The 45,791-nt window shown below is 73.2% G+C and carries 44 protein-coding genes, 2 tRNA genes and 1 other RNA gene; 29 read left to right on the top strand and 18 right to left on the bottom strand.

Features of this window, described 5'->3' with window-relative positions:
* Window positions 1–204 precede the first annotated feature (204 nt).
* From AB0D49_RS34195 to AB0D49_RS34125, 15 genes are all read left to right on the top strand, one after another.
* Window positions 205–474 (top strand): DUF6284 family protein, encoded by a 270-nt coding sequence (locus AB0D49_RS34195; RefSeq protein WP_362765385.1) that lies wholly within the window; start codon window positions 205–207, stop codon window positions 472–474.
* A gap of 8 nt (window positions 475–482) precedes the next feature.
* Window positions 483–833 carry a hypothetical protein gene (locus AB0D49_RS34190; protein ID WP_362765382.1) on the top strand — a complete coding sequence of 117 codons (351 nt, stop codon included), beginning with the start codon at window positions 483–485 and terminating at the stop codon, window positions 831–833.
* Complete coding sequence (locus AB0D49_RS34185) at window positions 830–1,690, top strand: protein spdB (RefSeq protein WP_362765380.1); 861 nt, start codon at window positions 830–832, stop codon at window positions 1,688–1,690. Before AB0D49_RS34190 ends, AB0D49_RS34185 begins: the two co-directional genes overlap by 4 nt.
* Entirely contained in the window at window positions 1,690–2,340 is a 651-nt protein-coding gene (locus tag AB0D49_RS34180; protein WP_362765377.1) for a GGDEF domain-containing protein, read from the top strand. Before AB0D49_RS34185 ends, AB0D49_RS34180 begins: the two co-directional genes overlap by 1 nt.
* 386 nt (window positions 2,341–2,726) lie before the next feature.
* Window positions 2,727–3,044, top strand: a complete 318-nt coding sequence (locus AB0D49_RS34175; RefSeq protein WP_362765402.1) for a hypothetical protein — start codon at window positions 2,727–2,729, stop codon at window positions 3,042–3,044.
* The gene (locus AB0D49_RS34170) at window positions 3,041–3,217 is read left to right on the top strand and encodes a pRL2-8 (RefSeq protein ID WP_362765375.1); all 177 of its coding nucleotides are present in this window, start codon (window positions 3,041–3,043) and stop codon (window positions 3,215–3,217) included. The genes AB0D49_RS34175 and AB0D49_RS34170 overlap by 4 nt, the downstream gene beginning before the upstream one ends.
* A gap of 132 nt (window positions 3,218–3,349) precedes the next feature.
* Window positions 3,350–5,506 (top strand): cell division protein FtsK, encoded by a 2,157-nt coding sequence (locus AB0D49_RS34165; protein WP_362765372.1) that lies wholly within the window; start codon window positions 3,350–3,352, stop codon window positions 5,504–5,506.
* A gap of 237 nt (window positions 5,507–5,743) precedes the next feature.
* Entirely contained in the window at window positions 5,744–6,250 is a 507-nt protein-coding gene (locus tag AB0D49_RS34160; protein WP_362765369.1) for a hypothetical protein, read from the top strand.
* 31 nt (window positions 6,251–6,281) lie between these two features.
* The gene (locus AB0D49_RS34155) at window positions 6,282–6,989 is read left to right on the top strand and encodes a hypothetical protein (protein ID WP_362765366.1); all 708 of its coding nucleotides are present in this window, start codon (window positions 6,282–6,284) and stop codon (window positions 6,987–6,989) included.
* Complete coding sequence (locus tag AB0D49_RS34150; RefSeq protein ID WP_362765363.1) at window positions 6,986–7,720, top strand: hypothetical protein; 735 nt, start codon at window positions 6,986–6,988, stop codon at window positions 7,718–7,720. The genes AB0D49_RS34155 and AB0D49_RS34150 overlap by 4 nt, the downstream gene beginning before the upstream one ends.
* A gap of 90 nt (window positions 7,721–7,810) precedes the next feature.
* A complete protein-coding gene (locus tag AB0D49_RS34145) occupies window positions 7,811–8,671 on the top strand; it encodes a hypothetical protein (RefSeq protein WP_362765360.1) in 861 nt (286 codons plus the stop codon).
* The gene (locus AB0D49_RS34140; RefSeq protein WP_362765357.1) at window positions 8,668–9,507 is read left to right on the top strand and encodes a bifunctional DNA primase/polymerase; all 840 of its coding nucleotides are present in this window, start codon (window positions 8,668–8,670) and stop codon (window positions 9,505–9,507) included. Before AB0D49_RS34145 ends, AB0D49_RS34140 begins: the two co-directional genes overlap by 4 nt.
* Window positions 9,508–9,512: 5 nt before the next feature.
* Window positions 9,513–10,988 carry an ATP-binding protein gene (locus AB0D49_RS34135; protein ID WP_362765399.1) on the top strand — a complete coding sequence of 492 codons (1,476 nt, stop codon included), beginning with the start codon at window positions 9,513–9,515 and terminating at the stop codon, window positions 10,986–10,988.
* A gap of 471 nt (window positions 10,989–11,459) precedes the next feature.
* Entirely contained in the window at window positions 11,460–11,690 is a 231-nt protein-coding gene (locus AB0D49_RS34130; protein ID WP_362765354.1) for an excisionase family DNA-binding protein, read from the top strand.
* Between the two features lie 11 nt (window positions 11,691–11,701).
* Window positions 11,702–12,988 carry a site-specific integrase gene (locus AB0D49_RS34125; protein ID WP_362765351.1) on the top strand — a complete coding sequence of 429 codons (1,287 nt, stop codon included), beginning with the start codon at window positions 11,702–11,704 and terminating at the stop codon, window positions 12,986–12,988.
* 66 nt (window positions 12,989–13,054) lie between these two features.
* Here the strand turns inward: AB0D49_RS34125 and AB0D49_RS34120 are convergent.
* From AB0D49_RS34120 to AB0D49_RS34105, 4 genes are all read right to left on the bottom strand, one after another.
* Window positions 13,055–13,139, bottom strand: a tRNA-Ser gene (locus tag AB0D49_RS34120).
* Between the two features lie 53 nt (window positions 13,140–13,192).
* Window positions 13,193–13,624: a tRNA adenosine(34) deaminase TadA gene (gene tadA, locus AB0D49_RS34115; protein ID WP_362765348.1), complete on the bottom strand. Its 432-nt coding sequence runs from the start codon at window positions 13,622–13,624 to the stop codon at window positions 13,193–13,195.
* A gap of 65 nt (window positions 13,625–13,689) precedes the next feature.
* Window positions 13,690–14,208, bottom strand: coding sequence for a hypothetical protein (locus AB0D49_RS34110; protein WP_362765396.1), 519 nt, complete (start codon window positions 14,206–14,208; stop codon window positions 13,690–13,692).
* A gap of 299 nt (window positions 14,209–14,507) precedes the next feature.
* Window positions 14,508–14,717 carry a hypothetical protein gene (locus AB0D49_RS34105; RefSeq protein WP_362765345.1) on the bottom strand — a complete coding sequence of 70 codons (210 nt, stop codon included), beginning with the start codon at window positions 14,715–14,717 and terminating at the stop codon, window positions 14,508–14,510.
* Window positions 14,718–14,813: 96 nt separating this feature from the next.
* Between AB0D49_RS34105 and upp the strand changes: the two genes are divergently transcribed.
* The gene (gene upp / locus AB0D49_RS34100; RefSeq protein ID WP_362765342.1) at window positions 14,814–15,449 is read left to right on the top strand and encodes a uracil phosphoribosyltransferase; all 636 of its coding nucleotides are present in this window, start codon (window positions 14,814–14,816) and stop codon (window positions 15,447–15,449) included.
* Window positions 15,450–15,624: 175 nt separating this feature from the next.
* Here the strand turns inward: upp and AB0D49_RS34095 are convergent, their stop codons facing one another.
* The 5 genes from AB0D49_RS34095 to AB0D49_RS34075 all read right to left on the bottom strand — a co-directional run bounded on the left by AB0D49_RS34095 (window position 15,625) and on the right by AB0D49_RS34075 (window position 18,232).
* Window positions 15,625–16,287 carry a LytR C-terminal domain-containing protein gene (locus AB0D49_RS34095; RefSeq protein ID WP_362765340.1) on the bottom strand — a complete coding sequence of 221 codons (663 nt, stop codon included), beginning with the start codon at window positions 16,285–16,287 and terminating at the stop codon, window positions 15,625–15,627.
* A 117-nt stretch (window positions 16,288–16,404) separates the two neighbouring features.
* Window positions 16,405–16,701, bottom strand: a complete 297-nt coding sequence (locus AB0D49_RS34090) for a type II toxin-antitoxin system VapB family antitoxin (RefSeq protein ID WP_003991361.1) — start codon at window positions 16,699–16,701, stop codon at window positions 16,405–16,407.
* A gap of 203 nt (window positions 16,702–16,904) precedes the next feature.
* Entirely contained in the window at window positions 16,905–17,090 is a 186-nt protein-coding gene (locus AB0D49_RS34085) for a hypothetical protein (protein ID WP_362765337.1), read from the bottom strand.
* A 66-nt stretch (window positions 17,091–17,156) separates the two neighbouring features.
* Window positions 17,157–17,471, bottom strand: a complete 315-nt coding sequence (locus AB0D49_RS34080; RefSeq protein WP_362765334.1) for a hypothetical protein — start codon at window positions 17,469–17,471, stop codon at window positions 17,157–17,159.
* A 95-nt stretch (window positions 17,472–17,566) separates the two neighbouring features.
* On the bottom strand, window positions 17,567–18,232 hold the full coding sequence (locus tag AB0D49_RS34075) for an HdeD family acid-resistance protein (RefSeq protein WP_362765332.1): 666 nt from the start codon (window positions 18,230–18,232) through the stop codon (window positions 17,567–17,569).
* 593 nt (window positions 18,233–18,825) lie between these two features.
* Here AB0D49_RS34075 and AB0D49_RS34070 point away from each other — a divergent pair.
* A complete protein-coding gene (locus AB0D49_RS34070; protein ID WP_362765329.1) occupies window positions 18,826–19,665 on the top strand; it encodes a hypothetical protein in 840 nt (279 codons plus the stop codon).
* Here AB0D49_RS34070 and AB0D49_RS34065 read toward each other — a convergent pair.
* Together AB0D49_RS34065 and AB0D49_RS34060 are read right to left on the bottom strand one after the other, a co-directional pair.
* A complete protein-coding gene (locus tag AB0D49_RS34065; protein WP_362765326.1) occupies window positions 19,662–20,258 on the bottom strand; it encodes an HhH-GPD-type base excision DNA repair protein in 597 nt (198 codons plus the stop codon). The two genes, AB0D49_RS34070 and AB0D49_RS34065, sit on opposite strands and share 4 nt — an antisense overlap.
* Before the next feature lie 52 nt (window positions 20,259–20,310).
* Complete coding sequence (locus AB0D49_RS34060) at window positions 20,311–20,982, bottom strand: siderophore-interacting protein (RefSeq protein WP_362765323.1); 672 nt, start codon at window positions 20,980–20,982, stop codon at window positions 20,311–20,313.
* 241 nt (window positions 20,983–21,223) lie between these two features.
* Between AB0D49_RS34060 and AB0D49_RS34055 the strand changes: the two genes are divergently transcribed.
* From AB0D49_RS34055 to AB0D49_RS34045, 3 genes are all read left to right on the top strand, one after another.
* Entirely contained in the window at window positions 21,224–23,422 is a 2,199-nt protein-coding gene (locus tag AB0D49_RS34055; RefSeq protein WP_362765320.1) for a penicillin acylase family protein, read from the top strand.
* The gene (locus AB0D49_RS34050) at window positions 23,415–24,068 is read left to right on the top strand and encodes a GNAT family N-acetyltransferase (RefSeq protein ID WP_362765317.1); all 654 of its coding nucleotides are present in this window, start codon (window positions 23,415–23,417) and stop codon (window positions 24,066–24,068) included. Before AB0D49_RS34055 ends, AB0D49_RS34050 begins: the two co-directional genes overlap by 8 nt.
* 68 nt (window positions 24,069–24,136) lie before the next feature.
* The gene (locus AB0D49_RS34045; RefSeq protein WP_362765314.1) at window positions 24,137–26,032 is read left to right on the top strand and encodes a copper resistance protein CopC; all 1,896 of its coding nucleotides are present in this window, start codon (window positions 24,137–24,139) and stop codon (window positions 26,030–26,032) included.
* 17 nt (window positions 26,033–26,049) lie between these two features.
* Here the strand turns inward: AB0D49_RS34045 and AB0D49_RS34040 are convergent, their stop codons facing one another.
* Complete coding sequence (locus AB0D49_RS34040) at window positions 26,050–26,646, bottom strand: heme-binding protein (RefSeq protein ID WP_362765311.1); 597 nt, start codon at window positions 26,644–26,646, stop codon at window positions 26,050–26,052.
* Between the two features lie 303 nt (window positions 26,647–26,949).
* Here AB0D49_RS34040 and AB0D49_RS34035 point away from each other — a divergent pair, with 303 nt between their 5' ends.
* The gene (locus AB0D49_RS34035) at window positions 26,950–28,167 is read left to right on the top strand and encodes a sensor histidine kinase (protein ID WP_362765308.1); all 1,218 of its coding nucleotides are present in this window, start codon (window positions 26,950–26,952) and stop codon (window positions 28,165–28,167) included.
* The gene (locus AB0D49_RS34030) at window positions 28,164–28,826 is read left to right on the top strand and encodes a response regulator transcription factor (RefSeq protein ID WP_362765306.1); all 663 of its coding nucleotides are present in this window, start codon (window positions 28,164–28,166) and stop codon (window positions 28,824–28,826) included. Before AB0D49_RS34035 ends, AB0D49_RS34030 begins: the two co-directional genes overlap by 4 nt.
* Before the next feature lie 37 nt (window positions 28,827–28,863).
* Here AB0D49_RS34030 and AB0D49_RS34025 read toward each other — a convergent pair whose 3' ends face one another.
* The gene (locus tag AB0D49_RS34025; protein WP_362765303.1) at window positions 28,864–29,304 is read right to left on the bottom strand and encodes an SRPBCC family protein; all 441 of its coding nucleotides are present in this window, start codon (window positions 29,302–29,304) and stop codon (window positions 28,864–28,866) included.
* Between the two features lie 103 nt (window positions 29,305–29,407).
* Window positions 29,408–29,758 carry a DUF1330 domain-containing protein gene (locus tag AB0D49_RS34020; RefSeq protein ID WP_362765300.1) on the bottom strand — a complete coding sequence of 117 codons (351 nt, stop codon included), beginning with the start codon at window positions 29,756–29,758 and terminating at the stop codon, window positions 29,408–29,410.
* 324 nt (window positions 29,759–30,082) lie between these two features.
* On the opposite strand from AB0D49_RS34020, the gene AB0D49_RS34015 reads away from it, so the two are divergent.
* Window positions 30,083–31,780, top strand: coding sequence for a stealth family protein (locus AB0D49_RS34015; protein WP_362765298.1), 1,698 nt, complete (start codon window positions 30,083–30,085; stop codon window positions 31,778–31,780).
* A 14-nt stretch (window positions 31,781–31,794) separates the two neighbouring features.
* Complete coding sequence (locus tag AB0D49_RS34010; protein WP_362765295.1) at window positions 31,795–33,609, top strand: stealth family protein; 1,815 nt, start codon at window positions 31,795–31,797, stop codon at window positions 33,607–33,609.
* Here AB0D49_RS34010 and AB0D49_RS34005 read toward each other — a convergent pair.
* Window positions 33,579–34,247: a response regulator transcription factor gene (locus AB0D49_RS34005; RefSeq protein WP_362765293.1), complete on the bottom strand. Its 669-nt coding sequence runs from the start codon at window positions 34,245–34,247 to the stop codon at window positions 33,579–33,581. The two genes, AB0D49_RS34010 and AB0D49_RS34005, sit on opposite strands and share 31 nt — an antisense overlap.
* Window positions 34,244–35,335 (bottom strand): histidine kinase, encoded by a 1,092-nt coding sequence (locus AB0D49_RS34000; RefSeq protein ID WP_362765291.1) that lies wholly within the window; start codon window positions 35,333–35,335, stop codon window positions 34,244–34,246. Before AB0D49_RS34000 ends, AB0D49_RS34005 begins: the two co-directional genes overlap by 4 nt.
* A 260-nt stretch (window positions 35,336–35,595) precedes the next feature.
* Here AB0D49_RS34000 and AB0D49_RS33995 point away from each other — a divergent pair, with 260 nt between their 5' ends.
* Entirely contained in the window at window positions 35,596–36,789 is a 1,194-nt protein-coding gene (locus AB0D49_RS33995) for a lipase (RefSeq protein WP_362765289.1), read from the top strand.
* On the opposite strand, the gene AB0D49_RS33990 is transcribed toward AB0D49_RS33995, so the two are convergent.
* Both AB0D49_RS33990 and AB0D49_RS33985 read right to left on the bottom strand, forming a co-directional pair.
* On the bottom strand, window positions 36,776–39,166 hold the full coding sequence (locus tag AB0D49_RS33990) for a helicase-associated domain-containing protein (RefSeq protein WP_362765286.1): 2,391 nt from the start codon (window positions 39,164–39,166) through the stop codon (window positions 36,776–36,778). The two genes, AB0D49_RS33995 and AB0D49_RS33990, sit on opposite strands and share 14 nt — an antisense overlap.
* A 269-nt stretch (window positions 39,167–39,435) precedes the next feature.
* Window positions 39,436–39,523: transfer RNA gene (locus tag AB0D49_RS33985), tRNA-Ser, on the bottom strand.
* 71 nt (window positions 39,524–39,594) lie between these two features.
* Here AB0D49_RS33985 and ffs point away from each other — a divergent pair.
* From ffs to AB0D49_RS33965, 4 genes are all read left to right on the top strand, one after another.
* Window positions 39,595–39,693: signal recognition particle sRNA small type (gene ffs / locus AB0D49_RS33980), an RNA gene on the top strand.
* Between the two features lie 43 nt (window positions 39,694–39,736).
* Window positions 39,737–41,995 (top strand): DNA polymerase III subunit gamma and tau, encoded by a 2,259-nt coding sequence (locus AB0D49_RS33975; protein WP_362765283.1) that lies wholly within the window; start codon window positions 39,737–39,739, stop codon window positions 41,993–41,995.
* Between the two features lie 131 nt (window positions 41,996–42,126).
* Window positions 42,127–43,389 carry a phosphoribosylamine--glycine ligase gene (purD, locus tag AB0D49_RS33970; protein WP_362765280.1) on the top strand — a complete coding sequence of 421 codons (1,263 nt, stop codon included), beginning with the start codon at window positions 42,127–42,129 and terminating at the stop codon, window positions 43,387–43,389.
* A 349-nt stretch (window positions 43,390–43,738) separates the two neighbouring features.
* Entirely contained in the window at window positions 43,739–45,664 is a 1,926-nt protein-coding gene (locus AB0D49_RS33965; protein ID WP_362765278.1) for a hypothetical protein, read from the top strand.
* Window positions 45,665–45,791 lie beyond the last annotated feature (127 nt).

Below are 45,791 nucleotides of genomic sequence, written 5' to 3'. Positions count from 1 at the left end.
TCAGCCACCGCGCCTCCAGCGATCGGATCGGACGTCACCCCACATCCAACCGCCATGACCACCAACCCGGCGAACCTATCCGGTCACAGCACTAGCTCCTTCTCCGCACCATCTGACCACCCACACCCACCACGGCAGCACCCCCGGAGCGCCTACTCCGGGGGTGCCTAGGGCCGTTCCGCCTTCGAGAGGAACCCACGACCCATGGACCACATCGTCACACGTCAGGATGCCGCTACGGCGTTCGCCGACTGGATCGAGCCGACTTCGGCTGAGCTGGACGCGATCGAGCGGGAGATGCCGCTGATCCTGGCGGACGTCGACCTGATCGCCGCGCAGACCATCTGTCTGGACCGCAAGCCGAACGAGGTGGACACCCGGCGGATTCGGCGGGCTCGCCGCCGGGTGCTGGCTGCCCGGCGGGATCTCGCCAACACCCCGCCGACCGCGGTGCTGTCGGGCGGTGCCCGATGACCGGCACCGTGACTCTGGATGCCCTGTCCGCCCCGGTGCGGGTGCTGCGGCAGCTCGCCCTCGACTTCGGGCACCTGCCCGTCCCTGCGGTCGACCTCTGCGGGATCTATCCCGGACGGCTGTCCCTGTCCCTGCACGACTCGGCCCTGACCGACGTGCAGGCGTTCGCCGCGTTCGAGTTGTGGCGTGAGGCTCTGGAGATCCCGCCCGCCGCCGTGTCCTTCGGCGCGCAGAGCGGGGACACCGTCCGGGTCCTGCGGGCCGCTGCCGACTTCGCCGGGGCGGAAATCGTCCTCAAAGCGTTCACGGACGCGCCCGGATCGGCCGGCGCTTTCGGCTCGACGGGCGGTGCGCGATGACCGCCCGGACCGTACTGCCCGCCGCCGCGATGACGGCGGTGTCGATGGTGCTCACGCTCGCTGTGGTGGTGATGTGGCTTGGTGCTGTGATGCCGTGGCCGGTCGCCCTGGTGGTGGGTCTGGCGATCGATGGCGGATGGCTCGCCACCCTCGCCTACGAGCGCCGCCTTGCCGCGCAGGGCGACCACTCCCGCCCCGTGACCCGGATCGGCTGGTCTTTCGGTCTGATCGCTACCGGGGTCCTGGTGGCGCACGCGCTCACGGCCGAAGAATCCGCGGGTGCGTGGCTTGCGGTGGCGTGGCTGCCGCTCGCCGCGAAAGCCCTGTGGCTGGTGCACGGGCTGTGGGAGCGGACCGCGCTCACACCCGCCGCCCTGGACGACATCCGGCAGATCCAGCAAGAGGCCCGCGATGAAGCCGCGGTGGCGCGGGCCCGACTGAGGGCTGAGGCGTCGACGGAGGAGACCCGGGTGACGGCCGTGACGGCTGCCGGGGCACGCGTCGCGGCCGTTCAGGCGACCACCGCCCGCACCCTGGCCGGGGCGTGGTCGACGCTGGAGTCGGCCCGGCAGGGGAAGGACACCGGTCCGGCCCTGACCAGCGTGACGACCCGCGTCACAGCGGGCGGCACACCCGCGTGGGACCTGCCCGTGTGGGGCCCTGCGGAGCCGCTCCCCGCCCTCCCGCCCGGTAGCCCTCCCGCGCTGACGGATGACGCGCTCGACGCGATCGTGTCGGAGCTGCTGGCCAGCACCGACCCGCCGATGTCGTACAACGCGCTGGCCGCCCGGTTCCGGTCTGACGGGCACTCCGCCTCTGAGGTCCGTCTCCGCGCGGCGTGGAAGCGGGTGGCGTGATGATCACCTGGCTGAGCATGCTGGCCGCAGCGGTTCCGGTCGCGTCCGGCTGGACCATCCACACGCTGTGGCTGAGGCGCCGCCTGACCGCCGCCCGCCGCGACCCGCTGACCGGACTGCGTACCCGCGACGGCTTCACCCGCCGCGCAACCATCCTGCTGAAGGACCCCCGCGCGATCGTCGTGCTGGCCGACGTGGACCGGTTCAAGCAGATCAACGACACCCACGGGCATGCAGCGGGGGACATGCTGCTGAAGGCGACCGCGGCCCGGCTCGCCCACCACGTAGGCCGGTCCGGGGTGGTCGGTCGCCTCGGGGGTGATGAGTTCGCCGCCGTTCTGATCGATGACCGCGACATGGCCGGGGAGCTGCTCGCAGTCCTCCACGGGGTGCTCGCCCGACCGGTCGAAGGACAGGACCCCGCCGTGCGCACCACGGTGTCGCTCGGGTGGGTCCGGGCCGCGGACCACCCCGCCGACGACCTGTCCGCACTGCTGCGGCGGGCGGACGAGGCGATGTACGCGGCCAAGCAAGCCCGTGCCGGAACCCGCCGCGCCGGGCTCGGCAGGCTGTTCGCCACGGTCGCCGGGCGCCGCGCCGGCCGCACCGGAGCCCGCACCGATCCTCCCGTGATCGGGGTGGCGGCATGAGCGCCCCCATCATCGGCGCCGCCGTGTTCACCGCGGTCGTGCGGGCGGCCGGCCACCGCTGCCAGCGCCAGGGCGAGTGCGGCAACCCGCACGCCAGGGGCGAGGGCCGCTGCCCGCACGAGCACGACGGCTGCACCAGCAAGCACGGGCGCCGGGTCCGGCTGATGGCCGCTCCCGCCGACCCGCTCGCCTCCGACGTCGCCGCCGCCCGCCTCCCGGCGAGTGCGCTGCGCGCCTGGTGCCCCGACTGCCACACCGCCGCCGCCCGCCGCGCCCGCGCCACCACGCCCGCGGAAGACCTGCCGGGCCTGTTCGACCTGAAACCCCATCCGCCCCGGCGGGCAGCAACGCCCGCCGGGGCACACCACCCCGAGGAGGGGTCGACCATGGGCAACCCCGATATCCGCCGCCTTGACCGCGAGATCCGCCACACCACCAAGAAGCTCGACGCCGTGCGGGCGGGGGAGTGGTGGCCGCTGACCAGCCGTGAGCGCCTCGCCATGGCACGCGCCATCGCCGGGGGCGCGGGCAGCGTCTACCGGGGCCGCTCCACCACCGGCGCCGAGACCCGCATGGACACGATCGGGTCGGCCGTGGAGACGCGGCTGACCGCTGAGCTGACCGCTCTTCAGGTCGAGCGTCAGCGGCTCGTCACGGAGGCGGCCCGCGCCAAGGCCGCCAAGAAGTCGGCGGGGTGGTGGTGAGCGTGGCTGTCCCCGAGACCCCGCCCGGCGAGTGCCCGCAGTGCTGGCAGCACGCCTACGACAAGCGGGTGCACCGCAAGCTGCGCCCCCGCGAGGACTGCCCCGAGTGCGTCGACCACATGATCAACGGCTGCCCCTACCTCGTGCCGGGGAAGCGCTCTCGCTGGTGGTGACCGGTGGTCGGCACCTTCCCGCGGCTGCATCCCGCTAGCCGCATGAGCCGGTGGGCCGGACGCCCCTCCCGCGTCCGCCCCCGGCCCCTTTCACTTCCGCCCCGGTCTGGGGGCAGTCTGGAGTACCCGCCCATGAGCGGCACTGTCGTTCCCCTGCACAAGACCACCGACCCCGATCCGTCCGCCCCCGCCGCCGCAGATGCGGCGGTCGTGCTCTCGCTCGTCTCCGTCCCGCCCGAGTCCGGTGATCAGCCGGTTGTGGAGGCTGTCGACCGGATCGACAACCCGTTGGCCGACTGGCTGACCGTGCCGGACGGGCCGCTGCTGCCCGCGTGGGCCCGCTCGCGTGCGTCCGTGGCCGCGAACGTGACCGCGCTGGGGCGGCTCACCTGGTGGCACACCCGCTATCACGGTCTGCGAAGCCCGAAGTACCTGGTCAAAGCCGTACTGCTCGCTGCGCGCGGCTTCTACCGGGCCACGGCCGGTCTGTGGCCCACCCTGTCCGCGCAGGATCACAGCGCCGCTGTGAAGGCGCTGCGCGCGCAGGTCAAGGTCCGCCCCGAGGACCTGGAGTTGGCCACGCGGTTGCAGGCCGCGCACTACGCCCGTACCCAGACCCGCCGCTGGCGGTTCGGTGCCGCCGCCGTGGCAGTGACCGCCGCCACGGTCGGAGTGGCGCTCGCCCCGCTGCTGCTTCAGGCGGGGATTGGTGCTGCGGTGGTCGGTCCGCTCGCCTATCTGGGGCGGGGCAAGGAGACCCGACTGCTGGACCAGGCCGCCCCGCCGCTGCGGGTGGACATGTCCGCGCAGCAGCTCAACGACGCGTTGCGTGCCGCTGGCCTCCTCAAAAGCGGCGGCGGCAAGGACGACAAGGATCTTCCGCGCGTGCACTGCTCGATGGGTCCGGTCCGGGACGGACGCGGCTGGGCCGTGATCTTCGACATGCCCCGGGGCGGCGGCAAGACCGCCTCCGATGTCCTCGCCAAGCGGGAGGTGATCGCGCAGGAACTCGGCGTGGACGAGATTCAGGTGATCATGTCCCGCGTGCGGGCCGCCAAGGGCGGCAATGCCGGTCGGGTCTCGATGTGGGTCGCCGACGATGACCCCTACCTGGGCACCCCGAACCCGTCGCCGCTGGAGAAGGCGGAGAAGTTCTCCATCTGGGAGCCGGTCCCTTTCGGGCAGGACGCCCGCGGCAACCGGGTCGACGTGCCGGTCATGTGGCAGTCGATGTTCTTCGGCGGTCTGCCCCGGCGCGGGAAGACGTTCTCCCAGAGGCTGCTGACGGCAGCCGGTCTGCTGGACGCCTACGTGCGCCACTACGTGGCAGACGGCAAGGGCGGAGCGGACTGGATGCCCATGAAGAGCGTCGCCCACCGGCTCGTCATGGGAGCCGAGGACGACGCGATCGAAGCCCTGAAGGCCATGCTCCGCGAGCTGCTGGGCGAGATGGAACGGCGGTTCGCGCTGCTGCGGGACCTTCCCCCCTCGGTCTGCCCCGAGGGCAAGCTCACCCCCGACATCATGGTCAAGTACACCCTGCCGGTCATCTTCGTGACGATCGATGAGCTGCAGGAGTACTTCACCGCGATGGAGCGCGAAGACCGCGAACAGGTCATCAACGACCTGTGCCGGATCGCGCGCCGCGGGCCCGCCGCCGGGTTCATCTCCAACTTCGCCTCCCAGCGCCCGGACGCCGAATCCGTGCCCGCCAAGCTGCGGGAGATCATCACCATCCGCTACTCGACGCAGGTGGTCGACCGCACCAGCTCTGACATGGTGCTCGGCAAGGGCAAGGCCGCCCAGGGCGCGGACGCCTCCGTGCTGTCCGAGGACCACAAGGGTGTGGGGGTGCTGGTCACCGGTCCCGCGAGCTTCGTGACCGTGCGGGCCGACTACCTTGACGGCACCGGGTTCGCCGCGCTGTGCCGCAAGGGCCGCACCCTGCGCGAGGCGGCCGGCCAGCTCACCGGGGACGCGTCCGGGGACGTGACCGCCGCCGCTGAGGCCGCGGGGCTCACCGTCCCCGCGATCGTCTCCGATGCGCTGGAGATCATGCGGCACTCCCCGCGCATGTTCACCCCCGATCTCCTCGCCGGGCTCGTCAACCTGGACGAGGACGTGTACGGGGACTTCACCGCCGAGCGGCTCGCGTCCGAACTGGAAGCCGCCGGGGTGAAGCGGACCAGCAAGCAAGTCAAGATCAGCGGCGCGAACGGTGCGGGCTACCAGCGCCGCGACATCGAAGCCGCCGTCCCCGCCGAGATCCTCCTCAGCACCGGCAGGTAAAGCCCTCCCCCTCTACCCCCGCCCGCGCGAAGGGGCCCTCCACCCCGCCCCGGACCGCCCCGCGCGGCCCCCGCCGGGGTAGAGGGGACCCCTTACCCCGGTCATGGGGCAGGTAAAGGCCCCTGACCTGCAAGGTAAGGCCGGTAAAGGGGGGTTCCCCGGCCCCTGCCGCACCCCTCCTACAGCCCGAATCCCACACCACCCCCACCCACCCGCGAACACCGGAGGAGGCCACGCATGCCCGCCGACACCACCCCCGCCCCGGCCCGCCCCGACCGGCCGATGACCGCCGACGAAGCCGACAGCGAAGCCCGGCGGATCATCGCCGCCGCCTACCGGCCCGCCCCCGAAACCCCCACCGCCTACCGCGACCTCAGCCCCCTGCCCACCCACGGCAGCACCCCGCCCGTGGCACAGCCGGGCATCCCGCCGATGTCCCAGCGCGCCACCGACGTCGGCCGCCTCATGGTCGCCGCCGGGCTCGCCACCGTCCCGCCCGGCCTGGTCGCTATCGGCGTGCTGGTCGCCTCCCGGCACGCCGACCCCACCGTGATCGGGATGATCTGCGCCGCCCCCGCCGCCATCGCCGTCCCCATCATCGCGCTCGCCCGCCTCCTGGCACGCGCCGGGGAGGCCGCGCCGGACGAGCACCACCACCACTACACCGGTCCCGTCCACCAGCAGCACACCACCAGCCACACCCGTGGACTCGTCTCCCGCACCACCCACACCACCCGCGACTGACCCAACACTCCCTCCCACTCAAGGAGCACTCTTGATCCGCACCGGATTCGCCACCCGTGAGGGAACCGCCGCCGACAACGCCGACGCGTGCACGGTCTACCGGCTCGCGGACGGCACGGTCGGTGCCGCCGTCATCGACGGCATTGGCCACGGCCCCTACACCTCCGCCACCTCACCCCTGCTCGCCGAGACCGCCGCCCGCGTCACCGCCCACCGGGGCGCTCTGCCCGGCATCCTCAGCGCCGGGCTGCTGGTGGCCGACCAGGGCCCGGACGGCGACGAAGCCGACGCCGTGGCCGTGGCCGCGCTCGCCGACGATGCCGGAACCCGCGTCGCATGGGTCGGCGACTGCCGCGCCTACGGCTGGAACGGCACCCGCCTCACCCTCCACACCACCGACCAGACCATGGCCCGCTGGATCGAGCAGTACGGGCCCCCGGTCGACGTCACCAAGCGCTACGGCGACTGGGTCAGGGTCTCCCTGCACTCCGCCACCGTCGCCAGTACCCGCGAGATCGAAGTGATGGACCCGGTGGTGATCCTCACTTCGGACGGAGTGCACGACCAGATCCCTCCGGGCGTGCTGGAAGCCCTGGTGCGGGTGCACGCCGACGACCCGCAGACCCTCGCGTCCGCCCTGGTCGCCGCCGCCCGCCCCGACCAGGGCGGCTACCGCGACGACGCCACGTGCATCGTCATCCGCAACCCCCACACCAGCACCCCGGAGGACACCGCGTGATCACCACCGGCATAGCGTCCCGACAGGGCACCCGCCCCCTCAACGCCGACTCCGCCACCATCCACCGCCTCCCCGGCACCCCGATGACCGCCGCCGCGCTGGTCGACGGCATCGGCAACACCCACGCTGTGGTCAACTTCGCCCGCACTGCTGCTGAGGTCATCGCGCGGGTCGGCGCGCGCCGGGGGCCGCTGCTGGGCATCCTCGCGGCGGCCGAGATGTCCACCGCCCCGCCCGGTGTTCAGGTCGAGGACGGGGTTGCGGTCGCCGCCGTCGCATCGGAGTCGGGCACGACCACGATCGCTTGGACCGGGGACTCACGGATCTACGGATGGACCGGCAGCGCCTTGGTGCAGCGCAGCACCGACCAGACCATGGGCACCTGGCTCCGCCGGTGGGGCGGCACGGCCGTCACCCTCCACACGGACGACGAACCCGACCGGACCGTACCCACCGAACAGGCCGCGCGTGTCCTCGATGACATGGCCCGCGCCGCCCTCAGCCGCTGCTCCATCGCGACCGTGCCCCTCCTCATGATCGATGATCCGCTGGTCATCCTCACCAGCGACGGCATGCACGGCCAGATCTCCCCCGAGACCCTGGAAGACCTTGTCCGGCAGCACGCTGGCGGCGACCCGCAGGCGCTCGCGAATGCTCTCGTGGCCGCCGCCACGGGCGACGACAGCGGATACCGCGACGACGCCACCGCCGTCGTGATCCGCCGCCACTGACCGCATGACCAAGGGCGGCCCCGCCATCTCGCCAAAGAACCGGGGCCGCCCTCACCAACCAGCCCATCAGACCTGTTGGAGGTCTCCAGCATGACCGATCCCACGACCTATCCGCGACCCCTTCCCGCGGGAGCTCCCGCGCAGGGGATGCGGTTCTACCTCACCACCCACAAACGCCACTGGATCACGCTCACCGACGTGCCGCTGTTCCTCAAGGCGGAGCACTTCACCGCCGCCGCCCGGCTCCACCCGGCCCGCGGCCGGTACGCGGTCGACTCCGGAGGCTTCACCGAGCTTCAGCGCCACGGCCGGTGGACCCGCACGCCCCGTCAGTACGCGGACGACCTGCGCCGGATCTGGGAACACGTCGGCCCCTACGACTGGGCCGCCGGTCAGGACTGGATGTGTGAAGACCTCATCATCCACGGCGGCACCGCGGGCCCCCTCACCTTCACCGGGACCCGCCTGAGCGTGGCAGAGCACCAGCAGCGCACGGTGCGCAACTTCCTGGAGTTGCGGTCCCTGGCGCCCGATCTGCGGATCATCCCCACTCTCCAGGGCCGGACCGTGCCCGAGTACCACGCGTGCGCGGACCTGTACGAGAGCTACGGCGTCAACCTGCGGGCCGAACCTGTGGTCGGCCTCGGGTCCGTATGCCGCCTCCAGTCCACCCGTCTCGGGGCGGCCATCGTCACCGCCATGGCCGGACGGGGGCTGAAGCTGCACGGCTTCGGCTTCAAGACGTTGGGGCTGGAGCGCGTAGGGCATCTGCTGGCCTCCGCCGACTCCGCCGCCTGGAGCTACCACGCCCGCAAGCGGCCCCCGATGCCCGGCCACACGCACAAGAACTGCGCCAACTGCCTCCCCTACGCGATGCGATGGCGTACCCGTGTGCTGGCCGCGATCCCCGCCCACCGTCAGGCCATGCTCACCGACCGGGGCGCCGCATGACCGACCTGATGCGCACCGCCCTGCGACTGGCCGCTGACGGCCTGCCGGTGCTGCCCCTGCGCCGTGGCAAGCTCCCGTTCGGCAACTGCGCCGACTGCGCCAGCAGCGCATGCGGGGGCCGACCGGGCATGAAGACTCCCGGCCCCTGCGTCTGCCCCCGGCCGTGCCACGGATGGGCCGCCGCCACCACCGACCCGCACGCCATCGCTTCCACCGCGTGGGAGCCGTCGTGGCGGCACGCGGCAGCGCTCGCCTACCACCCCGGCGGAGCCGGACTGACCGTCGTCGACCTGGACGACCCCGCCGCCATCGCATGGGCCCGCGAGAGCCTGCCCGCCACCCGCACCGTGACCACCACCCGCGGCGAGCACTGGCTGTACCGGGGCGTCATGCCGTCCGCGAACGCCGTCCGGGCGGGCGTCGACATCAAGTCGCACATGCAGTACACCCGTTGGTACGGGCCCGGCACGGGCACCATCGCCGCTCTCCCTGCCGCTGTCCGCGCGCTGGCAGTAAAGGAACCACCCGCCCCCCGCATCGCCCCTCAGGGCCTCACAGCGCCCCTGAGGGGCCCTGAGGGCGGGTGCCCGCACCGCACGCCCGCCTATCTGGAGCGGGGGATCGTCATGGCTGTGGAGCGGATCGCCGACGCTCCCAGCGCGGTGCACGCGACCGTGTACCGCGCGTTCCTGGCCGTGCTGTCCACGCACGGCCGGTGCGGCTGCCTCACCGACACCCACATGCAACGGCTGTTCACCGCAGCTCAGGCCCGGGGCGAGAGTCTGCGGCACTGCACCGACGCATGGGCCAACGCCCGCGGCGCCCTGGGGATGTGAGCGCCGTGTCCGAGGACGACAAGCCCCCGGCCCGGCAGATCATCACCGACTACGCGCAGTCTCATTTCCGGTACTTCCGCACCGTGGACGGAACCGTCTACGCCCAGCGCACCGGCCACCCCGTGGCCCGCCCGATCCGCTCCCAGGGCACCACCGGAAGCCACCGCCAGGAACTCATGGTCGGCATGTTCCGGGACGGCATCGGCGTCTTCAACGGCACCGCCCTCAAGGAAGCACTCGACCTGATCGAGGCTCTCGCGCTGACCGAGGACGTACAGCCCGTCCACATCCGCGTAGCCCCCGGCTCCGACGGCGCGACCTGGCTCGATCTGGGCCGCGACGACGGGCAGTCCGTCCGCATCCACCCCACAGGATGGGACATCCTCACCCCCGACCCGCGCGAAGTGTGCTGGCGGCGCACCCAGCTCACCGGCGAACTCCCCCTCCCCACCCGGGACACGGACGGCAAGGGCATCGATCTGCTGCTCCGGTTGTGCAACTTCGCCACCGCCGAGACGGAATGCCTCGCCATCGCCTGGCTGATCGGCTGTCTCGGGCCGTCCGTACCGGTGCCCGCGCCGTTCCTCACCGGCCCCCAGGGCGCAGGGAAGTCCACGGGCGGCCGGATGCTGGTGCGGATCATCGAGGGCATGACTGGCGACCTGCGCCGCGCCCCCAAGGATGAAGAGAACCTGATCGCGGCCGTGGCCGCCGGATGGGTCACCGCCCTGGACAACCTCTCCCACATGACCCCCGACCTGTCCGATGCGATGTGCTGCATCGTCACCGGAGCCGAGAGCGTCAAGCGCGCCCTGTTCACCGACGGCGACGTGTTCCGCGTCGGCTACCGCCGTCCCCTCCTCCTCACCGGCATCGACGTAGGCGTCATCCGCCCCGACCTCGCCGAACGCCTCCTCCCACTCCGCCTGGAACGCCCCAGGGCCCGGCGCACCGAGGCGGACCTGTGGGCGGAGTACGCCGAAGCCCTCCCCGTCGTCCTCGGCTCCCTCCTCGACCTCACCGTCAAGGTCCGCGCGATGGAAGCCGAAACCCCCACCGACCTGCGGATGGCCGACTTCGCCCACCTCTGTGCCCAGCTCGACGCCGCAACCGGCCTCGGGGCCCTCACCGCCTACCGGGCCAGCCTCGACGACCTCAACGACGACGTGATCGAGGGCGACCTGCTAGCGCAGACCGTCCTGCGGCACGCCGACACCATCGGACCGGGCCAAGCGCAGCGGATGACCTCCACCGAATGGCTGCACTGCCTCAGTCGCCTCTACATCGGCGATGAGCCACGGGCGCTGCCTAAAGGATGGCCCACCACCGGGAAAGTCCTCTCAGACCGCCTCAAGCGCCTTCAACCCACCCTCGCCGCCCGCGGGGTGCTCATCGACACCGGTCGCACCAAAGCGGGGCGCTACCTCGAAATGACCCGCACCGCCAACCCGGCCCCGGAACCGCCACCGTCGATGTTCTGACCACCGGCCCCCCGGCCACGCACGGACAAGCAAGAGGAGCACGCCTCCCCCGCGCCCGGGTGCTCCTCTTGCTGTTCGGCGCCTCTGCGCCGCCCGAGAGTCGCGCCGCGAAGCGGCCCATCTTCACCTCTTGAGGAACCGCCCACCACTACAGACACCCCCTCTTTTTGTCCTAAGTAGGGAAGCTCTGCGTCACCGCGTCACCAGGGGCCCGAAAGACACCGGCTGACCTGTGCAAACAGTGGGTGACGCGGACGGAATCCTCTGCGTCATCCTGCGTCACCTGCGTCACCGGCCGCGTCATCGGTGACGCAGCCGATGACGCAGGGGTGACGCACCCCCAGGTACCGCGTCACCCAAAAACCGCAGGTCAGGGTAACCCATTTGACGCAGGGACGCAGGTGACGCAGAAATCCCCACCTCGGACACACACGCCCCCAGCAACTCCCCTCATCCCCGGGAGATACCTGCATGGAAGCCGCCCACCTCGCCGCCGCCATCGATCCCACCCTCGTACTCCTGACCGTCGAAGAGGCCGCCCGCCGACTCCAGATCGGCCGGACTGTCTGCTACCGGCTCATCCGTTCCGGAGAGCTGGAGTCCATCACCGTCGGCCACCTCCGCAGGGTCCCCGCCGACGCTGTACCTGCACTCGTCACCCGTCTCCGTACCGCCCACCGCCCCGCCCGCACCGCTGCCTGAGGAGTACACGCATGGCCGAAGCGAACAACGAGAGCAAGCGCACCCGTCAGCCCAACGGCCGGTCGTCCATCTACCAGGGCAGTGACGGCAAGTGGCACGGCCGCGTGACCGTCGGAACCCGGGACGACGGCCGCCCCGACCGGCGGCACGTCGAGCGCAAGACCCGCGCCGAAGTGACGGCCGCCGTCCGTGAGCTGGAGAAGCAACGCGAGGCCAGGACGCTCGCCAAGCCGGGCAAGCCCTGGACGGTGAAGACGTGGCTGACCCACTGGATCGAGACCATCGCCCCGCTGGCGGTGAACGAGAACACGATGGTCGGCTACGGCGTCGCCGTCCGGAAGCACCTGATCCCGGCACTCGGTGCTCACCGGCTGGACAAGCTGAGGCCGGAGCACATCGAGCGCTTCTACGGGAAGATGCAGGCAGACGGCCGAAAGGCGGGGACGATCCATCAGATCCACCGCACCTTCCGCACCGCGCTGAACGAAGCGGTGCGGCGTGGCCACCTCGGACGGAACCCCGTACAACTCGCCAGGGCTCCCCGTGTCCGGGAGGAAGAGGTGGAGCCGTACACCGTGGAAGAGGTGCAGCGGCTCTTGCAGGCGGCTGACCACCGCCGGAACTCTGCCCGCTGGGCCGTCGCGCTCGCGCTCGGTCTGCGGCAGGGGGAAGCGCTGGGCCTCAAATGGGCGGATGTGGACTTGGACCGCGGGGTTCTGATGGTCCGGCGGAGTCGCCGCCGCCCGCGCTACGCCCACGGGTGCGGGGACGTTTGCGGCAGGAAAGCGGGCTACTGCCCGCAGCGTCGGCGGACGAATCCCGAGACTGCCGACACAAAGTCACGGGCTGGACGCCGTGCAGTCGGTCTGCCCGCCCAGCTCGTTGACCTGCTTCGGGTCCATCAGGTCAACCAGGATGCCGAACGCACGGTGGCCGGTGGCGGGTGGACGGACGAACGATGGCTGTTCGCGACGCCGACCGGTCGGGGCACCTCCCCCCGTACGGACTACGACGACTGGAAGGAACTACTCGAAGACGCCAAGGTGCGTGACGGCCGGTTGCACGACGCCCGCCACACCGCCGCCACGGTGCTCCTGATCCTCGGAGTGTCGGAGCGCGCCGTCATGGGGCTCATGGGGTGGTCCACCACCGCCATGGCCGCGCGCTATCAGCACATGGTGGACACCGTGCGGCACGAGGTGGCGGAACGGGTTGACGGGCTGATCTGGAAGCCGACCGGAACCGGGCCGGACGACGATGGCGACGGCGCCGCCGGGGCGCTCGTACGGGCCAACTGAGACGGAAACTGAGACGGGGATGCACGAAGGGTCCGACTCGATCGAGTCGGACCCTTCGTCTACCTGCGGTAGCGGAGGGATTTGAACCCTCGGTGACTTGCGCCACACTCGCTTTCGAGGCGAGCTCCTTCGGCCGCTCGGACACGCTACCGAGAGAGACCCTACCGCACCCCGGGGCGTGCTCAGAAATCGTTAAGCGGGGGCTCAGCGGTCGCGGAAGAAGTCGGTCAGGAGCCGGGCGCACTCGTCGCCGAGCACGCCCTCGATCACCTCGGGCCGGTGGTTGAGCCGGCGGTCGCGCACCACGTCCCACAGGGACCCCGCGGCGCCCGCCTTGGCGTCCCTGGCGCCGTAGACGACCCGGTCGACCCGGGCGAGCACCAGGGCGCCCGCGCACATCGTGCAGGGCTCCAGGGTGACCACCAGGGTGCAGCCGGTGAGCCGCCACTGACCGAGCGCGGCGGCGCCCCGGCGGATCGCCAGCACCTCGGCGTGCGCGGTCGGATCGCCGGTGGCCTCGCGCTCGTTGTGACCGGCCGCCAGCACGCTCGTACCGTCCGGGCCCAGCAGTACGGCGCCGACCGGCACGTCACCACCGGCGGCGGCTTGTCCGGCCTGGTCCAGGGCGAGCCGCATGGCGGCTCGCCAGGGGCCGCGCACCGGGTCGGCGGCGGAGGGCGGCGGGGTCGGGGCGGACGGGGTCAGCGGACGGTCTCCAGGACCTCCGAGACCCCCAGGGACTCGGCGATCTCACCCAGCGCGTCCTCGGACAGGGACCGCAGCTCCTTCTCGCTGACGCCGAGGTCGTCGAGGATCGCGCTGTCCCCGACCGGGCCGTGCGGCAGCGACTCGTCGCCGTCCTCGCCGTCCTCGCCCTCCGGCTCACCGTCCTCGGTGCCGTCGAGATCGAGGGTGTCGAGTTCGTCGTTGTCGTCGGGGTCGCGGCCGAGCAGCTCGTCGGTGAGCAGCATCTCGCCGTAGCTGCTGCGGGCGGCGGCGACGGCGTTGGAGACATAGATCCGCGGGTCGTCCTCGCCGTCGAAGCGGACGACGCCGAACCAGGCGTCCTCCTGCTCGATCAGGACGAGCACCGTGTCCTCGTCGGGGGCGGCGTCCCGGGCCAGGTCTGCCAGATCTGACAGGGTCTCCACATCGTCGAGCTCTGTGTTGCTCGCTTCCCACCCGTCTTCGGTGCGCGCGAGCAGTGCGGCGAAGTACACCGTGACTCTCCCACTGGTCATAGGCGTGCCGGTTGGGGTTCCCCCCGGCGGAGGTTGCGGGTGGAGGTGCGGTGCTCCGAGCCCCACCCACTCGGAATCGTGGCAGAAACAAGGCGCCCAGGGGACGTCTTCGGCTCCCTGTGTCTGGCACTTTTGATCGCACGTGAGCAAAGAGTCACCAGCGCGCTTGTCGCCGCCACCTGCGGATCGTACGCGGCTTTCCTCCGGTGCCTCGCACGACCACCCGGTCAACGGCCGTGCGCGGAGCGGATCTTCCCGGTGTGCTCGTCGTGCCGCGTCTACCAGCGGAATGTTCGCATGCGCATCGCGTGGCGCAGCCGGGCGGTCTTGGCCCGGCGGGGTTGTACGCGGTCGCGCAGGGCGCGTGCCTCGGCGAGTTCCCGCAGAAACTGCGCCCGGCGCCGCCGTCGCTCCGCGTCGGCCTCCCGTGCGCCGGGGTCCGCGTCGGACGCTTCCGGCGCGTCGGGCCGGTCCGGCAGGTCACGCATGGTTCTCACCACCCCAGTCGATCCATCCCACTTTCCCCCGGACGGGGGGTTTGATGCCAGCGCGCGGGGGGAGGGGGCGCGGTTACTGTGGGGGACATGCGTCTCCATGTCGTCGACCACCCCCTGGTCGCTCACAAGCTCACCACGCTGCGCGACCAGCGCACCGACTCCCCGACCTTCCGCCGGCTCGCCGACGAGCTGGTCACCCTGCTCGCCTACGAGGCGACCCGGGACGTGCGCACCGAACAGGTCGACATCGTCACCCCGGTCAGCGGCACGACCGGGGTCAAGCTGTCCCACCCCCGGCCGCTGGTGGTGCCGATCCTGCGGGCCGGGCTCGGGATGCTGGACGGCATGGTGCGGCTGCTGCCGACCGCCGAGGTGGGGTTCCTCGGGATGATCCGCAACGAGGAGACGCTCCAGGCGTCCACGTACGCCACGCGGATGCCGGAGGACCTGTCCGGGCGGCAGGTGTACGTGCTCGATCCGATGCTGGCGACGGGCGGCACGCTGGTCGCGTCGATCCGGGAGCTGATCGGGCGCGGGGCGGACGATGTGACCGCGGTGGTGCTGCTGGCCGCGCCGGAGGGTGTCGAGGTCATGGAACGGGAGCTGGCGGGGGCGCCGGTGACGGTGGTGACGGCGTCGGTGGACGAGCGGCTGAACGAGCAGGGGTACATCGTGCCGGGTCTCGGCGACGCGGGCGACCGTATGTACGGGGCGGCGGAGTAGCGGCGCGCGGGTTGTCGCCGGGTGCGGGTGGGTTCGTGGCTGGTCGCGCGGTTCCTCCCCCAGAGGGTACGGGGGTCAGCCTCGCCTACCAGGGGCGCTGGGGGTACCCCCTCTGGGGGAGGAACCGCGCACAGCCAGGGAGCTGACCCGCACCTTTCTCACACGGCCGCGGCAGCTACGGACACGCCCTCGCGGACGACCCCGTCGGCGTCGGATCCGGTGACCTAAGGGACGTCAGCGCGCGGGACGCCGTCGTACGGGCGTCCAGGGACGTGAACTTGTCCCCGATGATCAGATCCAGCTCCGCGCCCTTGCGGGACGCCACCGCCCGCCGCTCCGCCGCCGCGAGCTGCGTCCCGAGCACCGGCAGGGACGTGTTCAGCGCGGTGCTCGGCCCGAGCAGGAGCCCGGTGCCCTTCACCTTCTTGTCGTAGTCCTTCGCCGCGTTCCCCACCTCGCCGATCTTGAAGCCACGTTTCGCCAGTTCGTCGGCGGTGCGTTTGGCGAGTCCGGAGCGGGTGGTGGCATTGAGGACGTTCACGGTGATCTTCCCGGGGGCCGGTACCGCCGCCGCGCCCGCGGACCCCGCGCCGCTCGGCGCCGGGCTCGGCGTCCCGGCGCAGTGCCCCTTCGCCGCGGCGGCCACCGCGGTGTCGCCGCCGCCGGTGAAGACGTCGATGAGCTGCAAGGTGCCCCAGCCGATCAGACCGACCGCGGTCGTCGAGGCGACCACGACGAGTACGAGCCGTCCGCGCCGCCGTGGCCCGCGCATCCGCGGGTACTTGTCCCCCGTGATCCGGTACTGGCCACCCATGCCGGGGGGAGTCAGCATGCTCATGAGCGCAGAGTAGTGCGCCTGAGCGACGATGCCTACTAGATGATCATTCGACGTCGCCCAGTCCAACCCGAAAGGGCCAACAGGTGTCCCGTTGTGCCCCGGGAGCGGGCGGGTGGCTCAGTCGAGTTCGAGGACGCGCGCGTGCAGCACCTGGCGCTGCTGGAGCGCGGCGCGCACCGCGCGGTGCAGTCCGTCCTCCAGATACAGATCGCCCTGCCACTTCACGACATGCGCGAAGAGGTCGCCGTAGAAGGTGGAGTCCTCGGCGAGCAGCGTCTCCAGGTCGAGTTGCTGCTTGGTCGTCACGAGCTGATCGAGGCGGACCGGGCGCGGTGCGACGTCCGCCCACTGCCGGGTGCTGTCCCGGCCGTGGTCGGGGTACGGCCGGCCGTTTCCGATGCGCTTGAAGATCACACGGAAAGCCTACCGGGCGAGCGCTTCGGGGCGCAGCCATGGAGCGGACGCGCGGCACTGGAAAAGAGGCGGTGAACCGGGGCAAAGCGGGAGACTTGTCGGACTGGGTTCGATCCGGCGGCCCGGTGTGAGCGTTTGAGCGGTCGTCCGCTTTCGCTCAAAAGGGGTCGCGGGCGCCCCCGGGCGGGGGCGCCCGGCTCGGGTCAGGCGGGGTGCTGCTCCCGCGGCGCCGGGGCGGGGGCGGACGCGGTCAGGGCGGGTTCGGGCCGCTGCGGCGCGGACCGGGGCCGCGGTCGCGGTTCCGGTTCCGGATCGGCCGGTTCGGGCGCGTTGCGGCGGGCCTCCGCGCGCAGCAGGGCGCGCAGCACGGCGTACGGGTCTGTGGGCATGACGAAGTACCTCGCTCGGTGAGTCCTGGTGAGGGGGGAGGGGGTGTAGGCGTCGGGCCGCTGGGATCAGCAGCGCAGGACCACCGAGCGAAGGCAGTGCAGGCGGTACGAGGGCGGGCCCGGCGCGGGGCGGGCGGCGGGCGCGGGTCCGGCGGGGCGGGCCGGTTCGGGGCGCGGGGGCGCGGCGGGGAGGCGGTCGGTCCGGCTGACCGGGCGGAGCGCGGTGCCGAGGATGTCGTACTCGGCCGTCGTGCCGCCGTGCTCGCAGACCGACTCCGTGAGGGGCCCCGCGTGGGCCCCGCCGTGCGCGCCGGGCGCCAGCAGGGCCAGCAGCAGCACCGCGATCCGCAGCCAGGTGCGGGGGGCGGGGGCGCGGTACATGGCGGAGGTCTGCCCCGGGCGGGGGGCTCCGGCCGCCCGCTGACGGCGGGAACCCCCCGCTCGGCCCAGTCCGGTGCTGCCGCGCCGCCCGCCGTTCACAGCGTCCGCGGCACCTCTCGCGCGCGGCCCCGCATCCGGATCGCGGTGACGACCTCGACGACGCCGACGACGAGCAGCCAGATGCCGGTGACCACGGTCAGCACGGCGAGCGACTCGAACGGCGAGACGATCAGCACGATCCCGGCGAGGAAGGTGACGATGCCGAGGAAGATCTGCCAGCCCCGGGCGGGCATCGCGGTGTCGGAGAAGCCGGCCAGTGTCTGGGTGATGCCGCGGATCAGCCAGCCGATGCCGATCCACAGGGCCAGCAGCAGGATCGACTGGGTCGGGCCGCGGAAGCAGAACAGGCCCAGCAGGATCGACACCGCCCCGCTGATGAAGGCCAGCACCCGCAGCGAGGTCGTCCGGTGCGTGCCGAACGCCGCGGCGAGCTGGAAGATGCCGCTGATCAGCAGGTAGAGGCCGAACAGGATGCCCGCGACCAGCAGCGACGGGCCCGGCCAGATCAGGATCAGCAGGCCCAGGATCAGCGAGGCGACGCCGGTGACCAGCACCACCTGCCAGGCGGCCCGGGACAGGGCGTGCAACGGGCCCTCGAAGGGCGTGTCCGGCTCGTGCGGGCCGCTGGCCGCGTGCCCGGCGTGAACCTTGCGGTCGTCGTACTCGGGACCCCTGGGGGGACCGCTCGATGGCTCGGTCATGATCCATGCTTGGACCGCGCCGGGCGGTGCCGCCACCGGAGACGGTCCGAGTGGCTGACCTGCGGCCCGCGCGGACGCGGTTCGTCATGGACGCGGGTTGCTGTGGGCGCCGGTCGTCGTGGAGGCCCGGCCGTGTGGACGCCGGTTGCCGTGGACGCCCGCCCGCGCGGAGGCCCGCCCGTGTGGACGCCGCCCGCGCGGAGGCCCGCCCGTGTGGAGGCCGTTTGCCGCGAACACCCGCCCGCGTGGACCCCTGTCGTCGCGAACGCCCCTCCTCAGGGACTCCGGATGCCGCGAACGCCCGCCGTCGTGGACGCCCGCCCGTGTGGACCCCGGATGCCTCGAACGCCCGCCCGCGCGGACCCCCGTCGTCGCGAACGCCCGCCCGCGTGGACCCCCGTCGTCGCGAACGCCTGTCCTCACGGACCCGTTGCCGCTGCTCCCGTGCCGCGGCCTCCTGCCACATCCCCTGCCGCAGACCTGTTGCCCCAGCCCCCTGTCATAGAGCCGTTGCCCCAGCCCTCTGCCATGGACCCCCGTCACGCCCCCGCCGCCGCACCCCCGTTGTCACAGGCGACCGCTACCGTCCCGGCATGACAACCGGCCACTCCATATCCCCGTCCCCGGAGGGCTCCTCCGTGGTGCCCTCCCCGTTCCGTGACGCGTGGGACCGTCAGCTCGCCGACGCCTTCGAGGTGTTGCTCGGCCGCCCGCTGGCGGAGTTCGACCCCGAGGCCGTGTACGCCGTCCGGATCGGCGGCAATCTGATCCGGGAGACCGGGTTCGCGGGGGACGCCGCCTGGGTGCGCCCGGCCGCCCTGCGCGGTGCCGTACCCGTGGTGTGGGACGTCCCGCTCGTCTCCGACGCGGGGCTCCCGGCCTTCGACGCGAGCCGGTCCGTCTTCGAGGTCGGTATGCCCGAGGGCAGGCCCTGTCCGCTCCCGGCGGACTTCCTCGCCGCCGTGCGGGACGTCTGCTTCGCGCCGGGGCTGCTGCGCGGCGTCGATCTCGCGCCGCTGGCGGAGCGGTTCGGCGTCGATCTCGCCGACCCGGCCCTCGCCGGGAGCTGGGCCGTGTTCGTCCCCCTGCTGGTGTCCGACGGCACCCTGCTGGACGCCCTGCGCACCACCCTGGCCACCGGGCGCGCCCCCGAGGACCTGCTGCCGTTCACCACTGAGCCCGACGAGGAGTGGGAGGAGGCGCTGGAGGCTGTCGCCCACCCGGGGCTGCGCGCCCACCTCGGCCACTTCTGCACCGACGGCGAGGAGGGGCTGATGCCGCTCCACGAGGACATCGCCTGGGCGGGCGGTCTGGAGGAGTACGGCTGTGCGGCGGTCACCGGCTGGGAGGACGGGTTCGGGCAGGTCGACTTCACCGTCGTACGGCTGAGCGGGCGGGTGGCGGGCGGCGGGGCGACCGGGGACGCGCCCTAGCGGGAACCGGTCGTCTTCGCCGCCTTGGCCGCCGCCTTCATCTCCTGCTTGTGGGCGCGGACCCGGGTCAGGGACTCCGGGCCGGTGATGTCGGCGACCGAGCGGTACGACCCGGTCTCGCCGTACGCGCCCGCCGCCGTGCGCCAGCCGGTGGGCCGTACGCCGAGCTGTTTGCCGAGCAGGGCCAGGAAGATCTGTGCCTTCTGCTTGCCGAAGCCGGGCAGCGCCTCCAGGCGGCGGAGCAGCTCCGCCCCGCTGCCGGCGTCCCGCCAGATGCCCTCGGGGTCACCGTCGTAGTGCTCCACCAGGTACTGGCACAGCTGCTGGACGCGCTTGGCCATGGAGCCGGGGTAGCGGTGGACGGCGGGCTTCTCGGAGAGCAGCGCCGCGAACGCCTCCGGGTCGTGCGCGGCGATCTCGTGCGCGTCCAGGTCGTCCGTGCCGAGCCGGTCGGCGAGGGTGCGCGGGCCCTTGAACGCCCACTCCATCGGGATCTGCTGGTCCAGCAACATGCCGATCAGCGCGGCGAGCGGGGAGCGGCCGAGCAGCGCGTCGGCGTCCGGGTCCTGGGCGAGGTGCAGGGTGGCGTCCATGGGTCGATGATCCCCCGCCGGTCGGGGTGGCGCCCGCCGGAGGGGTGGGGTGTCAGGGTCGCCAGTAGCCCAGCGCGTGGGTGCGGTCCTTCGGGACGCCGAGTTCCCGGCGTACGTACGAGGCGAGGGTGCGGGTGGTCGCCGTGTCGCAGGCGATCCAGACGTACGGGTGCGGGGTCGCGCGCAGCAGGTCGGGCAGGTCGGCGCGGACCCGGTCGGTCAGGGCGGAGCCGCCGCGCGGGATCTCGTGGACGGTGTGGCGGGCGGGGTCGGTACGGGAGGGCAGGCCGTCGAGGGCGCCCTCGAACCAGAGGGTCGCCGGGGCCGTGCCGAGGGCGTCGAAGAGGGAGTTGAGCGCGGGCAGCGAGGCCGGATCGCCGATCGCGAAGACGTGCGAGGGCTCGGGCTGGGGCCGCTGGAAGCCCGTACCCTGCACGGTCGCCTCGATCGTGTCACCGGGCTTCGCCGCCCGCGCCCAGTCACTGGCGCACCCCTCGTGGAGTGCGAATTCCAGGGAGAAGGTGCCGTTCTCCTGGTCCGGGTCGACCACCGTGTAGGCACGCTGGTGGGGCTTGCCCGCCTTGTCGAACCAGAGCCGCAGCCACATGGTGGGGTGTGGGCCGTGCGCGGTGAGCAGGTCGCCGTCCGTCAGCCGGAGCCGCCGGTAGACGGGGCTCACGTCCTCGATGCCGGTGACGGTCAGGGTGAAGTCCTTCGCGCCCATCCACCTCAGGATCGTGCCCTGCCAGCCGTGACCCGGCTTCTGGCCCGACCGCTGGCCCGACCGCTGGTCCGACCCCCGGTCCGACCTCTGGCCCGACCCCTGGTCCGGCCTCTGGCCCGGCTTCTGACCCTGCCCCATGGTGCCCCTTCACAGGTCGCGTACGCTCTCTCCCCGACGACTTACTTAGGCAAGCCTAACCTAAATCTGACCGAGTGGGCCAGGACGACAGGGGAACGACAGGGTGCGTACCGAGACCTACCGCGATGCCTACGGCATCCCGCATCTGCGCGCCGGGAGCGCCCGCGAACTCGCCCGCGCCCAGGGCCGGGTGACCGCCCTGGACCGGGCCTGGCAGCTGGAAACCGAACGCCACCGGCTGCTCGGCAGTTCCGCCGCCTTCCTCGGGACGGCCGCCCTGCCCTGGGACGTGCTCGCCCGCCGCGCCCTGCTCGCCGACACCGCCCGCCGCTGCTTCGACCGGCTCGCCGAGGACGACCCGGAGAGCGCCGAGTGGGTCACCGCCTACACCGAGGGCGTCAACGCAGGGCTCGCGGAAGGCGCCCGCCGCGCCCCCGAGTTCACCGCGACGGGCCTCGCCCCCGGCCGCTGGCAGCCCTGGACCCCGCTGGGCGTCTGGCTGGCCACGCATGTGCTGTTCACCGGGCTGCCGCTGAAGCTCTGGCGGGAGCGGGCGGTACGGCTGCTGGGACCGGCCGCGGTCGGCCTGTTCGCCACCGACGGACCCGGCACGGCCGGGAGCAACGGCTGGCTGGCCGCCGGGGAACGGACCGTCACCGGACACGCGCTGCTCGCCGGTGACCCGCACCGCGTCGTCGAGGACCCCGGCGTCTACCAGCAGATCCGGCTGGCCTGCCCGGAGTTCGACGTCGTCGGCCTCGCCGTGCCCGGCGTCCCCGGCATCGCCCACTTCGGCCACACCGGCACGGTCGCCTGGGCCATCACCAACGCCATGGCCGACTACCAGGACCTCTACCGGGAACGGCTGCGCCGCACCGGCGTCGGGGTCGAGGCCCTCGACCCCGACGGCCGCTGGCGCCGGGCCCGCCGGTACACCGAGACGGTGTCGGTGGCGGGGGAGGAACCGGTGCCGGTGGAGGTGATCGAGACCGCGCGGGGACCGGTGGTCATCGGAGGCCCGGAGGGGCTGGAGATGACAGAGGCGCAGGAGGCACCAGACGCTCCGGAGGGGGAGCGGGACGGCGGTGACCCGGTCGCCCTCAGCCTCCGGCACCCGCCCCGCGTCACCGCCGATCTGGGCTTCGGGGCGCTGCTGCCGCTGCTGCGGGCCCGTACGGTCGCCGAGGTCGACCGGGCGCTGGACCGCTGGGCCGAACCGGTCAACGTGGTGCTCGCCGCCGACACCGAGGGCGGCACCCTGCACCGGGTGGCGGGCCGCGTCCCGGTCCGGGCGCACACCAACCGGATACGGCCGGTGCCCGCCTGGGAACCCGGCCACGAGTGGACCGGCTGGCACGAGACCCCCCGCGCCGGACTCACCGACGGCATCGCCGTGATGGCCAACCAGCGCGGCATCGCCGCCCCGCTCGGCGTGGAGTTCTCCGCCCCGCACCGGGCGGACCGGATCACCGCCCGGCTCGCCGAGCGGCGGCACTGGTCGGCCGACGCCCTGGCCGCGATCCACACCGACACCCTGCTCCTCGGCGCCCGCGCCCTGCTGGACCGGATCGCCGCGCTGCCCGCCCCCTCCCTCACGCCCGCCGCGGCCCACCTGCGCGCCCGGCTGCTGCGCTGGGACCGCCGGATGGCGGCCACCAGCCGGGACGCCGGGGCGTTCGCGGCGCTGCGCTCCGCCGTGGTCCGACGGCTCGCCGCGCACCCGGTGTTCGCCCCGCTCGGCGAGGTGCCCGCCTACCCGGAGCCGTTCCAGCCCTGGCTGGCCCTGCTCCCCCGGATCGGCCTCGCCCTCGAACACCTCCTCGACGCGGAGGAGCTGTACGGCGTCGACCGCGGGCCGCTGGTGCGCGCGGCGCTGGAGGAGACGGCGGCCCGGCCCGCCGCGGAGTTCCGGCGCTGGGGCGAGACCCACCGGCTGGCGCCCTGGCGGGCCCTGCCGACGCGGGGCGCGACCGGGACGACCGGTACGACCGGTACGACCGGTGCGGGGCCCGCCCTCGCCGGGGACCACGACTGTGTGCTGTGCACCTCGTCCGTGCCCGGGGTCACCGACCTCGCCGTCCGCGGCCCGGCCGCCCGGTACGTCTGGGACCTGGCCCGGCGGGAGAACAGCCGCTGGGTGGTGCCGTTCGGCGCGTCCGGCGTGCCCGGCTCCCCGCACCACCGTGACCAGCTCTCCCTGTGGCTGGCCGGGGAACTCGCCCCGGTGGTCACCGACTGGGACCGACTGGTGAAGGAGACCGAGGAGACCGAGGAGACCGAGGAGAGTGACGCCGATGTCTGAGTCCGGGTACGCGGAGTCCGGGTACGCCCACCGCCGCGCCGTCCACCAGGAGGCCGTCGACGGCTTCGGCACCGTACGGGTGCTGCCGCTGGACCCCGAGCGGGACGCCCCCGCGGTGCACGGCTGGGTCAGTGCGGAACGGGCCGTCTTCTGGGGCATGACCGGCGTGGACCGGCGCGGAGTCACCGAGATCTACGCCCATATGGAGTCCCTCGACACCCATCACGCCTACCTGGTGGTGAAGGACAACACCCCGGTCGCCCTGTTCCAGACCTACGAGCCGGATGCCGACCGGGTCGGCGCGTGCTACGAGGTGCGGCCCGGTGACATCGGCGTCCATCTCCTGGTCGCCCCGGCCGGACCCGGCGGCGTACGTCCCGGCTGGGGCGCGGCGCTGATGTCGGTGCTGCTGGGCTTCGCGCTGCTGACCCTGGACCGGCAGCGGATCGTGGTCGACCCGGACACCCGCAACCAGAAGGCGCTCGCCCGGATGGTCCGCTCCGGGTTCACCCCGGGGCCCGTGGTCCTGCTCCCGGAGATCGACCTCCCGGACGTCTATCTCCCGGAGAAGCGGGCGCAGCTGGCCTTCCTGGAGCGGAGGACCGCGTTCCCCGAGGCCGCGGCACAGGCACCGGCCCGCCGCTGAGCAGAACGCCGCCGCCGTCCGTACTCGTATCCGACACCGGGGGTTCTCGGGGACGGAGAGACGACGACGTGCTGCGCTGGCCGGTGCTGTTCGTGACCCTGCTGGTCCTGCTCCTCGCCGGGGCCGGACCGGCCTCCGCCCATGCCGCGCTGCGCTCCACCGACCCCGGCGACGGCAGCGTCGTGGCGACCGCCCCGGACGCGCTCACCCTTACCTTCACCGAGTCCGTCGGCCTGCTGGAGGGCTCGGTGAAGATCTACGACCCCGGCAACCACCGGGTCCGTCCGCGCTCGGTCGCCCACGCCCCCGGCAGCGCGGACACGCTGCGGGTCGTCCTGCCCGGCTCCGGTCTCGGCCGCGGCACCTACACCGTGGCCTGGCGGGTGGTGTCCTCCGACAGCCACCCCGTCTCCGGTGCCTTCACCTTCTCCGTCGGCGCCCCCTCCCCGACCCCGCCCGCCGTCGACACCGGCCCGCCCGAGAACCGGGTGACCAGCGCGCTCCAGAACACCGCCCGCTATCTCGCCTATCTCGCCGGTGCCGTGCTGATCGGGGCGGCGGCCTTCGTGCTGCTGTGCCGTCCGGCCAGCACCGCGCCGCTGCGCCCGCTGCTGCGTACGGCCTGGTGGACGCTGCTGGCCACCACCTTCGCCCTGCTGCTGCTCCGCGCCCCCTACGAGGCGGGCACCGCCCCCGCGACCGCCTTCGACCCCGGCGGCCTCAGCCGTACGCTGTCCGGCCGTCCCGGCATCCTGCTGGCCGCCCGGCTGCTGCTGCTCGTCCCGGCCGCCCTGCTGCTGGTACGGCTGTCCCGGCTGCGGCGTTCGCCGGTGGCGCTCGGCGCGGGGGCCGCCGTCGCGGTCGGGCTCGCCGTGACCTGGTCGGCGGCCGAACATGCCTCGGCGGGGGTGCAGGTGCCGGTGGCGATCACCTCCTCGACCCTGCATCTGCTGGCCACGGGCGTCTGGCTGGGCGGGCTCGCGGCGCTGCTGGTGTCCTTGCGGGGGGCGCCGGGGGCGGACGGGGACGGGGACGCGGACGTGGACGGGGACGTGGTGCGGCGGTTCTCGCGGATCGCGTTCACGGCGGTCGCGGTGCTGGTGGTGACCGGGGTCTACCAGTCCTGGCGCGGGCTGGGCTCGCTCACCGCGCTGACCGGCACGGTGTACGGGCGGGTGCTGCTGCTGAAGCTGGTGGCGGTGGCGGTGCTGCTGGCGGCGGCGGGGCTGTCCCGCCGGTTCACACTGCGGTGGGCGGGGGTGGCGGGGGTGCGGGAACCGGCGGTTGCGGCGGTGACGGCTGTGACGGCGGTACGGGAGCCGGTGGGGGTGGGGGTCGTCGAGGCCGGGGGAGGGGCGGGCGACGGCTCGGGAGATGCCGGAGCCGTCTTGCCGGGCGGGCCCGCTCTGCCGGACGCGCCCCGCCCGGACGCGGACACCGACGTCGATGCTGACGGTGAATCCGACGCCGACGACCCGCACCGCCGCGCCCTGCGCCGCTCCGTGCTCGCCGAAGCCGCCGTCGCGCTGGTCGTGCTGCTGGTGACCACCGTGCTGACCGCCACCCTGCCCGGCCGGGCCGAGACCGAGGCGGCGGCGGCCGTGCCGGTGGCCGCGCAGCCCCGTACCGCCGCCGTGACGGTGCCGTTCGACACCGGGACGCCCGGCGGGTCCGGGACCGTGGAGATCACGCTCGATCCGGCGCGGGTCGGCGACAACTCCGTGCAGGCGGTCGTCTTCGGCGCCGACGGCGGGCTGACGTTCCTGCCCGAGCTGCGGCTGTCGTTCACCCTGCCCGCCAAGGAACTCGGCCCGATCGACGCGGGGCTGACCGACCGCGGCGGCTACTGGGCCACGGACGCGCTCACCCTGCCCATCGAGGGCACCTGGACCATGAAACTGACGGTCCGGGTGTCCGAGCTGGACCAGGTGAGCGAGACCCGCACGCTCCAGGTGCTGCCCTAACCGGTGCCCGTACCCGGTCAGCGGCCCAGCGCCGCCACGCCCGCCTTCGCGAACTTCTCGTCCAGGTCGCCGCTCGGCGCGCCCGCGACCCCGATACCCGCGACCGGCACGCCCTTGACGGCGACCGGGGCGCCCCCGCCGAGGAACAGCGTGCCGGGGATGTCCTTCAGGTTCGGCGTCTGCTCCAGCCGCTTGACCAGCTCGGACGTGGGGGCGTTCCAGGACACCGCGGTGAACGCCTTGCGCTCGGCGGACTCGTAGGACTGCGGACCGGCGCCGTCGCCGCGCAGGGTGACGAGGGTGTTGCCGTTGCGGTCGACGACCGCCACGCTGATCCGCTGGTTCTCCTTCTCGGCGGCGTCCAGCGCGGCCTGGGCCGCCTTGGTGGCGGCGTCCACAGTGAGGTGGGTGCTCTGGGTGAGGTTGCCGCGGGCCGGGTCGCCGGAGGACGAGCGGGCGGCGGACGAGGCGTTCCCCGAGCTGGAGCCTGCCGCGTTCGCGGCGACCGTACCGGCGCCGCCCGCGACCACGACGGCGAGCACGGCACCGCCGGTGAACAGCCGGGTGCGGCGGGAGACGGAACGGACGCGGTGCTTCGGGGTGTGCTGCTGCATGGCCTGGGCCCTCCTGAGGCGGACTTCGCTGGACTTCTCCGGGCTGCTCCGGACGGTGCCGGTGCCGGGGTGACCCTTCGATCCTGGGCGCGGACCCGGCCCGTCCCCCTCGCCTCAGGGGCTCGCTCCAGCGCCCGGAACGGGGGAGCGCGGTGTCGTCCGTCCGGATGACGGGCCCCGCTCCCGGCCGGGCGACAATGGACGTGTTTGCCCAGTTCGGACCGTCCGCAGGACGGCACGACACGGCACGACACGGCAGGACACAAGGTCTGCCGGACAGGCCGGACAGGAAGGAGGCACGCCATGACCCGCCCGCGCACACCGACGCCCGCACCCGGCGCCGACGACACCCGCGCCCTCGCCCTCGTCATGCACACCGCCTTCTTCGTGCTGCTCGGCGCCTCCCTCGCCCGCTATCTCTCCCGTCACCCCGGCGATCCGCTCACCCCCCTGGTCGTCACCCTGTCCGTGCTGCTGGCGGCGCTGTACGTGCTCGGCCCGGCCCTCGGCGCCCGGCTCACCCTGCGCCGGGTGACCTGGCTGGGCGCGGTGGTCGCCGCCTGGGCGGTGCTGGTGGTGCTGGCGCCCAGCTTCGCCTGGTGCGCGGTGCCGCTCTTCTACACCGGGCTGCGTACCCTGCCACCGCGCGCCGCCGTGCCCCTGGTCGTGCTGCTGACCGCGCTCACGGTCGCCGCCCAGCTGCGGCTGGCGGGCTGGGCCGACCCGAACGTCCTGCTGGCGCCCCCGGCCGTGGCCGCCGTCGCCACCACCGTGTTCGTCACCATGGAGCGCCAGACGGCCCGGCAGCGCGCCCTCATCGACGACCTGATCCGCACCCGCCGGGAGCTGGCCGCCACCGGCCGCCGCGAGGGCACGCTCGCCGAGCGGGAACGGCTGGCCCGGGAGATCCACGACACCCTCGCCCAGGGTCTGTCCAGCCAGCGGATGCTGCTCCAGGCGGCGGACCGGCTGTGGGACACCGACGCCCCGGCGGCCCGGGGCCATGTCCGTACCGCCGCCGCCATCGCCGAGAGCGACCTCGCCGAGGCCCGCCGCTTCGTGCACGACCTCGCCCCGGCCGACCTGGCCCGCACCGGCGGGCTCGGTCCGGCGCTGCGGGCGGTGGCGGAGCGGGCGTCGGCGAACGGGCTCACCGTCCGGGTGCACACCGAGGGCACCCCGGCACCGCCCGTCCCGCCCGCCGTGGAGGCCGCGCTGCTGAGGATCGCGCAGGGCGCCCTGGCCAACGTACGGGAACACGCCCGCGCCACCACCGCGACCGTCACCCTGACCTGCCTGGACGACCAGATCGTGCTGGACGTCGCCGACGACGGCACCGGCTTCGACCCCACCGCCCGCCCCCCGGCCTCCGGCGTCCGGGGCCACGGCCTGCCCGCGGTCCGCGCCCGCCTGCGCCAGCTCGGCGGCACCCTGACGGTCGAGTCGGCCCCCGGCGAGGGCACGGTCGTCTCGGCGTCGATCCCCCTGACCCCCGCGGCCCCGGAAGGCGAACCCGGATGACGAACCCGACGAACAGCACCCCCACCCGCGTCCGCATCCTCCTCTGCGACGACCACGCCGTGGTCCGCGCGGGACTGCTCGCGCTGCTCGGCAGCGCCCCGGACATCGAGGTGATCGGCGAGGCGGGCAGCGGCGAGGAGGCCATCGCCATGACCCGCAAGCTGCGCCCGGACGTCGTCCTGATGGACCTCCAGCTCGGCCCCGGCATCGACGGCGTGGAGACCACCCGCCGACTGGTCGCCGACCGCGCCCCCGGCGCCACCGCCCCGCACGTCCTGGTCCTCACCACCTACGACACGGACGCCGACATCACCCGGGCCATCGAGGCGGGCGCCACCGGCTATCTGCTGAAGGCGGAGGGCCCGGAGGAACTGTTCGCGGCGATCCACGCGGCGGCCGGTGGCCGTACGGCGCTGTCCGGGCCGGTCGCCGGGCGGGTGATGGCCCAGCTGCGCAGTCCCGCCCCCGCCCTCACGGCCCGCGAACGGGACATCCTCGGCCAGCTCTCCCAGGGCCTGCCGAACCGGGAGATCGCCCGTGCCCTGTTCATCAGCGAGGCCACCGTCAAGACCCATCTGCGCCGGATCTACGACAAGCTCGGCGTGGACACCCGGGCGGGCGCGGTGGCGGCGGCGAACACCCGCCGCCTCCTCGGCTGACCGGTCCGGTGCCTGCCCGGCTGACCGTCCCGTCCCGTCACCCCCGGGTCTCCCCCACCGCGATCCGCGCGAACTTCGTGAGCATCATCCCGTTGCGCACGGCCACCAGATAGTCCACGGGCAGTCCGTGCATCCGGGTGCCGGGTCCGCGCAGTGGATGCCAGTCCAGGGTGAACAGCGTGTGCCCGCCCCAGGGCAGCAGCCGCATGGCGATCCGCGCGGCCCCGAACGGCTCGGCCCGCGCCTCAAGCTCCAGCCGCCGCCCCGGCTCACAGATCCGTACGACGACGGTGTCCTCCAGCGACAGCGGCCCCGCCCCCACCCGCACCCGCAGCCGCGCCCCGACCCCCGGCCAGTCCGGGTCCACGGCCAGTACCGCCCGGGTCCCCGTCACCCACTCCCCGTACCGCCGTCCGTCGGCGAGCAGCGCCCAGACGTCGTCGGGCGGACTGAGGACCAGGCGCCGACTGCGTGCCACGGGACCCTCACGCTCCCCTCTCCCCGTCGAACCGTCGAACCGTCGAACCCGTCGAGACCAGCGAAACCCGTTTCACCGGATCGCGCATCAGCAGACCAAGGCGTCAGCCCGCCGCCTCCAGCCCGGCCCGCATCGCGCGGGCGGTGTCCGCCGGGTCGTACCCCTGCGGTACCCCGGGGACGAGGATGATGTCCCCGTCCATGTGGCGGGAGCGCAGCGGGGCGATCTCCTGGTACGCGGCGGAGTCCCACCAGGCGCGGGCCGCGTCCATCCCGGGGAACCCGATCATCACGACGGCCCCGGGCCACCGCCCCTCGGTCACCTCGTGGGCGGCTCCGTGCACCAGGAAGTGTCCGCCGTAGGGTGTGAAGGTCCCGGAGATCCGCTCGATGTACTCGGCGACCTCGGGGTGGGCGGTGGGGTTGTGCAGCCGGGCGATGGCGTAGGCGGTCATGGCGTCCTCCCAGGGTCGGTGCGGCACGACCGAGCGTGGCACCGGCGGGGGCGGCGGGTCGATGACCTCCGGGGTAATGCCCGAGGTGAGGGGCGTGCCGAGGCAGCGGACACGGCCCGGTTCAGTCACCCGCTGTCGTTGCCGGTGACAACCATCACACCGTTCCAAGGGGCTTGTCTTTTACCATTCACCTCTGTCATCCGTCTGTGCGAACTACCCTTTCCTAGTTAATTCTCGAAGAAGTTATCCACAACCTTCCGCCGCGCGTGTCCGTCTGCCCCAAGGCAGGCATGTGTCCAGGTACTTGATAGAGGAGCCCAGAACGTGACCGTGCGTTCCTTCGCCCGTCGGATGCGCCCGCGAGTCGAGCGGAAGGCATCCGAGAAGGTGTGGCAGCTGCGAACGATGCGGCGGCGCCGCCGGGCGGCCGGCACGGACCCGGTGCTCCGCCCCGTCGCCGTACGCGGCCAGCAGCTCTACGGCCGGGTGGTGACCCGGTTCACCGCCGACGAGGCCGCCGCCGCGAACCTCGCGCTGGTGGTGGACGCGCTGGAGCAGGAGGGCATCGCGTACTTCCTGGTGCCCGGCTCGCGGGTGCGGCACACGGTCGGGGTGAACGTGGTGGACCGGGCGCGGTTCCTCGCCGCGCTGGAGCAGCGCCACGCGGGTACGGCGGTGTCCATCGGGCGCCCGCTGCCCGGCGGCAAGCTCAAGCACCCGGCGCTCTTCATGGACGGCGCCCTGCCCGCCGCGCTGCGCACCGCGCCGGTGCTGCGGATCGGCGAGAACCAGCTCGGCCCGGCCGGTCAGCTGCTCGCCGGGTTCGAGCTGGCCTGCGACGTGGAGTTCTGGGAGGACGGCGGGCGGCTGATGGCCGGGGAGGACGGGCCGCGCCGGCTGGCCAAGGTCGCCCCCCAGGCGTCGGAGGACGTGTTCCGCGAGTCGCTGATCGCGCCCCGGAACAACGGTGTCACCGATGTCCTCCCGGCGGCCGAGCAGCGCCCGGTGACGGTCCGGATCGGCGACCGCGAGCTGCCCGCCTTCGCCCCGCTCACCCTCCCCACGGTCGGGGACGTGACCTTCCCGGTGGACGTGGTCTACACCTGGGTCGACGGCGAGGAGCCGGAGATGCGCGCCAAGCGCGCCCGCTACCAGGACCGGGGCATAGCGGAGATCCTCGACAAGGAGACCAACGCCTCCCGCTACACCAGCCATGACGAGCTGAAGTACTCGCTGCGCTCGCTGGCGATGTACGCGGGCTTCATCCGCCACATCTACCTGGTGACGGACGGCCAGAAGCCGCACTGGCTGGACGACTCGGCCCCCGGCATCACGGTCGTGGACCACCGGGACATCTTCCCGGCGGACGTCCTGCCGGTCTTCAACTCGCACGCCATCGAGACCCGGCTGCACCACATCCCGGGCCTGTCCGACCACTACCTCTACTTCAACGACGATGTGTTCGTCGGCCGCCCGATCACCGCCGAGCACTTCTTCCACGGCAGCGGACTGATGAAGGTCCCGGTCTCCCCGCTGAAGATCGGCATCGGCAAGCCGCACTCCGAGGAGACGGCGACGAACTCGGCGAGCAAGAACGTCCGGGCCCTGCTGCTGGACAAGTTCGGCCGGATGACGACCAACAACTTCATGCACACCCCCCTCCCGCAGCAGCGCGAGACCCATCTCGCCCTGGAGCAGCTGTTCCCCGAGGACATCCGCCGCACCATGGGGTCCCGCTTCCGCAACCCGCAGGACATCGCCGTCACCGCCCCGCTGCTCTACCAGTACGCGCTGATGACCGGCCACGGCGTCCCGGGCAAGTACAGCTTCCGGTATGTCAACATCAGCCGCCCGGACGCCGAGCACCGCCTCGCCGATCTGCGCCGCAACCGCCGTTTCGACTTCTTCTGCCTGAACGACGTCGATGTCCCGGCGGAGGAGCGCGAGCAGATCGGCCAGCGCATGAACGCCTTCCTGGACGACTACTTCCCCTTCCCGAGCCCCTTCGAGAAGCGCGACTGACGGGGCCCGGGGGCATGGAAATCCGTCAGCACACCGCGGCTCCGGCGATCCTCAGAGCGGTACGGGACCTGCTGGACCGGCTCCGTCTGACCGCGTCGTCCCGGCTGTGGACGACGACCCGGGCCCGGCGCCGCCGCCGGCTGCGCGCCGCCGTCCCCGGTCTGCGCCGGGTCGCGCTCGGCCCCTCCCGGCTGCTCGGGCGCGGCGTCGGCGGCTACACCGCGGCGGAGGCCGCCGAGGCCGATCTCGAACGGGTCAGCGCCCTGCTGGAGGCGGCCGGGGTCCCGTACTTCGTGATCCCCACCGCCGACGGCCGGACCGCCCCCCGCCGGATCATCGGCGTGGAGGAGCGCCACCGCGCCGCGATCCTGGCCCGCGCCGCCCAGCGCTTCGCGGCCACCCCGGTGTACGTGGGAGCGGTCGCATCCGACGGCACGGTCCCCCGGGCCGTCCTGTGGGCGGACGGGAAGCTCCCGAAGGCGCTGCGCACGGCCCCGGTCCTGCGCACCGGAGTGGTCCGGCTGGGTCCGGCGGGGCAGGTCCTGAGCGGTCTGGAAGCGGGCTGCGACCTCGAATTCTGGCGCCCGGGGCAGGACCTGGACAGCCCGCCGGGCACGGACCCGGCCTGGCTCACCGTCCCCGGCAGCAAGCTGCCCGACGTCTTCGGCCCGGCCCTGATCGCGCCCCGGTCCAACCCGGTCTCCGAGGTGCTCCCGCCCGCCGCCCAGCGCCCGGCGGTGCTCACCGGAGGGCGCCGCCCGCTGCCCACGTTCGCCCCGTTCGCCGAGCCCGGCATCGACGAGGTGCTGTTCCCGGTGGACGCCGTGTACACCTGGGTGGACGGCGACGATCCGGAGCTGGCCGCGAAACGCGCCGCCCACCAGCGCGGCACCCGTAACGAGATCGCCCCCCGGGAGACCGGCGCCTCCCGCTACACCAGCCATGACGAGCTGAAGTACGCCCTGCGCTCGCTGGAGATGTACGCGTCCTTCATCCGCCATGTGTATGTGGTGACGGACTCCCAGAAGCCGTCCTGGCTGAACTCCGAGACCCCGGGTCTGACCCTGGTCGACCACCGGGACATCCTGCCGCCGGACGCCCTCCCGGTCTTCAACTCGCATGCCATCGAGAGCAGGCTGCACCACATCCCGGGCCTGTCCGAGCACTACCTGTACTTCAACGACGACGTCTTCATCAACCGCCCGGTGACGGCGGGCCACTTCTTCCACGGCAACGGCATCGCCCGTATCCCCTTCTCCCCCCTCAAGCTGGGCGTCGGCGCCCCCCACCCCCTGGAGCCCGCCCCCAACTCGGCGGGCAAGAACACCCGGGAGGTGATCCAGCGCTTCCACGGCCGCCAGATCACCCATAAGTCCCTGCACACCCCGCACCCTCAACTCCTGCCGGTCATGCGGGAGATGGAGGCGCTGCACATCGAGGAGCTGGAGAACACCTCGTACTCCCGCTTCCGCTCCACCACGGACCTGGCGCCCGCGTCGACCCTCCACCACCACTGGGCCATCGCCACCGGCCGGGCGGTCCCCGCGGACTACCGCTTCCGCTATGTCCAGCTCGGCACCCCCGACATGTCCCGCCGGCTGGCCCGGCTGGCGGCCGGGGAGGACATCGACTTCTTCTGTCTCAACGACGTCGACACCCCGCCCGAGACCCGGGTGAAGGCGCATCTGGCGATCCATGCCTTCCTGAACCGCAAGTACCCCTACCCCAGCCGCTGGGAGCGCCCGTCGGCGCCGCGTACGGACCCGCCGCGCACCCTCGCCGGGACGGGGCACGCGGGTCATGAGGGGCGGACGAGCCCCGCCTCGTAGCCGAAGATCACGGCCTGGACGCGGTCGCGCAGCCCGAGCTTGGCCAGGACCCGCCCGAAGTGCTTCTTGACGGTGGGCTCCGCGAGCCCGGTGGCCGCCGCGATCTCGGCGTTGGTCAGCCCCCGGGCGACCTGGACGAGGATCTCGTGCTCGCGCCCGCTGAGCCCCCGCAGCCGTACGTCACCTTCCACGGCTCCCGGGACGGCGGGGGGCAGTTGGCGGGCGAAGGTCTCCAGCAGCCGCCGGGTGACCCGGGGCGAGACGGCCGCGTCCCCTGCGGCCACGTCCCGGATCGCCGCGAGCAACTGCTCGGGCCTGGTGTTCTTCAGCAGGAACCCGGACGCCCCGGCCCGCAGCGCGTCGAAGGCGTACTCGTCCAGATCGAAGGTGGTCAGGACGAGCACCCGGGTGTCCGGCGCCTCCTGGAGCAGCCGCCGCGTCGCCTCGATCCCGTCGGTACCGGGCATCCGTACGTCCATCAGGACGACGTCCGGCCGCAGCTCCCGGGCCAGCCGCAGCGCGGTCTCCCCGTCCCCGGCCTCCCCGACCGGCTCCATGTCGGGCTCGGCCCGCAGGATCATGCCGAACGCGACACGCAACAGCTCCTCGTCATCGACCAGCAGCACCCGCACGGTCATCCGCCGCCCTCGCTCTCCCGATCGAGCCCGAGCCGGACGAAGACCCGCCATCCCCCCTCGGCCAGCGGCCCGGCCCGATGACTCCCCCCGAAGGCGGCGGCGCGCTCCCGCATCCCGGCGATCCCCCGGCCGGGCACCCTGGCCGGTACGACGGGCCCGTCGTCGGTGACCTCGACGGTGACGCCCCGCGCCGAGCAGACCACCCGCACCTCGGCCCGGGTCCCCGGCGGGGTGTGCCGCAGCGCGTTGGTCAGCGACTCCTGCACGATCCGGTACACGGCGAGCTGCGCGTCGCCGGGCACCTTCCCGGCGTCCCCCACCACCCGCACCACCGTCGGCAGCCCCACGTCCCGCATCCGCCCGGCCAGCCGTTCCAGCTCCCCCAGCCCCGAGCCCGGACGGCGTACGGCACCGTCCGGCGGGAGGCCCAGCGACCGGCGCATGTCGGTGAGCGCCCGCCGCCCGGTCCCGGCGATCTGGTCCAGCACCGGGAACGGGTCGCCGGGCCGGGCGTGCACGGTCGCGTCGGCGAGCGCCACCATCACGGACAGATGGTGTGTGACGCTGTCATGCACCTCCCGGGTGATACGGGCCCGTTCCGCCGCGACGGCCAGCCGCTCCGTCTGCTCGCGCGCCCGCTCCAGATGGGCGGCGCGCTCCTGCCGGGCCCGCCGTCCGACCCGTACGTTCGCCCCGAGCAGCGCGGCGGCGGCGACCAGCGCGCTGGTCGCCGAGAGCGCGGCGAGGAACCGCCCCTCGGGCGCCCAGCGGACCGCCGACAGCACGGCACCGGCCTCCAGCACGGCCACGGCCAGCAGCGCGGGCCGGGTCGCGGAGCGGGAGGTGACGGTCCCGAGAGCGATCAGCAGCGCCACATCCCCCGGCAACTGCACCCCGTACGACCACTGCACCGACGCGACGCCGGCGATGACCCCGAACACCACCAGGGGTGCCCGCCGCCGCCACACCAGGGGCAGGATCAGCGCCGCCTGGAGCACCACACCCCGGACCCCGGCCAGCTGCCCCGGCCCGAGGGTCACCACGAAGACCCCGAGCGCCAGCAGCCCGTCCAGCAGGAGCGGAGGCACCCCCTGTCTCCACCACGCACCCACGCCCCACCCCCTGTATCTCCCCCCAACCTAAGTCCCGCGCCCCCCGCCCGATCTCCTCCACAGGAAGGACCCGCCCCGCCGAACACCCCCCAGGGTCGCCCCGCCCCCCACCCCGCCGTACGACGCGAAGACCCCCGCTCCCCTGAAACCCTTCTCCCCACCACACCCCACAACGGGAGCCGAGGATGCCGAACCCAACCCGCCGAACCCTCCTGAAACTGACCACAGCGGCCCTGATGACGACGACCATGACCACGGCGACGACAGCGGCCTGGTCGTCGTCCCCCCGAACGCCGCCCCTCCCCGTGTCGCTCCCCCCACCCACGACCCGCCACCCGATCGGCACGGTGGACCTGCACCTGGTGGACCGGACCCGCCCCGACCCCCTCCTCCCGTCGAAGCCCTTCCGGGAGCTGATGGTCACCCTCTGGTACCCGGCCCGCCACCGGGCCACATACCCGACGACCCCCTGGCTCGGCCCCGCCGCCGCGGCCGACTGGGACAGCCACTCGGCCCCCGGTCTGACGATCCCGCCCGGAACGGTGGACTGGCGGGGAATCCGCACCCACGCCCGGACGGGCGCCCCGGCGGCACCGGGAGCCGGCCCGGTGGTGCTGTTCCTCCCGGGGGACGGCGGCATCAGAGCGCTGGGCACGACCCTGGTGGAGGACCTGGCAGCCCACGGCTACCTCGTGGTCACCATCGACTCGACCTACGAGGCGGACCAGGTGGAGTTCCCCGGCGGCCGAGTGGAAAGGGCGATCCCCCTCCCCGACGAACTGACCCCGGAGATCATCGCGGCCCTCCTGGCGAAACACTCCCGAGCCCGCCTGGCAGACGCGGCCTTCATCCTCACGGCCCTCGAATCTCTCACCGCCGGCCACAACCCCGACGCCACGGGCCGCCCCCTCCCGCCCGGCCTCCCCACCGCCCTGGACCTCTCCCGCACGGCGGCCCTGGGCCAGTCCCTGGGCGGCTCGGTGGCCGCCCAACTGGCCCACGACGACCCGCGTATCAGCGCGGCGATCAACCTGGACGGCGAGTTCATCGGCCCGGTGGCCACCACGGGCGCCCGGACCCCGTTCCTCCTCCTGGCCTCCGCCACCCACACCTTCGACAACGTCCCCGGCTGGAACACCTTCTGGACCGCGACGACCACCTGGAAACGCGCCCTGCGCCTACGCGACGCGGCCCACGGCTCCTACACCGACCTCCAGACGATCCTCCCCCAACTGACCCCCCACCTGGACATCCCGGCGGCGGAGGAACTGATCGGCACGATCCCCCCGGCCCCCTCCTTGGCGGCCCAACGCACCGCCACGAAACGCTTCCTCGACCTCCACCTGAAGAACCACCCCACCCGTTTCTTCGACGACCCGACGAGATATCACCCGGAACTGGAACTCCTGCCGGGGCCTACACGGGCATGACGCCATGGATACGGGAGAGGGTGAAGACGCGCTCGTCGTCGCGCAGGTGGCACCAGGCGTCGAGATAGGGCGGGTCCAGGGCGAGGTCGCTGAGGGTGCGGACCGTCCGGTTCCCCGAGGTGGCGACGTACTCGACGGTGATGGCCGTACCGGCGTCGACGGCGTGCGCGAGCTGGCGGATGTCGCTGTACGGCAGGTGCTTCGCCCAGCCCGCGAGGATCTCCTCGGTGTCCGTCGCGAAGGGCGCTCCTCCGTCGAGCGGTGAGGGGTCGGGAAGCGTCGGCGGGGCTGCCAGCAGCCGGGCGGCCAGGATGTGCGGGTCGACGGCGGCGGCTGGTGTCGCCCCACCGTTCCCCGCGTGGGCGCCGCGCGGAGCCGGTACCCGGGCGGCGGCCCGCCGCGGACGGCCCTTCTCGATCCGTACCGTGCCCTCGGCGGTCTCGGCGACGGGGGCGTACCCCTCGGCCCGGAGCGCGGCGAGAGTCGTGTCGAGCGGGCTGCGGCCGATCAGCACGGTCGGGGCCAACCGCCGTAGCCCGAGCCCGGTGAGCTTGCGGTGTGCGGCGAGTTCGGCCAGGAGGGCGGGTTCGTCGCTGTGGATGACGCAGGTGGCGGCGGTGACCCGCATCCGCCCGTGACCCCGGGCGGTGTCGGCGATCAGGTACGTCAGCGGCTGCGGCAGGGGCCCGGCGGCGACAGCGGCCAGATCGGCCGTGATGTCGTCGCCCCCACGCCCGGCGTCCAGTTCCCGGCGGATGCTGCCCGCGCTGAACCGCCACACGGATGCCGTGCCACCGCTCTCCCGGTCGGCGACGGAGTCCAGCAGCGAGGCCAGCCGGGCGGACGGAGTGCCGGTGACGACGGCGGTGAGGTCCGCGCCGATCCGTGCCGTCGTGGTGGCCGGGGGCAGGAGCCGCCGGCACTCCATGGCCAGCGCCTCCGTGTCGCCGGTCAGCAGATGGACGCCGAACGCGGACCCGGTACCGCGAGCGAGCACACCAAGGATCTCGGCCTCACGGATCACGGTCGCGAACGGTGTCCCGTCCGTGGGTGACGGGTGGGCGAGCGGACGCTGCCAGGCGATCAGGGACCCCAGATCCGAGGCGATCACCGCACCCCGCCCTGCCGGAAGCCATCCGACCGCGGCCAGCAACCCGTGGCGGGCCTGCACACAGCCGCCGCAGGGGGCCGCTCCCGCGAGGGCCGGGAGCGCCTTGTTGTCCTCGTCGCGCGCTTGTGCCGGCGTGAGCGGCAGAACCCACCACGCCCAGAGGAGTACGGCGAACTGGTCCGCGGGTTCCTGCTCGGCCCAGGTGCCGTACGCCTCGGTGGGCGTCACCTGATCACCGTCCCGCCCCAGGAGCCCGGCGGCGTACGCGCTCTCCAGGGTGAGCCGTACGACGGCGTCGTCCGCCTGCGCGGCCTTGCCGATGCGAGCCAGTTCACGCGTACCGATCCCGCCGGACTTCAGCCGGGCGGGCGGGGTCGCCGAGCAGACCGCCAGGACCGCGGCGGCACGGGCCGTGAACACGACCGCGGCGGCCGACCCCTCGCGATCCGCCTCCACCGGGGTGACGGCCGCCGTGCGCACGGAGGGCGGGACATACGCGAACGGGGCGTGCCAGCCGGGCCCACGCAGCGCGAGCGCCACCTCGGCAGGCATACGGGCGGGGCCCTGGTGGTGACGGTCCTGGACCAGGAGCCCCCGGTCGAGCGCCCAGCGCTCCCCTGGCCCACGCTGTGGACCGGTGCCGAACATGATGGAGGGCGAGGACCGTGCCCGATGCGCGAGCAACTCGCGGACCGCGGCCGGGGCCTTCGCGACCAGCGGGACGACCCGTTCCGGATCGCTGTGATGTGCCACCAGTGCGGCCAGCCGCTGCGACTTGGTGCCCGGCGGCTTGACGTCCAGGACCGCCAGTATGCGGCGCAGTTCCTCGGAGGTCGTCCCTGCCAGCAGCTCGTTCAGCGGAGCAGCAAGCCCCAGGGGCGCGTCCCACGCGCGGCGCAGCGGAGCCGCCATGTGCAGCCTCCGCGCGCCGTCCGGCCAGACCAGAGCATGATCGGCCAGCACCTCCAGTACGGCGTCCAGTGGGCGAGCGGCCTCGTCGTCCGTCGCTCCGAGCAACTCCGCCAGAGCCTCGCGCGACGTGGGCGTCCCCAGTGCCGCCAGCGCTTCGGCCACCTGGAGGTGCGGCAGCGCGAGCCTCGGCAGGCACAGCGCCACTGATCCGGGGCGCCGAAGCCGGTCCGCCAGTTCCCCCACCGAGCGTGGCTCCGGAGGAGACATGGCGTCCTCGCGCGCTTCGAGCACACGTGCCAGCCGAGACCCATCGAGGCCGCCCAGCCATGCCGCCAGCGGTGAAGGGGATTTCATGCGCGTACACCTCGCCAGCCTGGGGAACTCCACAGCGCCCCGGAGCCCCGGGAGCGGCTCTCCAGGATGGCGTATTCCGGCGATCGGCGGTCCCGTACGAGGACAGGCCCAGCCCAACGAGAGCCGACGGCCTCCCGCCCACCTCGACCGCCCCAGAAGAGGCCAACCGATGGAGCCGTTCGCATGCCACGGTGACCAGTGAGCAGAACCACGACGAAGGGCCCCACCGCGAACGGTGGGGCCCTTCGACATCGTGCCCGGTGAGGCACTGGCGGAGGATACGAGATTCGAACTCGTGAGGGTGTGAACCCAACACGCTTTCCAAGCGTGCGCCCTAGGCCTCTAGGCGAATCCTCCGCCGGGAACATTACATGACCGAGAGGAGTGCTCGCGAACTCGTTCCCGCACCTCACATCGGGTACCCTGTGCGAAGCCCCTCACGCGGCGCTATCTGACTGAACTCCCCCAGGGCCGGAAGGCAGCAAGGGTAGGTCGGCTCTGGCGGGTGCGTGGGGGGCGCTCGCGTTGGCGCGGGCCCGGTTGTCAGTGGGCGCCTATAACCTCGTATGCGTGTCGTCTCTCGCGCTGTACCGCCGTTATCGCCCGGAGTCGTTCGCCGAGGTCATCGGGCAGGAGCATGTCACCGACCCGTTGCAGCAGGCGCTGCGGAACAACCGGGTCAATCACGCGTACCTGTTCAGCGGGCCGCGCGGCTGCGGGAAGACCACCAGCGCTCGCATCCTGGCACGCTGTCTGAACTGCGAGAAGGGGCCGACACCCACCCCCTGCGGCGAGTGCCAGTCCTGTCAGGATCTCGCCCGCAACGGACCCGGTTCGATCGACGTCATCGAGATCGACGCGGCTTCTCATGGTGGTGTGGACGACGCCCGTGACCTGCGCGAGAAGGCGTTCTTCGGGCCCGCGGGCAGCCGCTACAAGATCTACATCATCGACGAGGCCCACATGGTCACGTCGGCCGGTTTCAACGCGCTCCTCAAGGTCGTGGAGGAGCCGCCCGAGCATCTGAAGTTCATCTTCGCCACCACCGAGCCCGAGAAGGTCATCGGCACCATCCGGTCGCGGACCCATCACTATCCGTTCCGGCTCGTCCCGCCCGGCACCCTGCGCGAGTACCTCGGGGAGGTCTGCCAGAAGGAGCAGATCCCGGTCGAGGACGGGGTGCTGCCGCTCGTGGTGCGCGCCGGCGCCGGGTCCGTCCGGGACTCGATGTCCGTCATGGACCAGTTGCTCGCCGGTGCCACCGCCGAGGGTGTGACCTACGCCATGGCCACCTCCCTGCTCGGGTACACGGACGGTTCGCTGCTCGACTCCGTCGTGGAGGCGTTCGCCACCGGGGACGGGGCCGCCGCGTTCGAGGTCGTGGACCGGGTGATCGAGGGGGGGAACGACCCGCGGAGGTTCGTCGCCGATCTGCTGGAGCGGCTGCGGGATCTCGTGATCCTCGCCGCCGTTCCGGACGCCGTGGAGAAGGGGCTGCTCGACGCCCCCGGCGATGTCGTGGAGCGGATGCGCGCCCAGGCCGAGGTCTTCGGCGCCGCCGAGCTGAGCCGCGCCGCCGACCTCGTCAACGAGGGGCTCACCGAGATGCGCGGCGCCACCTCGCCGCGGCTCCAGCTGGAGCTGATCTGCGCCCGTGTCATGCTGCCCGCCGCCTATGGCGACGAGCGGTCCGTCATGGCCCGTATCGATCGGCTGGAGCGGGGGATCAGTGTCTCCGTGTCCGGTCCTCCTGCCGGACTGCCCGCCGTGGGGTACGTCCCCGGGCCCGGCGCCCATGGGCATCCCGCGCCGTCCCTGCCTGGCGGGTCCGTGGCGGGGGAGGGCGGCAGCGGGGTCCCGCCTGCCGCGCCCGCCCCGGTGGCGCAGGCCGCGCCGCCGCCCGTTCAACCGGCGCCCGCGCCCCCGTCCGCGCCTTCCGAGCCTCCGCCGCCCTCCGGTCCGGGTGCCTGGCCGACCGGTGCGGCCGGGGGTGCCGCCGGTCGTCGTCCCGGCGGCTGGCCCAGCGCCACGCCGGGAGCCGCGCCCAGAGCCACGCCAGGTGCCACGCCCGGAGGTTCTCCCGCCGCAGCCGCCCCCTCCTCCCCCGCACCGACCCCGGCCGCCGCCCCCACCTCCGTCGGCCCGCCCCCCACCGGCGGTCTCGACCCCCGTGTCCTCTGGCCCAACATCCTGGAAGCGGTCAAGAACCGGCGCCGCTTCACCTGGATTCTGCTCAGCCAGAACGCCCAGGTGGTCGGTTTCGACGGCACCACCCTCCAGCTCGGCTTCGCCAGCGCCGGCGCGCGGGACAACTTCGCCAGCAGCGGCAGCGAGGAGGTGCTGCGCCAGGCGCTGGCCGAGCAGTTCAACGTGAACTGGAAGATCGACGCCGTCATCGACCCCTCCGGCGGCTCGGCCCCACCACCGCCCGGCCCCGGCGGCGGTTCCCCGTACGGCTCCGGCGGCGCGTCCTCGTACGGCTCCGGCGGCGGGTCGTCGTACGGCTCCGGCGCGTCCGTGCCACCCGCGCCCTCCGTATCTCCCGGTTCCCCCGGGCCCCCCGGTGCCCCCAGCTCCTACAGCCCCCCGGGCGGCGCCCCGCAGCCCCCCGCCTCCCAGGCCGCGGCCCGGCCCGGCGCCTCGGCGCCCACGCCCGCCGCACCGCCCCCCGTCCGCCCCTCCGCGCCCGCCGCCCCGCCGCCGGTCGCCCCGGAGGACGACGTGCCGGAGGACGACGATCCCGATCTCGACGAGTCGGCCCTCTCCGGGCAGGACCTGATCGTGCGGGAACTGGGCGCCACGGTGGTCGACGAGTTCACCAACGAGTAGGCGAACGAGCAACTGGGCCGGGTGACCGCGCCAGGCGACCGCCCCGCTTGGAGAAACCCACAACCCCACCACCCCCACCCCCTCAGCAACCCCCACAAAGACCCCCCGCCCGCTGCCGTTAGGCTGACCCCGTGAAGGTCCTCGTCATCGGCAGCGGTGCCCGCGAACACGCCCTGTGCCGCTCCCTGTCCCTCGACCCCGCCGTCACCGCGCTGCACTGCGCGCCCGGCAACGCCGGAATCGCCGAGGTCGCCGAGTTGCATCCGGTCGACGCGCTGGACGGCGGTGCCGTGGCCGCGCTGGCCACCCGGCTGGGCGCCGGGCTGGTGGTCGTAGGGCCCGAGGCGCCGCTGGTCGCGGGGGTCGCCGACGCCGTGCGCGAGGCGGGCATCCCGGTCTTCGGCCCCTCCGCCGAGGCCGCGCGGCTGGAGGGCTCCAAGGCGTTCGCCAAGGATGTGATGGCGGCGGCCGGAGTGCCCACCGCCCGCTCGTACGTCTGTGTGAACGCGGACGAGGTCGAGGAGGCGCTCGACGCCTTCGGCGCCCCGTACGTCGTCAAGGACGACGGGCTCGCCGCGGGCAAGGGGGTCGTCGTCACCTCCGACCTCGACGCCGCCCGTGCCCATGCCAACGCCTGTGAGCGGGTCGTCATCGAGGAGTTCCTCGACGGTCCCGAGGTCTCCCTCTTCGCGATCACCGACGGCGAGACGGTCGTCCCGCTCCAGCCCGCGCAGGACTTCAAGCGCGCGCTCGACGGCGACGAGGGTCCCAACACCGGCGGCATGGGGGCTTACTCGCCGCTGCCCTGGGCCGATCCCAAGCTGGTCAAGGAAGTGCTGGAGACTGTGCTCCAGCCGACCGTGGACGAGCTGCGCCGCCGCGGCACGCCCTTCTCCGGGCTGCTCTACGCCGGGCTCGCGATCACCTCGCGGGGCGTGCGGGTGATCGAGTTCAACGCCCGCTTCGGCGACCCGGAGACCCAGGTCGTCCTCGCCCGGCTCAAGACCCCGCTGGCCGGGGTGCTGCTCGCCGCGGCCGACGGCAGCCTCGGCGACCTCGCCCCCCTGCGCTGGAGCGAGCACGCGGCCGTCACCGTCGTCGTCGCCTCCCACAACTACCCCGGCACCCCGCGCACCGGCGACCCCATCACCGGCCTCGACGAGGTCGCCGCCCAGGACGCCCCGTACGCCTATGTCCTGCACGCCGGGACCAGGCAGGACGGGGACGCGGTGGTCAGCGCGGGTGGCCGGGTCCTGTCGGTCACCGCGACCGGCGACGACCTCACCGAGGCCCGTGCGCGCGCCTACCGCGCCCTCACCCGCATCGGTCTCGACGGCTCCCAGCACCGTACGGACATCGCGGCGAAGGCCGCCTCGGGCGTTGCCGGAGGCTGAGCCGAGCCCCGGTGCGCACCCCGGCCGAACCCCGGCCGAACCCCTCAGGCCCCGAAACCGTCTCTGGATTCGGGGCCTGATCCTTGCCCTGTGTCATCCACCTCTCCCCAAAGCCATTCCATCGAGTGACCGCTCCCCCATCCGGCTGACGACGGCCCGGCCCCCAACTAGGGTGCGGCGCAAGCGTTCCGGCACTTGGCCCACCGGCATTGCGATGTCAGTGGCGGGTGCCACAGTGGGGGAGTGAGCAAAAGCCGGGAAAGCCGGGAAAGCACCACAGCGGCTGGAACGGCGAGTACGGGAAGAACGGCGACAGCAGCAGGAACGGCAGAGGGGGTGAGGTCCGGTCGTGACGGGGATCGGAGTGGAGGCAGGAGCCCAGAGCGCGCGTGCGCGTGCCCTGGCGGTACTGCGGGTGCGCAGCCGTGCGCTGGCCGTGGCCCTGTTGCCCGCGGCGGCGGCGGTGATCCTGTTCGCCGGTGGGTCCACCGGGCAGCTCGCCGGTGCGGGCTGGGACATCGCGCGCTGGATCGTCGGTGTGCTCGCGCTGCTGGTGCTGGCCGCGGCCGGGGCCGTCGCCCTGGTGGTCGCCCGCGCCCGCCCGGCCGTGACCCCCACGGTCCCCATCCCGGAGGAGTCCGCGCCGGATCTCTACCGGCTGGTGCGCGACCTCGCCGACCGGCTCGACGTCCCGGCGCCCTCCGCCATAGCGCTCACCCCCGACTGCGACAGCTGGCTGGAGGACCGCACCCACCCGGCCCAGAGCGGCCCGCCCCCGTCCGGCCAGGGTGACGACGAGATAGCGGGCGTGGGCCGCCCCCATCGCCGCGCCGCCGCCGCGCCCGTGCTGGTCATCGGCTCCCCCTTCCTGTGGTGGATGCGGGTGGGCGAGCTGCGCGCGGTCCTCGCCCCGGTCGTCGCCGGTACGGGACCGTCGGCGCACCCCGACATAGCCGCCGCCCGGCGTTTCGTCCGGGGGCTGGACGCGGCCGTGGCGGTCACCGCCGCGCCGGGCCGCGATCCCCTCTCGCGCGCGGTGCTCGGCGGGATCGGCTCGGTGGCCCGCTGGATGCTGCGCGGCTGCCGGGTGCACGCCGCCGAGATGGAGCGCGGGGTCGCCGCAGCGGCGGCCGAGCGCGCCCAGGCGGTGGACTACGGGCTGCGGATCGTCGCCCAGGAGCAGGTCGGCCTGGCGTACGCCGGATGGGACCGGCTGCTCACCCGGGTCGCGCTGCCCGCCTGGCGGATGGGCCGCTGGCCGTCCCGGCTGGACGCGGGCGTGGTCGCCGCGCTGACCGAGCTGTCCCGGCGTGACCGGCTGGCCGAGGGGTTCGCCTCCCGTCTCGGTGAGCGTCCCGCCTGCGATCTGCTCGAAGAGCCGGGAGTGGTGGACGAGGCGACCTCGCTGCTCGCCGCCCGGCTGTTCCACGGGGGTCCCGCCGAGCCGGGCCCGGACTGGTCGCCGGTGGACTGGCAGGAGTACCCGGAGGAGGTCGTGGACCGCAAGTGGCGCACCGACGCCGCCCGGCTGCACCGGGTCCTGGACGCCCTCGGGGTCCGCCGCACCGGCGGGCCGCACTCCGACGCCCCGACCCTGGACCGCGTACTCGACCATCTCGCCGAGCCTTCGGCGACGTCCGCCGGACCGGGTGCCGAGCCGTCCTCCCGGTCCTCCACCGAGCCTTCCTCCCGGTCCTCCACCGAGCCTTCCTCCCCGTCTTCCGCCGAGCCCCCGCTCCAGCCCTCCTCAGAGCCCTCGCTCCAGTCCTCCTCCGAGGTCCCGCCCGACCTCTTCCCCGATCTCGAAGAGGATCTGATCCCCACCACCACCGCCCGCAGCACCACCCTCGCCGAGCGGCTGAGCAGCGAACTCGCCCGGGAGGAAGCCGCGCAGGCGGCCCAGGCGTCCTCCTCCGCCACCGGCTCCTCCGCCCCTGGCTCCACCGGCTCCACCGGCGCCCCCACCCCGGCCCCCGACGCCGACTTCTGGGACGACGGAGGGCTCCCCCTCTTCCCGCTCCAGCCACCCCGCAGCCCACGCGAACTGCTCGCCGACCACATCGCGGCGATGGTGTGCTGCGCCGCGATGGACACCGCCGGTGCCAAGCCCGGCCTGGACTGGCTGGACGGACCGTCGCTGATGGTCGCCGGTGAGCGGGCGGCCGACCTCACACCGAAGGTGCTCAGCCTGCTGGAGCGCGGCGACCCCACGCCCCTGCGCGGCTGGCTCAGCAAGACAGGCATACGCCCGGAGAAGCCCGTACGCCTGGTGTGACCTACCGGGCCGATCCCATCCCGGCCCATCACCCGGCCCATCACCCGGCCCATCACCCGGCCCATCACCCGGCCCATCACCCGGCCCATCACCCGGCCCATCACCCGGCCCATCACCCGGCCCATCA

This window comes from Streptomyces sp. NPDC048290, assembly GCF_040652095.1.
GTDB lineage: Bacteria > Actinomycetota > Actinomycetes > Streptomycetales > Streptomycetaceae > Streptomyces.
This window is presented reverse-complemented; position numbering and strand designations above follow the sequence as displayed.

What these genes read in the sequence shown, in the direction of transcription:
- AB0D49_RS34010 (WP_362765295.1), top strand. Translation starts at nt 31,795, where the DNA reads ATGGAAATCCGTCAGCACACCGCGGCTCCGGCGATCCTCAGAGCGGTA.
- upp (WP_362765342.1), top strand. Translation starts at nt 14,814, where the DNA reads ATGCGTCTCCATGTCGTCGACCACCCCCTGGTCGCTCACAAGCTCACC.
- AB0D49_RS34065 (WP_362765326.1), bottom strand. Translation starts at nt 20,258, where the DNA reads ATGGACGCCACCCTGCACCTCGCCCAGGACCCGGACGCCGACGCGCTG.
- AB0D49_RS34030 (WP_362765306.1), top strand. Translation starts at nt 28,164, where the DNA reads ATGACGAACCCGACGAACAGCACCCCCACCCGCGTCCGCATCCTCCTC.
- AB0D49_RS34145 (WP_362765360.1), top strand. Translation starts at nt 7,811, where the DNA reads ATGACCGATCCCACGACCTATCCGCGACCCCTTCCCGCGGGAGCTCCC.
- AB0D49_RS34185 (WP_362765380.1), top strand. Translation starts at nt 830, where the DNA reads ATGACCGCCCGGACCGTACTGCCCGCCGCCGCGATGACGGCGGTGTCG.
- AB0D49_RS34095 (WP_362765340.1), bottom strand. Translation starts at nt 16,287, where the DNA reads ATGAGCATGCTGACTCCCCCCGGCATGGGTGGCCAGTACCGGATCACG.
- AB0D49_RS34140 (WP_362765357.1), top strand. Translation starts at nt 8,668, where the DNA reads ATGACCGACCTGATGCGCACCGCCCTGCGACTGGCCGCTGACGGCCTG.
- AB0D49_RS34130 (WP_362765354.1), top strand. Translation starts at nt 11,460, where the DNA reads ATGGAAGCCGCCCACCTCGCCGCCGCCATCGATCCCACCCTCGTACTC.
- AB0D49_RS34105 (WP_362765345.1), bottom strand. Translation starts at nt 14,717, where the DNA reads ATGCGTGACCTGCCGGACCGGCCCGACGCGCCGGAAGCGTCCGACGCG.
- AB0D49_RS34195 (WP_362765385.1), top strand. Translation starts at nt 205, where the DNA reads ATGGACCACATCGTCACACGTCAGGATGCCGCTACGGCGTTCGCCGAC.
- AB0D49_RS34175 (WP_362765402.1), top strand. Translation starts at nt 2,727, where the DNA reads ATGGGCAACCCCGATATCCGCCGCCTTGACCGCGAGATCCGCCACACC.
- AB0D49_RS33990 (WP_362765286.1), bottom strand. Translation starts at nt 39,166, where the DNA reads ATGAAATCCCCTTCACCGCTGGCGGCATGGCTGGGCGGCCTCGATGGG.
- AB0D49_RS34020 (WP_362765300.1), bottom strand. Translation starts at nt 29,758, where the DNA reads ATGACCGCCTACGCCATCGCCCGGCTGCACAACCCCACCGCCCACCCC.
- AB0D49_RS33995 (WP_362765289.1), top strand. Translation starts at nt 35,596, where the DNA reads ATGACGACGACCATGACCACGGCGACGACAGCGGCCTGGTCGTCGTCC.
- AB0D49_RS34050 (WP_362765317.1), top strand. Translation starts at nt 23,415, where the DNA reads ATGTCTGAGTCCGGGTACGCGGAGTCCGGGTACGCCCACCGCCGCGCC.
- AB0D49_RS34070 (WP_362765329.1), top strand. Translation starts at nt 18,826, where the DNA reads ATGACAACCGGCCACTCCATATCCCCGTCCCCGGAGGGCTCCTCCGTG.
- AB0D49_RS34005 (WP_362765293.1), bottom strand. Translation starts at nt 34,247, where the DNA reads ATGACCGTGCGGGTGCTGCTGGTCGATGACGAGGAGCTGTTGCGTGTC.
- AB0D49_RS34040 (WP_362765311.1), bottom strand. Translation starts at nt 26,646, where the DNA reads ATGCAGCAGCACACCCCGAAGCACCGCGTCCGTTCCGTCTCCCGCCGC.
- AB0D49_RS34035 (WP_362765308.1), top strand. Translation starts at nt 26,950, where the DNA reads ATGACCCGCCCGCGCACACCGACGCCCGCACCCGGCGCCGACGACACC.
- AB0D49_RS34125 (WP_362765351.1), top strand. Translation starts at nt 11,702, where the DNA reads ATGGCCGAAGCGAACAACGAGAGCAAGCGCACCCGTCAGCCCAACGGC.
- AB0D49_RS34165 (WP_362765372.1), top strand. Translation starts at nt 3,350, where the DNA reads ATGAGCGGCACTGTCGTTCCCCTGCACAAGACCACCGACCCCGATCCG.
- AB0D49_RS34075 (WP_362765332.1), bottom strand. Translation starts at nt 18,232, where the DNA reads ATGACCGAGCCATCGAGCGGTCCCCCCAGGGGTCCCGAGTACGACGAC.
- AB0D49_RS34060 (WP_362765323.1), bottom strand. Translation starts at nt 20,982, where the DNA reads ATGGGCGCGAAGGACTTCACCCTGACCGTCACCGGCATCGAGGACGTG.
- AB0D49_RS34085 (WP_362765337.1), bottom strand. Translation starts at nt 17,090, where the DNA reads ATGCCCACAGACCCGTACGCCGTGCTGCGCGCCCTGCTGCGCGCGGAG.
- AB0D49_RS34160 (WP_362765369.1), top strand. Translation starts at nt 5,744, where the DNA reads ATGCCCGCCGACACCACCCCCGCCCCGGCCCGCCCCGACCGGCCGATG.
- AB0D49_RS34080 (WP_362765334.1), bottom strand. Translation starts at nt 17,471, where the DNA reads ATGTACCGCGCCCCCGCCCCCCGCACCTGGCTGCGGATCGCGGTGCTG.
- AB0D49_RS34180 (WP_362765377.1), top strand. Translation starts at nt 1,690, where the DNA reads ATGATCACCTGGCTGAGCATGCTGGCCGCAGCGGTTCCGGTCGCGTCC.
- tadA (WP_362765348.1), bottom strand. Translation starts at nt 13,624, where the DNA reads ATGCGGCTCGCCCTGGACCAGGCCGGACAAGCCGCCGCCGGTGGTGAC.